Consider the following 53,932-nt stretch of genomic DNA (forward strand, 5'->3'; position numbering starts at 1 on the left):
CCTTGACCAGCGCCAGGTGCAGCGAGCCCTGGTAGGTGTCCTGATAGGTGGTCACCTGGAACTCGCCGTGGCGGGTTTGCAACGGATATTCGCCGCCGCGCTCGATCGTGCCTTCATGCAGGATCCGGTAGTGGATCAGGTCGGCAATGGTGCCGATCCGCAAGCCATGCCGCTGGGCGAAGTCATGCAGCTCTGCGCCACGGGCCAGTTCGCCGTCTTCGTTAAGAATGCCCACCAGGGTTGCCGCCGGTTGCAGCCCCGCGAGTCGCGTCAGGTCGCAAGCGGCCTCGACATGTCCGGCCCGCTGCATCACGCCGCCGGGCAAGGCTTGCACCGGGAAGATATGCCCCGGTTGCACCAGGTCCGTCGGAACGCTGGCCGGGTCGACCGCCACCTGGATCGACCGCGCCCGGTCCGCCGCCGAGATACCCGTGGACACCCCGGTGGCGGCTTCGATCGAGCGGGTAAAACCCACGCCATGTTGCGCCCGGGAGTTGGGCACCATCAGGTCCAGACCCAGCGCGCGGCAACGCTGCTCGGTCAGGGCCAGGCAAATCAGCCCGCGCGCCTGCACCGCCATGAAGGTGACGGCCTCGGCCCCGGCCTGTTCGGCGGCCATCAGCAGCGAGCCTTCGCCGTTGTGTTCGTCGTCGGTGATCACCACCATTCGACCGGCGCCGATGGCCTCGATCAGTTGCGGTACCGTGTTGAAAACCACGCCATTCATTTGAGTGCCCCGCGCAGGTCGGCCGCCGCATCGGACAAGGCCTGTGCCGCCCCTTCGACGAATGCAGCCATGCTGATAAAACCATGGATCATGCCGTCACAACGCTGTACCCGCACAGGCACGCCGGCCTCGCGCAAGCACTCGGCCATTGCCTCACCTTCATCACGCAACGGGTCGTATTCGGCAGTAATCAGGGTCGTTGGCGGCAATCCTGCCAGGCTCTCGGCGCGCAGGGGCGAGGCCAATGGATCTTCCGACTGCCCGACGTCTTGCAGGTACTGCTGCCAGAACCAGCGCATCATCCCGGCGGAAAGCAGGTAGCTCTCGGCGAAGTCTTCGAAGGACTGACTGTCGCAACCAGCATCGGTGACCGGGTAAAACAGGCACTGATAACTGATCTTCGGCCCCTTGCGCTGTACCGCCAACTGACTGACCGCCAATGCCAGGTTGCCCCCGGCGCTATCCCCGGCCAAGGCCAGTCGGCGACCATCGACACCGAGTTCGGCGGCGTGCTCAACCAGCCAGCAGGTGGCCGCATAACAATCGAGGGGGGCCGCCGGGAACTTGCTTTCCGGCGCCAGTCGATAGGCGACCGACACCACCACCGCCTCGGTCTGGCGGGCCAGCGAGCGGCAGAGGTTATCGTGGGTATCGAGGTTGCCCATGACAAAACCGCCGCCATGGAAAAACACCAGCAATGGCAGGTCGGGTTCTTCCGATGGCCGGTACAGCCGTGCGTCCAGATCACCGTCCGCGCCGGCCACTTTCAGGTCGCGCACTTCGCTCATCGGGTCGCCGGGGATGGCCGGCAGCAGGTTGTCGGAGAACTGCCGGTACTGAGCGGCATCGACCTGGCTGAAGTCGGGCTCCGGGATGTCGCGAAACTGCTGGAGTACTCCAGCGATCTGCTTATCGAGCGGCATGGGCATCATCCTCTACGTCAGCCATTTGAAACTGCGGATTGGTCTCGCCCAGGATGCTTTGCACCCGGCGTTCGAGCGCCGGTTTGAACCCCTTGTGAGGCAGGATCCAGAAGCGTTTTTGCGCGACGGCGGCGAACACTTGCGCGGCCAGCTCCGCCGGGGTCATGCCCTGGCGAATGGTGCTGTCGAGCAACTGGCTGAAGTCGGATCCGGCGGTGTCCACCACCTGGTTCGACGCCATGATCTCACTGGCCACCGGCCCCGGGCACAGCACCGAAACCGACACCGGCGCACCGATCATGGCGAGTTCGTAATGCAGGGTTTCCGAGAGCGCGACCACCGCCTGCTTGGTCACGTTGTACGGCGCCATCAGCGGGCTACTGACCAACCCGGCAAGGGATGCAGTGTTGATCACATGGGCGGCCCGGCCCTGACTGAGCAACAGCGGTACAAAGCTGCGAATGCCGTTGATCACACCGTTGAGGTTGACGTCCAGCATGCGCTGCCATTGCGCCTCGGTGATTTCCCAGCTGAAGCCGGTTTGCATCACCCCGGCGTTGTTGAACAGCATATCGACCCCGCCAAAGTGCTCGACAGCCTGGTCACGCAAGCGCTCGACCTGCTTCACATCACCGACATCGGTGACGCAGGCAATCGCTTGCACACCGCGGGCCTTCAATTCGTCGCACAGGGCTTGCAGGCCCGCTGCATCCCGATCCGCCAGCACCAGGCGCATGCCCAGCGTCGCCGCGTGTTCGGCCAGGCCACGGCCAATACCACTGGCGGCCCCGGTAATCACCGCTACCGGCCCTTGTTCATTACTCATCGCCAACTCCTGCCATGGGTCCAATGGCGCCAGTAGAGCGGGCCTACTTAAAGCAGCCATCGTCCATTCAGACGATGCCCGCTTTTACAGGGGCGGCAGAATCCCTTACATGCGCCAAACCCGTGATCCCTTGGGAGAATAATAAGATGAGTACCCTGCACCGCATCGAAGCCAAACTGCTGGAAGACCGCTACGCCCGTGGCTGGCATTGCCTGGGCCTGGCCGCGCAATACCGCGACGGCAAGGCCCACCGCCTGGAGGTGTTCGGCACCCGCTTGGTGGCGTTCCAGGGTGAAGACGGCGATCTGCATATTCTGGATGGCTACTGCCCGCACATGGGCGCCGACCTGAGCACCGGTTGCGTTGAAGGCAACTCGATCCGCTGCCCGTTCCACGCCTGGCGCTGGGGCGCTGACGGTGTTTGCGATGACATCCCTTATGCCAAGCGCATCCCGCCACGGGCCAAGATCAAGAGCTGGCCGATCATGGAAGAAAACCAGCTGCTGTTCGTCTGGAACGACCCCGAAGGCAACCCGCCGCTGCCGGAACAACGCATTCCACGCATCGACGCCTGCTACAGCGACGAATGGGCGGCGTGGGAAGTCGCCGAATTGCAGATTGGCACCAACTGCCGCGAACTGATCGACAACATCGCCGACATGGCGCACTTCGGCACCGTACACGGCGCGCCGGTCGACGAGTTCATCAACATTTTCCAGGGCCACCTGGCCACCCAGATCATGCGCGCCCGCAGTGAACGCCTGTCCGGCGACAGCGTGCTGACCACCGAAGCCACCTACTTCGGCCCGGCCTATCAGATCACCGAAATGAACGGCGCCATGAACGGCCAGCCGATCCATTCGATCCTGCTCAACTGCCATGTGCCGATCGATCTGGACAGCTTCACCCTGCGCTACGGCGTGCTGGTGAAGAAGATCCCGGGGCTCAGCGAAGAGCAGAACCAGGCGATGGCCAAGGCCTACGTGGCGCAGGCGCAGGCAGCCTTCTACGAAGACGTGGCCATCTGGCACAGCAAGACCCGCGTCGATAACCCGCTGCTGTGTGACGGCGACGGTCCGGTCTATCAATTGCGCCGTTGGTACGAACAGTTCTACACCGACGTCCAGGCGCTGTCGGCGGACGTTGCCGAACACAAGAAGTTTGTCGTGCGCGCCAGCGAACGGGTCTGACGCCAGCGGCTTTTCGCCCGCCCCGGGCCTGATTGGCAGCCGCCTGTCAGGCCCTGAGCCCGAGCGTTGCAAGGAGTCGATACCGGCGCTTATTCTCGGCCACCGCCAACGCTAATAATAAAAACGGTTTTTCCCTATGCAGCAGAGCCTCAGCCTCGATACGTTCAGTGATTTGCTCGGCAACCTCTATCAGGGGCCGCTGGAAACCATTCCCTGGGCGACTTTTCTCAACCAGCTCAATGTGCATCTGAACAGCAAGTACGTGACCTTCATCCTGCGTCCGCCCAGCGCCCATGTGGACGGCCTGATGGTCAACACCACCGGCACCTCGACCGAGGCGACCGCGTCGTACAACAAACACTTTTTCAGCTTGGATCCGTTTGTCGACCTGCCCAACCGCCAGGTCGTGACCCTCGCCGAGTTCGTCTCCAACGACGACTGGCAGAATTCCGAATTCTACAAGAACTTCCTTGAACCGGTGGACGTGTTCCACATCCTCGGTGCCGACATCAACACCGTCGACGGCGCCCAGTGCCGCATTCGCATCAGTCGCGGGCGTGACGACAAGCCTTTCGGCAATGAAGAAAAGGCCATGCTCACGCATTTCATTCCGCACCTGGAACGTTCGATCAAGATCCACATGCAACTCAACCGCATCGAAGCCGAGCGCAACCTGTACGCCGGCGCGGTGAACCAGATGGCGGTCGGCACGATCATCCTCGACGAGTCCGGCAAGGTGCTGCAGACCAACCAGGTCGCCGACCGGCTGATCCAGGAAAAGGACGGCATCAAACTGGTCAACGATGGCCTGCAGGTCGGTACGGCCCGGGACACCCAGGAGTTCCGCCGACTGGTCAAGCAGTCGCTGCTGTCGCAAAAGAGCAGCAACCCGTCGGTGGTCGAAGCCCTGCGCGTGCAGCGGCCGTCCGGTAAAGCGGACCTGGGGATCATCGTGCGCTCGGTGCCATTGACCGACTGGAGCGAAGGCAAGCAGTGCCCGACCGTGGTGATTTTCATCAGCGATCCGGAGCAACAGTCCACTGCGCCGCAGGAAATCGTTCGCGCGCTGTTCGACTTCACCCCGGCGGAAACCCAGCTGGCGATGTTGCTGGCCAACGGCCTGACCCTCGACGAAGCCTCGGAAGAACTGGGCATCAGCCGCAACACCTCGCGGGCGCACCTGCGCTCGACCTTCTCCAAGACCGGCGTGACCCGCCAGACCATGCTGGTGCGCCTGATCCTGCGCAGCGTGGCGACCCTCGGCTAGCCCTCATTGCCGCCCTCGTCCGCTCGGACGATGGCGGCTCCCGTTGTACAGCGCACAGTGTCTTTATCCCAAACAGGGGACTGCCCCATGCGCAACTGCCCAACCATCCTCAAGACTGAACTGCTGGCGCAAAGCGGCCACTTTCAGATCGAAGCCCTGCACCTGCAATTCAGCAACGGCCAGCAGCGGGTCTACGAACGCCTGCGCGGCACCGGTTATCGCTCGGTGATGCTGGTGGCGATGCCCGATCCAGAGCATGTGCTGCTGGTGCGCGAATACGCGGTCGGTGTGGAAAAAACCATTCTTGGCCTGCCCAAGGGTGGTGCCGAGCCCGATGAAGACTACTTGCAGGCGGCGCAACGTGAGCTGAGTGAAGAAGTCGGCATGCGCGCCGAACGCCTCACCGAACTGGGCGAGCTGACCTTGGCACCGGGGCACTTGTGCCACCGCTACCGGGTGGTACTGGCCGAACAACTGAGCCCCTGCCAACTGCAAGGCGACGAACCCGAACCCCTGGAATGCCTGCGTGTACCTCTGGCGCAGATCCCTGAACTGGTGGCCCGCGGTGAACTGCATGAAGCGCGGGCGATTGCGGCCTTGTTCATGGCCATGGGCGCCCTCGCCCAACGCACCTGACACCACACAAAACCTGTAGGAGCGAGCCTGCTCGCGATGAGGCCGGCACATCCAACATCTGCTTCGCCTGACATACCGCCATCGCGAGCAGGCTCGCTCCTACAGGGGATCACGACCAGGCACAGATCCCGGGAACACCACAAGGAACGGGGCAGCTTCAATTTGAACGGCTAGTCCATTCGGACGAAGCCACTGGCGAACCGCCGCCATAACCTGTCTCTACAACAATAAAACCGTGTCGAGACTCATCATGCGCAAATCTACTTGTGCTCTGTTCATCATCCTCTGTGCGGGTGCTTCCACCAGTCTGTGCCAGCTGTTCAAGAACGAAGCCTATCGACCGACCACGGCTTACTTCAGCTGTTCGAGCGCGGCCTTCAACTGTTATCCGCCCGTGGTGCGCAATCTGTTGCCTTGAGCGCGGTTTGCAACAACCATAAAAAAACCACCGAATCATCGGTGGTTTTTTCGTTGCCGCAATAATCAGGTCGGCAGTACACCCCTGGCCCGCGACAGGGTCAGCGCCAGGTCTTCGATCATGTCTTCCTGACCACCCACGGTTCCGCGTCGGCCCAGCTCCACCAGCAGTTCACGGGCTGCAATGCCGTACTTCTGCTCGGCACGCTTGGCGAACAACAGGAACGAGCTGTAGACCCCGGCGTAACCGAGTGTCAGGGCATCGCGGTCGAGGCGGATCGGCTGGTCCATCATCGGCACCACCAGGTCTTCGGCCACGTCCATGATCTTGTACAGGTCGATGCCACTGTTGACGCCCATGCGCTCCAGCACCGCGACGAACACTTCCAGCGGCGTATTGCCCGCCCCCGCGCCAAGACCCGCGACCGAACCGTCGATGCGCGCAGCACCGGCCTCGATGGCGGCCAGGGAGTTGGCGATGGCCATGCCCATGTTGTGGTGGCCGTGGAAACCGACTTCGGTCCCGGCATTGAGCCCGGCACGCAGGGCCCCAATCTTCTGCGTCACTTCATCGGGCAGCATGTAGCCGGCCGAGTCGGTGCAGTAGATGCAATTGGCGCCGTAGCTTTCCATCAACCGCGCCTGCTCCAGCAGTTTCTCCGGGCTGACCATGTGCGCCATCATCAGGAAGCCGACGGTATCCAGGCCCATCTTCGCCGACATGCCGATGTGCTGGCCGGACACGTCCGCCTCGGTGCAGTGGGTCGCCACACGAATGGTCGATACACCATGTTCGTGGGCCATTTTCAAGTGATCGAGGGTGCCGATCCCCGGCAACAACAGGGCCGAAACCTTGGCCTGTTTCATCTTCGGAATCACCGCAGAGAAATATTCCTCGTCGCTGTGGGCCGGAAAGCCGTAGTTCAGCGACGCACCGCCCAGGCCATCGCCGTGGGTGATTTCGATCAGCGGCACACCGGCCGCATCGAGGCCGGTGGCCACCAAGACCATTTGTTCAATGCTGATCTGGTGCTGTTTGGCGTGCATGCCGTCGCGCAGGCTCATGTCATGCAGACGGACGCTCTTACCTTGCAAATTCATCGGGATTCTCCACTCAACGGACGGGCAGTTGCAGGGTGCCCTTGTGGGCTTCTTCGGCGAACATCTCGGCCGTGCGCAAACCGGCAGCGGTCATGATGTCGAGGTTGCCGGCGGACTTGGGCAGGAAATCGCCGAGGCCTTCGACCTCGATGAAAATCGACACCTTGCGCCCGTCGAACACCGGCCCGTTGATCAGCTTGTAGCCGGGCACATAGCGCTGCACTTCGCGGACCATCTCCAGCACCGAGGTGCGGATCGCGTCCTGGTTCGGCTCGTCATCGGTCAGGCAGTGGATGGTGTCGCGCATCATCAACGGCGGCTCGGCCGGGTTGATCACGATGATTGCCTTGCCGCGTCGGGCGCCGCCGATTTTCTCCACTGCGCCAGCGGTGGTGCGGGTGAATTCGTCGATGTTCTGCCGCGTGCCGGGCCCTACCGAACCGGAAGACACGGTGGCAACGATCTCGCCGTAGCTCACCGGCTGCACCCGCGACACCGCCGCCACCATCGGGATGGTCGCCTGGCCGCCGCAAGTGACCATGTTGACGTTCATCGCCAACTTCGCGGCGTGCTCCTTGAGGTTGACCGGCGGCACGCAGAACGGGCCGATGGCCGCTGGCGTGAGGTCGATCATGATCACCCCCAGCTCGTTGAGCTTGCGGCTGTTTTCCGCATGCACATAGGCCGAGGTGGCATCGAAGGCAATGCGAATGTCATCGTCGAGCACGTGGGGCAACAGGCCGTCGACACCACCGGCAGTAGTTTTGATGCCCATTTCCCGGGCACGTTTCAGGCCCTCGGATTCTGGGTCGACACCCACCATCCACACCGGCTCGATCCATTCCGATCGGCACATTTTCATCAGCAGATCGGTGCCGATGTTGCCCGGGCCGATAATGGCCGCTCTGAGTTTTTTGCTCATTGGGTCAAACTCCAAAAGTCAGGCGCAGAAAGACACCCGGGCACTGCCCAGGCCATCAATAGTCAGTTCAAAACAGTCGCCGGCACGGGCCGGTTCCAGCGGTACCAGAGAGCCGGACAGGATGATTTCCCCGGCCTTGAACGGAATGCCGAAGGCGCCCAGGGTGTTGGCCAGCCAAGCCACGGCGGTCAACGGATTGCCCTGCACCGCCGAACCCAGGCCTTCGCTCAGGGGTAAACCATTCTTGAACACACGCATGCGCAAGTTCGGCAGGTCCAGCTCACGGGGATCGACCTTGCTGTCGCCCAGCACGAATACGCCGCAGGAGGCGTTATCGGCCACGGTGTCCTGGATGCGGATGCGCCAGTCGTGAATCCGCGAGTCGACGATCTCGAAGCACGGCATCACGTATTCGGTGGCGGCCAGCACGTCGGCCTCGGTGATGCCGGGGCCGACCAGATCATGCTTGAGCTTGAAGGCGATCTCGCCCTCGGCACGGGGCTGGATCAGTTTGTTGGCGGACAGGGAAATTTGCGCATCGTCATCGAACGACATTTGCCGCGTGATGAAGCCGAAATCCGGCTGATGCACGTTCAGCATCTGCTGCACCGCCGCCGAGGTCACGCCGATTTTCTTGCCGACGATCTGATCACCGGCCGCCACCCGACGCTCAATGGCGTACAGGGAAATATGATAGGCGTCTTCGATGCTGATCGACGGCCAGCGCTCGGTCAGCGGCGCCAGGGTGGAGCCGCTGAGCAGCGCCTGATAAAGCTCTTCGCCGAACTCACGGCGCAATTGCACGCTCATCCGCGGGCCTCCTGAAGAAACGCCAGGCACTGGCGGTTGAAAAAGTCACGGTGCTCGACCTGGACCCAATGCCCGCACTCGCTGAGCATCACGAAGCGGATACCGGTGCAGTTTTCGAGCATGGTTTGGGCACCGGAGGACGGACAGAACTTGTCGTTCATGCCCCAGAAGCCGAGGATCGGGCACTGCAATTCGCCCAGGCGCGACGTCATGTTCGGCACCTGCATGGTCGACAGCACGCACACCGGCTGCTGTTGCACCACGGCTACCCGCTCGTTAACGGTTTCGTCGCTGATCAGGCTTTCATCGAACAGTTGCAGGGCCAGCAGGCGACGCATGCCCGCCGCATCGTTCAGCTCACCCTTGGCGAAGGCCGCGCCCATTTTCTGGATGCCTTCCATCTGCAGGTAATACTGTTCCTTTTCCATCAGGCCACCGGGCGCCATCAGCACCAGACGGCTGACACGCTGCGGTTGGTCGAGGGCCAGTTTGATCGCGATCGCGCCGCCCAGGGAGTTGCCGACCAGCACGCAACGCTGGATGTCGAGGGCATAGAGCAAACCGCTCAGGGCGGCGACAAAGAAGTCCAGGGTATAGAGGGTGTCGGGTTTGTCCGAAGCGCCGTAGCCCGGCAGGTCGGGAACGATGACCCGGTAACCGGCTTCGGCAAACACTGGGTAGTTCTGCTTGAAGTTGCTGTGACCGCTGGCGCCCGGCCCGCTGCCATGGATGAAAATCACCGGCTCGCCGTTGCCGGTGTCTTTGTAGTGCAGCTGCAAACCATCCGGCAGCGTAACGAAGTGCCCTTGCGCTGAAGCGCCCATAAGGTGTCCTCCCGGCCTGTTGTTGTAGCCGGATTATTCCGAGGGGCCGGGTGCGCAACATCGTCCGACAAGACTACGTGCCTGTGGGAGCGAGCCTGCTCGCGAAAAACGTCAGGACAACGCGGGGCATCAGGTTTTACGCGTTATCGTTGACGTCCATCGCGAGCAGGCTCGCTCCTACAGTTTCTAGTCTTATCGGACGTTGGCCAACAGGGTCGGCGGACCTAGCATCGACGGCATTCCCGAGCAACAAAAAGAGAATTCCCATGCTTGATCCGATGGACTTTCGCGGCAAAGTGGTACTGGTCACCGGCGGTGGCAAAGGTGTGGGTCGCGGCATCAGCCAGCGCTTTCTCGACTGCGGCGCCGAGGTGGTGATTTGCGGTCGTGAAGCACCACAAACCTTGCCGGCCAGCGCAGGGCGCGAGGCGTTGTTCGTGCCCTGCGACCTGCGGGACGTCGAGCAATCCGGGCGCTTGATCGCGCAAATCGCCGAGTATTTCGGTCGCCTCGATGTATTGGTCAACAACGCCGGCGGTTCGCCGAATGCCGACGCTGCGACAGCCTCGCCGCGTTTCAGCGAGGCAATCATCCGTTTGAACCTGATCGCACCGCTGAACCTGTGCCAGCAGGCCAACCAGGTGATGCAGGGCCAGGCTGATGGCGGTGTAATCATCAACATCTGCAGCGTCAGCGCCACCCGCCCTTCCCCCGGCACCGCCGCTTATGGCGCGGCCAAGGCCGGTCTGCTGAACCTGACCACTTCGCTGGCGGTGGAATGGGCGCCGAAGGTGCGGGTCAACGCCGTCACCGCCGGGCTGATTCTCACCGAGCAGGCGGCCATGCATTATGGTGACGACGCGGGCATTGCCCGGGTGGCGGCGACCATTCCGCTGCAACGCCTGGCGACCCCGGAGGACATTGGCGATACCTGCCTGTACCTGGCCTCGCCCCTGGCCCGTTACGTCAGCGGCGCGGACATCGCGGTGCATGGCGCCGGTGAACGCCCGGCGTTTCTCGACGCGGCGCAATCTCATTCATAAGAGGACTTTCGACATGCCCGTAGCCAGCCACAGCGTTGTACTGAACCTCACGCAACAAGCCGCCTGGGCCAAACTGCGCGACCTGAGCCTCGCCCCGCACTATGTGCCGGGCCTGACCGGTTGCCAGTTTCATCCCGGTGCAACGGAGGGTGTCGACGCCAGTCGCCGGGTGTTGCGCAAGGGCGGTCAGTATCTGGATGAAAGCGTGGTGCAGTGGCAGGAAGGCACGGGGTTCGTGCTGCGGTTGCACAAGGGCGGCAATGACTCGCCCTTTCCGTTTCGCGAGGCGAGTTTCAGTTATGCCTTGCAAGCCGAAGGCAACGCGACGCGCATCACCCTGCAAATGAATTACAGCCTGCGCGGCGGCAGGCTGTTTGAAAGGTTGCTGGCCAAGGCCTTCAACAAGGTCGTGCAGCAGATTGCCGAGAACCTCAAGGCCTTCTACGAAACCGGTCGGACACAAAACCCCGACCGGATCGAAACCCGCCCTCAGGAACGCGCCACTTCCGAGTGAGCGGTAAAACAGGTGGCGACGATCTTCCACTGGCCGGCAATACGCTGGTAACGGTCCTGATAGAACCCACCCAACTGCCGCGTCGCCCCGCTCTCGCCATCTAGGTTGAAATACCACAGGGCCCAACGGCCCTGGGCCTGATCCTCGCTTAGCACTTCGATTTCCGGGTTGGCGCCATGATGCAGGTCGATCACCCGCTCATGGCAGGCCAGTTCGCGGTACTGCGCGACAAAACTGTCGCGCTCACGAAAGATCCCCAACGGACCGTAATCGATCAGCACTTCACCTTCGGCAATGCAATCGGCAATCACCTCGACCTGCTTGAGATCGCAGGCATTGAGATAGCGATGCTTGAGCTGGCGGATGTCCTCCAGCGCTTCCAGGCGGGCGATCCGCTGCTCCAGATTCATGCTGCACCTCGCGCTGTCACGTTGACCTCACTCCAGAAGGCCTTCATCGACCGGATCTGGCCGTCGGCGTCGAACTCCATCACGTCGATCACATGCAGCGAGCACGGTTGCCCGCCCCACTCCATGTCGACCCGGAACGGCATCGCCCCGCAACCGTTGAGCGTCGCGCGCACCGGGCCGGTCTGGGTTGCGGAGACCTTCATCGCCCCCAGCCCTTCACGGTAAAAGCGCGCGATGGCGTCGATGCCCTGCAACGGCGCCTGGCCGACCGGGTCTTCAACGGTGGCGTCTTTGGCGTAGAGCGCAAGGATGCCCTCGATGTCGCCGGCATCCACCATTTCCACGTAGCGGGCCATGGTCGCCTGAATCTGTTGAGCGCTGATCATTCAGACCACCTCGAACAGAGCAGCAGCGCCCATGCCGCCACCGATGCACATGCTCACCACCACGTAACGCAAGCCGCGACGTTGACCTTCGACCAACGCGTGGCCAACCATCCGCGCGCCGGACATGCCGAACGGATGGCCGATGGAGATCGCCCCGCCGTTGACGTTCAGGCGTTCGGCCGGAATGCCCAGGGTGTCGCGGCAATACAAGACCTGGCAGGCGAACGCTTCGTTCAACTCCCAGAGGCCGATGTGGTCCATGGTCAGGCCGTGGCGCTTGAGCAGCTTGGGAATGGCGTACACCGGGCCGATGCCCATCTCGTCGGAATTGCAGCCGGCGACCGCCATGCCGCGATAGATCCCGAGCGGCTCCAGGCCACGTTTCTCGGCCATTTTCGCGCTCATCAGCACCGAGGCCGACGCACCGTCGGACAACTGCGAGGCATTGCCGGCGGTGATGAAACGCCCCTTGTCGCTCCACTGACCGCCCGGCCATACCGGCTCCAGCGCCTTCAGGCTCTGAAGGGTGGTGTCGATGCGGTTGCACTCGTCGCGCAGCAAGGTGACGGTTTCATAACTGGTTTCGCCGGTGGCCTTGTCGAACAGTGCCTTGCGGCTGGCCAGCGGCGCGATCTCGCGGTCGAAGCGCCCGGCGCTCTGGGCCTGCGCGGTGCGCAGCTGGCTCTGGTAGCTGTATTCGTCCTGCTCGTCGCGGGAGATGCCGTAGCGCGCGGAGACGATCTCGGCGGTTTCGATCATCGGGATGTAGGCGTGCGGATCAAGCTCGATCACAGCACTGGATTGATTGCGATAGAGGTTCTTGTGCTTGTTCTGCACCAGGGAAATCGACTCCAGGCCACCGGCCACGGCGATGTCGATTTCGTCGCACATGATGCCTTTGGCGGCCATGGCGATACTCATCAGGCCCGACGAGCACTGGCGCTCGACGGCCATCCCGGCAACCGACGTCGGCAAGCCGCCGGCGATCGCGCACAGGCGGCCCAGGTTATAGGACTGCGTACCCTGCTGCGCGGCGGCGCCGATGATCACGTCGTCCACTTCACCCGGCTCGATGCCGGCACGGCGCACGGCTTCGCGCACTACATGGCCGCCCAGTTGCGGGGCTTCGGTGTCGTTGAACGCACCGCGAAAGGCCTTGCCGATCGGAGTGCGGGCGGTGGAAACGATGACGGCTTCTTTCATGCTGGATTCCTCGAAAATGCTGTTGAAGGTCAGGCCGGGTAATAGCGACTGATGGTGTCGACCACGCAGCCTGGACGTTCCTCGCCGTCGATTTCGACGCTGACGCGGATGGTCGCCTGTACGCCGCCCTTCACTTCCTCGACCGCTATCAATTGCGCACTTCCGCGCACCCGCGAGCCAACGCGCACCACCGAGGGGAAGCGCACCCGCTCACAGCCGTAATTGACGCCCATGGCCAGGCCACGGACTTCGACGATCTGCGGCAAGAACAGATTGACCAGCGACAGGCTCAGGTAACCATGGGCAATGCAGGCGCCAAACGGGCCGCTGGCGGCCTTGACCGGATCGACGTGAATCCACTGGTGATCGCCCGTGGCGTCGGCGAACCGGTCGATGCGGTCCTGTTCCAGCAACAGCCAGTCGCTGACGCCGAGTGATTCGCCAACGGCCTCGAACAAGGCCATCGGCGTGTCGAAAATTCGTGGCATGGTCACGCCCTCTGGCTGGACACCGACAACACTTCGCCGGTCATGTAGGAGCTGTAGTCGCTGGCCAGGAACATCATCACGTTGGCCACTTCCCAGACTTCGGCGGCGCGGCCGAAGGCTTCGTTGGCGGCCAGTTGATCGAGCACCGCCTGGGGCGCGGATTTGCGCAGGAAGTCGTGCAGGGCAATGCTCGGGCTGACGGCGTTGATGCGGATGCCGTAGTCGGCGGCCTCGACCGCTGCGCAGCGGGTCAGCGCCATGACGCCGGCCTTGGCGGCGGCGTAGTGCGACTGTTCTTTCTGTGCGCGCCAGCCCAGCACCGAGGCGTTGTTGACGATGACCCCGGCACGACGCTCCATCATTTTCGGCAGCATGGCGCGGGTCATGCGCATGGTGCCGGTGAGCGTCACGTCGATGACTCGATTCCACTCTTCGTCGGCCATGTCCACCAGCAAGCGCGAGCCGCCAAGCCCGGCGTTGTTGATCAACACATCAACGCCTTGCAGGTCACGCTCGGCGCAGGCAATCAGCTGTTGCACCTGGGCTTCGTCGGCAACGTTGCAGACCTGGCCGAACACTTGTTGCAGCCCTGTGGTTTCGCGGATCTTCAGCACCGCTTCGGCCAACCGGCCTTCGTGGATATCGCTGATCATCAATGCACGGCAGCCTTCTTCGGCAGCGCGCACGGCGGCGGAAAAACCGATCCCGGCGCCTGCGGCGGCGGTGATCAGTACCGACTTGCCGCGCAGCAGGCCGCGGCCTTCAACATATTGAGGTACAGACATGAACTCTCTCCTTTCAGGCGCGCGGACGCGGCTCTTTGGGCATGCCCAAGGCACGCTCGGCAATGATGTTGCGCTGGATTTCGTTGCTGCCGCCGTAGAGGGTGTCGGCGCGGCTGAACAGGTACAGCGACTGCAATCGGGTCAGTTGGTAAGGCGCGGCTTCGAGCAATTCCGCCTCGGCGCCGAGGACGTCCATCGCCAACTTGCCGAGGCTGGCGTGCCAGGTCGACCAGAACAGCTTGTAGATGGTCGCCTCTTTGCGCAGCGAACCATCCTGGCTACCCGAGAGCATGCGCAGCGAGTTGTAGCGCATGATCCGCAACCCGCTCCAGGCCTCGGCCAGGCGCTGACGCAGGATCGGGTCGCGGTCGGCGCCGTTGGCGCGGGCCTTGGCGATGATTTCGTTGAGTTCGTTCTGAAACTGCATCTGCTGGCCGAGGGTCGAGACACCCCGCTCGAAACCCAGCAGCGCCATGGCGATCTTCCAGCCTTCGCCCGGCGCGCCGATGATGTTGGTGGCGTCGGTGCGGGCATCGTCGAAGAATACTTCGTTGAATTCCGAGGTGCCGGTCAGTTGCTCGATGGGGCGTACGGTGATTTCCGTCTGGGCCATCGGCACCAGCAGGAACGACAGACCGCGATGGCCGACGCTACCCGGTTCGGTGCGGGCGATGACAAAGCACCAATCCGATTCGTGGGCCAGGGACGTCCAGACTTTTTGCCCGTTGATCAGCCATTGGCCGGTCGCCTCATCCAGCGTTGCGCGGGTCTTGACGTTGGCCAGGTCGGAACCGGCGCCCGGCTCTGAGTAGCCCTGGCACCAGAACGACGTACCGCTGACGATGCCCGGCAAAAAGCGCTGTTGCTGTTCGACCGTGCCGAACGCGGCAATGGTCGGCCCGGCCAGGCCTTCGCCGATATGGCCCATGCGGCCGGGGCCGCCGGCGCGGGCGTACTCTTCGTTGAAGATCACCTGCTGGGTGATCGACAGGCCGCGCCCGCCATGTTCCGGCGCCCAGCCGACGCAGGTCCAGCCGCCTTCGGCGAGTTTGCGTTCCCAGGCTTTGCGCTCTTCGGGAAACATGTGCTCATCGCCCGGACCGCCGCGAAAACGCAGGGCCTCGAATTCACCGCAGAGGTTGGCGCTCATCCAGTCGGCCACTTCCCGACGGAAGCATTCGTCCTGCTCGCTGAAACTGATTTTCATGGCTGCTCTCCCAGAATCACCGAAGCAATGCGCTCGCGATGCCAGGCCGGTAGCCCGAGGAAACTCTCGCTGGCGCGGGCGCGCTTGAAGTAGAGGTGCGGGTCGTATTCCCAGGTGAAACCGACACCGCCATGCAACTGGATCGATTCGGACGCACAGTGGAAATAGGTTTCCGAGCACTGCGCCTTGGCCAGCGCCGCCGCCAGCGGCAGTTCGGCCGCGACCTGCGGATCACCCTGGGGATCGAGGACTTCCTGGGCCACGCACGCGGCGTAATAACTGGCCGAACGGGCGCATTCGACTTGCAGCATCATGTCGGCGGCGCGGTGTTTGAGGGCCTGGAAACTGGCAATCGGGCGACCGAACTGCTGGCGTTCCTGCATGTAAGCCACGCTGAGGTCGAGTACCTGCTGCGCGCCGCCGGTCTGCTCGGCGGCCAGGCCGATGCAGGCCAGTTGCAGGACTCGCTCAAGGTCCGGCCAGCCGTTCCCGAGCTCACCCAGCAAGCAGTCGGCTTCAAGGTACAGGCCCTTGAGCTGGATCCGCGCCTGACGCCGGGTCTGGTCCATGGTCGGCAGCATTTGCCGTTCGATGCCTGCGCTTACGGCGTTCACGGCAAACAGGCTGATGCCCGTTTCGCCGGTGGTTCCGGGTTGTCGTGCGGCAATGATCAACAGGTCGGCGCCATGGCCGTCGAGCACATGCTTGAGGGTGCCGTCGAGGACGAACCCGTCGCCCTCAGCCACCACCGTCGCCTGGACATCATCGGCAGACCAGCCGTTGGCACTGCTGAACGCCAGGGTCGCAGTCACGCTGCCATCGGCAATCGACGGCAACCAGCGCTGCTTCTGCTCATCATTGGCCGCCAGCAACAGCGCAGGGGTGGCCATGCAGGCGGTGGCGAAAAACGGCGAGCACAGCAAGCGCCGGCCCATCTGTTCCAGCAGGATCGTCAGCTCGACAAAGCCGAGGCCCAGGCCGCCATAGGTTTCGGGGATATGAATGGCCGGCCAGTACATTTCCTGGCACAGACGCTGCCAGAGGGCTTCGTCGAAACCCCGTTCGCTGACCATTGCCGCGCGCACGGCGGCAGAATCCGAGACATCGGCGAGGAAGCCCTCGGCCGATGCGCGGATCATTTCCTGTTCGTCGCTGAATGCAAACTCCATCGCGGCGCCTTCTGCTCGTTTGGCGGGGCGCGCGTGGCGCAACACCCCTTTGAGCATGAAGTTTGGCGCCGCCCGGACGCGGCAGAATCGTTAGCCTTGCCTAGTCCGAACGGGCGATGTCAAAGTGCGCTTACGCAAGTGAAAAACATGAATCGGCTAAGGATGCAGAACCATGAGCACTGAGCAAGAGACGACTTTCGACGAGCCGCGGCTCAACAGTACGGAAATCCGCATTCTGGGTTCGCTGATCGAGAAACAGGCCACCAGCCCGGAAACCTATCCCCTGACCCTCAATGCCCTGGTGATTGCCTGCAACCAGAAAACCAGCCGCGAGCCGGTGATGAACCTGACGCCGGGCCAGGTCGGCCAGAGCCTGCGCGCCCTCGAAGGACGCGGTTTTGCCAGACTGGTGATGGGCAGCCGCGCCGACCGCTGGGAACACAAGGTCGACAAGGCACTGGAACTGGTGCCGGCACAGGTCATCCTCACCGGGCTGATGTTTCTGCGTGGCCCGCAGACCGTCAATGAACTGCTGACCCGCAGCGGCCGCATGCATGAGTTCGAAGATGCCGAACAGGTGGTGCATCAACTCGAACGCCTGATTGCCCGGGGCCTTGCGGTACTGATTCCGCGTCAGGCCGGCCAGCGCGAAGACCGTTACACCCACGCCCTGGGCGACCCGGCGGATATCGAAGCGATCATGGCGGCCCGGCAAAACCCGGCCGAACGGGGCAGCAACGGGGTTTCGGTTGAACGGATCGAAGAACTGGAAGCGCGGATTGCGGCACTGGAAGAAAGGCTGGCCCGGCTCGAATAGCCCCCCTCATTTTTCTGGCTATCCACTGTGGCGAGGGGGCTTGTCGGAACGCCGCACCGCCCCGTTCGGCGGCGCAGCCGTCGTAAAATCGGTGAACGGGTTTGTTCCTGGGGGCTGCTTCGCAGCCCAACGGGGGCAAGCCCCCTCGCCACAAAGTAACCGTCATCCTGTACCGCTACTCGCCGTCCCAGTAATCCACCCCGTCCGCCTGCCGGGCCACCGCAACAAAACCCGAAGCATTACCCTCGGCATCCACCTTGAAGTCATCCATCACGGCGTATTTGCCGGAATCCGGGTATTCACAGATCTCCGGTGATTGCTGGGTGCTGACGGCCAGGTAGCGCAACTCACCGTTGCTGGTATTGATGATCTGGTGCGCTTTTTCAGGCCCACCCGGTGGACAGGCGATCACATCACCGGCGCGGATCGGAAAACGTTCGGCTCCCAGACGGACTTGCCCTTCCCCGGCCACGACGTAGAACATTTCCTCATTGACCCGATGACTGTGAAACGGGCTGCCGCGCATGCCTGGTTCCAGCACATACAGGCGATAACCCAGCTTTTGCGCCCCCAGTTGCTGACCGACACGGGCCAGGCGCTGTTGATAGCGACCGGCGGTTTCACCGCTCGGCGCAAACGCTTCGGGCAGCGGTTCAAGTTCGACCGAATCCAGATTGAGAATCGGGGGATGCATGGACACCTCCTAGCTGCGGGCAAACGCCACGGCCTTCTGGAATTGCTCGTCCGTCGGCCGTACACCGGTATAGAGCACAAATTGCTCCAGTGCCTGGATCGCGATCACTTCCAGCCCGGTGATGACCCGCTTGCCTTCGGCACGAGCACGCACGATCAACGGTGTTTCCGAGGGAATCGCCACCACATCGAAGACGGTTTCCGCTTTTTCGATCACATCAGCCTCAAAGGCCAGTTGATCGGCCTCCGGTCCTCCCGTCATGCCGATCGGGGTGACGTTGACCAGCATTTGCGGGCGACGACTCCCCAACTCGGCCTGCCACTCATACCCCAACGACTTTGCCAGCGCCTGCCCGGCACGCTCGTTGCGGGCCACGATCAGGCCGTTTTCATAGCCGCCATCGCGCAAGGCGCTCGCCACGGCCTTGGCCATGCCGCCGCTGCCGCGCAGGGCAAAGGTCGAGTCCTTGGGCACCTGGTGTTTGTCCAGCAACTGGGCAACGGCGATGTAATCGGTGTTGTAGGCCTTGAGATGACCGTCGGTGTTGACGATGGTGTTGATCGATTGAATGGCGGCGGCCGACGCGTCGAGTTCATCCACCAGGGCAATGCAGGCTTCCTTGAACGGCATCGATACGCCACAGCCACGAATCCGCAGGGCGCGAATGCCGGCAACGGCACCCGTCAGGTCCTGGCTGGCAAAGGCCTTGTAGTAAAAATTCAGGCCCAGCTGTTCATACAGATGATTGTGAAAACGCAGACCAAAGTTCCCGGGGCGTCCTGAAAGGGACATGCACAGCTGGGTGTCTTTGTTGGGATTCATCTGCATGGGGAAGCTCCTTCGAATGCACTTTTCGGATGGACGGAATTAGCCCTCCATCGGGTTCTGATCGATCATATAAGCGTGATTACATGGACTTACACAGACCGGTAAGAAAGTCGGTACAGACCTTACACAAAATTTACCTCGCGGCCGTGCTGATTTTCGAAAAAAAGCTGTCTTAGAGGTATCCCCGCGACAATCCCTGGGTCTATTGCAGACACAGGCGCCGGGTTGAAGAACCGAGGTACTATCATGATCCGTAAAGTCCCCACAGTAGCCTTGCTGATCGGCACTCTCGCTATCGCAGGACAGGCGCAAGCCCATGGTGGTGGTAATGATGCGGCGGTATTTGGAGCGATCGTCGGTACTGCCATCGTCGGCTCGGCTCTGATCAACGCCAACCGCCCGGTTTATGTCGCACCGCAACCGGTCTACTACCAGCCCGCGCCGGTTTATTACGCACCACCTCCGGTTTACTACCAGCCGGCCCCGGTCTACGTGCAGCAACCGATCTACTACCGCCCGGCCCCGGTTTACTACGGCCCACCCCGTGGTTACTACGGTCCACCCCGTGGTTACTACGGCCCGCCACGGGGCTACTACGGCCCTCGCTACGGCCGCTGGTAACGAACTCATCCAGCCTCGCTGAAACAGCGGGGCATTTTTATGCCCGCTTGTCGGTGCAAGTCTGGATAAATCTCGCCAACGTCGCTATCGGGACAGTGCCCGTGGCAGAAATGGGCAAGATGGACTCGACCCGTTTTCTGCCGTGCGGCAAATAACGGTCATATTTTTGTCATGACAGTTCCGCAAGCTCGGTGCTGTCCGTCGATAACAGTTGAAAACAACAAGGACGACCACATGCCAACGCAAAACCCGCACCGCATTGTCGGTCTGTGCACCTCCAGCAAGGTGTACAACGCACTGACCGAACTCAAGCACCTGGAAGGTCATCGCAGCGCCAAGTTTCTCTCGCTGCTGACGCAAAGCCTGGTGCGCAAGGGCCTGCTCAACGAGCAGGAAGTGGTTCATATGCTCGATCAGGTGGTCAGCTGACCTACCAACGGTCGTTTGCCCCCAATGGCATCAATGACCACTATCGAAAGCGTTGATTACCCCTCAAGGCACCCGGACCTTAAAGTAGCTCCACAGATTGATGGAGGTACTTGTCATGTCCAAGGTTCAGATCATGTCCGTTATCGGCAGCGCCGTCCCCGCACAGCTCAGAGAGCTGGGCATGCTCGCCTGCTGGTATCTGGTGCAGGACGGCGTGCAGATCAGCGGCCCGCTCACTTCGCTGCCCGCCGCCCGGGAGCTGTCGCAACGCATCGGCACCGGCCAGTCCGGCAGGTTCAGCGCCGAAGGCAGCTGCGTGAAAAAGCTGGCGATGGTGTTTAGTCCGCCACGGCTCGCGCGAATGCCATTGGTTTATTGATCAGGCATAGATCCAGGTCAATAAACCTTCGGCACAGGACGTTTACCCTGCGCGGCTTTTGCGACTGACACCGCCATGAACCTCACCGCTCCAGAACTGCTCGCCCCCGCCGGCACCCTGAAAAACATGCGTTACGCCTTCGCCTACGGCGCCGATGCCGTGTACGCCGGCCAGCCGCGCTACAGCCTGCGGGTGCGTAACAACGAATTCGACCATGCCAACCTGGCCCTCGGCATTCGCGAAGCCCAGGCCCGGGGCAAGCGTTTTTACGTGGTGGTGAACATCGCGCCGCACAACGCCAAGCTCAAGACCTTCCTCAAGGACCTCGAACCGGTGATCGCCATGGCCCCGGATGCGCTGATCATGTCCGACCCCGGCCTGATCATGCTGGTGCGCCGGCACTACCCGCAGATGCCGATCCACCTTTCGGTGCAGGCCAATACGGTGAACTGGGCGAGCGTCGAGTTCTGGCAGCAGCAAGGCCTGAGCCGGATCATCCTGTCCCGGGAGTTGTCGCTGGAAGAAATCGCCGAAATCCGCGAACAGGTGCCAGCCATGGAACTGGAGGTGTTCGTGCACGGCGCGTTGTGCATGGCCTATTCCGGGCGCTGCCTGCTGTCCGGCTACATGAACAAGCGTGACGCCAATCAGGGCAGTTGCACCAATGCCTGTCGCTGGAAATATTCGGCGCAACCGGCCACGGAAAACCAGCTCGGCGAGATCGTGCAGCAGTATCAGCCGGAACCGACCCTGGGCATCGGCGCGCCCACCGATCAGGTGTTCCTGCTGCAGGAAGCCAATCGTCCGGATGAACAGATGCCGGCCTTCGAAGACGAACACGGCACCTACATCATGAACGCCAAGGACCTGCGCGCCGTGCAGCACGTCGAACGCCTGGCACACATGGGCGTGCACTCCCTGAAAATCGAAGGCCGGACCAAATCGCACTTTTATTGCGCGCGCACCACCCAAGTCTATCGCCGGGCCATCGACGATGCAGTGGCGGGCCGGGCCTTCGACCGCGGCCTGATGACCGACCTGGAATCCCTCGCCCAGCGCGGCTACACCGAAGGTTTTCTGCGCCGGCATGTGCATGACGAATACCAGAACTACCAGAACGGCAGCTCGGTGTCGGAGCGCCAGCAGTTTGTCGGTGAACTGACCGGGCAGCGCCGGGATCGACTGGCCGAGGTCAAGGTAAAGAACCGCTTCGGCCTGGGCGATCACATGGAGCTGATGACACCGAAAGGCAACTTCCACTTCGACCTGCATCAGTTGCATAACGCCAAGGGTGAAGCGATCAACGTTGCACCGGGCGATGGGCATACGGTGTATTTGCCGATACCGGATGCGGTGGATCTGGAGTTTGGGTTGTTGATGCGGGATGTGAACGTGAACTGATCTTCAAATACACACAACTCCCCTGTAGGAGCGAGCCTGCTCGCGATAGCGGTGCATCAGTCAACGTTGATGGTGACTGACACATCGCTATCGCGAGCAGGCTCACTCCTACAGGGAGATGCGTCAGGCAAACTCTTCGCGGAGCATCGCCACAAAAGCTTCCCGTGCCGGGTGCACCCCGGCGTTTTCGTGCCAGTAGAACAGGCTCTCGATTGCCGTCAGTTCGGGAAACTCAAACGCCACGCACCCGGCGCCCTTGGCGTATTGATCGAAAACCCCTTTAGTCACCAGCGCCACGCCGGCCCCGGCGCTGACGCAACCGACAATCGCGCCATAGCTGGCCAGGCTGACAATCGGCAGCGCCAACCCATTGCGCAATAACCAATGCTCCATCGCCGCCCGGTAAGGACAGCCCTGAGGCCAAAGGAACATCGTCTTGTCATGCAGGTCCGTCACGTTGCGCAGCGGCCCGAGGGAGGTTGAGGCGATCAGCAGCAACTCTTCGCGGTACATCGGCGTGCGCTTGAGGTGCGAACGCTCGACGTCGACCGCGACGATTGCACCGTCGAGCTTGTGATTGAGCGTGTCGTCGAGCAACTGGGCCCAGGTACCGGTGGTCAGCTCCAGCGCCACCGCCGGAAAGCGCTTGTGGAACTTCGCCAACAGGCGCGGCAATCGCCCGGTGGCCGACGACTCGATGGCCCCGATGCGCAGCGGCCCCGAGGGCTCGGCCGAAGGGTCGACCGCGCGCTTGGCCTCGGCGGTGAGGGCAAGGATTTTCGAGGCGTAGGCCAGGAAGGTTTGCCCCGACGGGCTGATGCGCAGCCCTCGGCCCTCACGCAGAAACAGCGCGACACCCAGTTCGGCCTCCAGGGCCTTGATCCGTGCCGTGATGTTCGACGGCACGCAATGCAACAGCTCGGCCGCGCGGGCGATGCTGCCGACATCGGCCACGGTCTTGAACATGCGAATCTGTGCCAGCTCCATACATCACCCATAGTGAACGGTTAGAGCAGTATAAGTCAGTTGTGGCGAACGATCCGCTTTCTGATACTCGGTGCATCCACCCACAGGTGCACGACCATGACGCCGCTCAAGCCCTCCCCCGTTTCACCCTGGAAAATCATCCTGGCCATGGCGTTTGTCGCGGCGTGCTGGGGTTATTCCCCGACCGGCATCCATATCGCCTTGCTGGCCTATGACCCGGTGCACCTGGCGCTCCTGCGCTTCCTGCTGGCTTCCGTGTTCATGGCGGTGGTCGCGATGTTCAAGGGCATACGCCTGCCGAGACTGCGCGATCTGCCGTTGATGTTCGGCCTGGGGTTCTTTGCCGTGAGCCTGCACCACGTGGCGATCAACTTCGGACAGCAAGGTGTCAGCGCAGGTGCTTCGAGCGTCCTGGCCCAGACCACGCCGCTGTTCAGCACGCTGATCGCGCGCTTCGTGTTCAAGGATCAGGTGAGCCTGTGGCGCTGGGGTTGTGTGCTGCTCGGGTTGTTTGGCGTGATGATTGTGGTGGCGGGCGATCATGGCCTGGGCAGCATTGATGCCCACGGCTTGCTGATCCTGCTGGCGGCAGTGTCCTGGAGTCTCTACTTTGCCCTGCAAAAGCATCACACCGGACGATACGACGGGCTGACGCTGGTGTGTTACACGGTGTGGTCCGGGACGGCGCTGTTGCTGGCTTTCTTGCCCGGCCTGGTGGATCAAGTCGCCCTGGCACCGATGCGCGTGCAGTTTGCGGTGATTGCCCTGGGGATATTCCCCAGCGCCCTGGCGTACCTGGCCTGGGCCTATGTGCTGGCGCATGTCGATTTGAGCCGGGCGACGATGACGCTGTATTTGACGCCACCGACGGCGATGGTCATTGCGTCCTATGCACTTGGCGAGCGGCCGACGTTGATGATCGTGGTCGGCGGGTTGGTGGTGTTGGCGAGTGTGCTGGCTCTGAATCTGGAGCGGCGGGCTGTGGTTGCTCAGGTTGCCCGGGCCTGATCCATGCTTTGCGCCGTCTGGTCTGGCGCCTTCGCGGGCAAGCCCGCTCCCACAGGTTCCGAGTCGTGCTCAAGATCTGTGGCAAACATTAAACCCTGTGGGAGCGTGGCTTGCCCGCGATGAACGATAACGCGGTATCACTGACCATCAACCAGCCGAAAACCGGTCACGACTGTTGGTCAGGTGCAGCCACATCGCCGCCCGCGCCGCGTCCGGGTCCTGGCGCTTGATGGCGTTGAGAATCGCCTCGTGCTCCAGGTTGGCCAACTGCCCGAGCTTGCTCAAGTCCACCGCGCCGCGCTCGGCGGCATTGACCCGGGTGCGCGGGATCATCGCACTGCCCAGGTGCTGCATGATCTCGGTGAAGCACACATTGCCGGTGGCTTCGGCAATCAGCAGATGAAAACGCCGGTCCGCTTCGACACAGCTGTCGTTGTTGGCCAGCAGGCTTTGATAGTCGTCCAGCGCTTCACGCATTTGGGCCAGTTGCAGGTCGGTGCGGCGAGTTGCCGCCAGCGCCGCCGCCTGGGTTTCCAGGCCCATGCGCAACTCCAGAATGCTGCGCACCCCCAACGCGGTATCGACATTCAGCCGCAGCCCCTGCTCCGGCGCACGCTCGATCACGAACGTGCCAATGCCGTGCCGGGTCTCCACCAGCCCCGAGGCCTGCAACTTCGAGATCGCCTCACGCACCACCGTGCGACTGACCCCGTGCTCCTGAACGATGGTGTTTTCCGACGGCAACTTGTCGCCGGGCAACATCTGGCCGAGCAGGATGCGCTGGGTCAGTTTTTCGACCAGGTCATGGGCCAGGTTGTGAGTGCGCTTGCGGGCAGGCGCGTCGAGGTCTTCATGCATGGGGATATCCGGAAAACAGGGCTATCGAATCGTAGCACCGCGCCAGGCGGGAATCCTGAAAAATCTCGCTCAACTTGTATGACAACACTCAACAACACGCCCACATTGAGTGACCACAAAGGCCATTCAGCACCACGAAAAGAATAACAATCACCCGCAAAAGCGCCATTTCATTGGATAAACGTGGTTGCAAGATCAAAAAATCTAGTTGTATGATGTCTATCAACAACGCAGCACCCAGCTTCACCCCGCATAAAAATAACGAGTGGGAGAAAACGCAGTGAATACATCCATCTCCGGGATGCACGACGACGCCAATTCAGCGCTGAAGTCCGCCATCGTCAAAGTCAAACGTCACGTCTTGCCGCTGTTCGTCATCATGTTCATCGTCAATTACATTGATCGCGTGAACATCGGTTTCGTCCGCGCCCACATGGAACACGACCTGGGCATTGGCGCGGCCGCCTATGGCCTGGGTGCCGGGCTGTTCTTCATCGGTTATGCACTGTTCGAGGTGCCCTCTAACATCCTTCTGCAGAAAGTCGGCGCACGCATCTGGCTGACGCGGATCATGCTGACCTGGGGCCTGGTGGCCGCGGGCATGGCGTTCATCCAGAACGAAACCCACTTCTACATCCTGCGCTTTCTGCTGGGCGTGGCCGAAGCCGGGTTCTTTCCCGGGGTGATCTACTACTTCACCCGCTGGCTACCCGGCGTGGAGCGCGGCAAGGCGATTGCCATCTTCCTCAGCGGCTCGGCGATCGCGTCGCTGATCTCAGGCCCCCTGTCCGGATTGCTCCTGCAAATCGAAGGGCTGGGCCTGCACGGCTGGCAATGGATGTACTTCATCGAGGGCATGTTTTCGGTGGGGTTGTGCGTGTTCGTCTGGTTCTGGCTGGACTCCAGACCCCACGACGCCAAATGGCTGAGCCGCGAAGAACAGGACGCGCTGGTCAAGGCCATAGACGACGAACAACTGGCCCGGGAAGCCGCCACGCCGATCAAGCCGTCGCTGGGCAAATTGCTCAAGGATCGCCAGATCATTCTGTTCTGCCTGATCTACTTCTTTATCCAGTTGACCATCTACGCCGCGACCTTCTGGCTACCGAGCATCATCAAGAAGATGGGCGACCTGAGCGACATCCAGGTCGGGCTGTTCAACTCGATTCCGTGGTTGCTGTCGATTGTCGGCATGTACGCTTTCGCTTCGTTTTCGGCCAAATGGAAACACCAGCAAGCCTGGGTCGCCACCGCCCTGCTGATCGCCGCGGCCGGGATGTTCATGTCCACCACCGGCGGGCCGGTCTTCGCCTTTGTTGCGATCTGCTTTGCAGCACTGGGCTTCAAATCGGCCTCGTCGCTGTTCTGGCCGATTCCCCAGGCCTACCTGGATGCGCGAATTGCGGCCGGCGTCATCGCGCTGATCAACTCGGTGGGCAACCTCGGCGGTTTCGTTGCACCGACCACATTCGGCCTGCTGGAAGAACGCACCGGCTCCATTCAGGGCGGGCTGTACGGCCTGGCCGCGACCTCGATCATCGCCGCCATCATCGTGTTTGCCGCCCGCAACAAACCCAAATCCGCACCTGCCGTCGAATCAGCCAAAGCTGCGCCACGTCACGCCTGAAAGGATAAAAAAATGACTGCACAAGAAATCGCCAAGGCCCCGATCATCACCAGCATGCAGATTGTTCCAGTCGCCGGCCACGATGGCATGCTGCTCAACCTGAGCGGCGCCCACGGCCCGTTTTTCACCCGCAACATCGTGATCCTCAAGGACAACGCCGGGCACACCGGCGTCGGCGAAGTGCCGGGGGGCGAGCGCATTCGCCAGACCCTCGAGGACGCACGCAGCCTGGTGGTCGGCAGCCCGATTGGCTCTTGGCAGAAAATTCTCAATCAAGTGCGCCAGACCTTCGCCGACCGCGATGCCGGTGGCCGCGGCTTGCAGACCTTCGACCTGCGCATCACCATTCACGCCGTCACCGGCCTGGAAGCCGCATTGCTCGACTTGCTCGGCCAGCACCTGGACGTGCCGGTGGCCGCCCTGCTCGGCGAAGGCCAGCAGCGCGATGAAGTGAAGATGCTCGGCTATCTGTTTTATGTCGGTGATCGCAACGAAACCGACCTCGCCTACCGCAGCGAACCGGACGCCGACAACGACTGGTTCCGCGTGCGACACGAGAAAGCCATGACCGCCGATGCCGTGGTGCGCCTGGCCGAGGCGGCCCACGCGCGTTATGGCTTCAAGGATTTCAAGCTCAAGGGTGGTGTGCTCAGCGGCGATGCCGAAATCGAAGCGGTCACGGCCCTCGCCGAACGCTTCCCCGATGCACGCATCACCCTCGACCCGAATGGTGCCTGGTCCTTGAAGGAAGCGATCCGTTTGTGCCGCGATCAGCATCGCGTCCTGGCCTACGCCGAAGACCCGTGCGGGGCGGAAAACGGTTACTCGGGACGCGAAGTCATGGCTGAATTCCGCCGGGCCACGGGCCTGAAAACCGCGACCAACATGATCGCCACCGACTGGCGGGAGATGGGCCATGCGATCCAGCTGCAGTCGGTCGACATCCCCTTGGCCGACCCGCACTTCTGGACCATGCAGGGCTCGGTGCGTGTGGCGCAGATGTGCCACGAATGGGGCCTGACGTGGGGTTCGCACTCCAACAACCACTTCGACATTTCCCTGGCGATGTTCACCCATGTTGCGGCGGCCGCACCGGGCGAGATCACCGCCATCGACACCCACTGGATCTGGCAGGACGGCCAGCGCCTGACCAAGGCCCCGCTGCAAATCGTCGACGGCTGCGTGCAGGTGCCGCAGAAACCGGGGTTGGGGGTCGAACTGGACATGGATCAGGTCGCCAAAGCTCATGAACTGTACAAAGGCATGGGCCTGGGTGCGCGGGATGACAGCGTGGCGATGCAGTTTTTGATTCCGGGCTGGAAGTTCGATAACAAACGACCCTGCCTGGTGCGTTGAGTTGACGGTTGCGCGCGGCCGCCTGTTGGCGGCCGATTTTAAAAAGCGCTCGGAGCATGGCGCTTCACGCCCTAAAATGACGCGCAACTGAATCAACGACGGATGAAACCAACATGGACAGGCTGAAAACCATCGCCGCTTGCATGGCGATATTCGCCGCGGGCCAATGCGTTGCGCAGGATCAAATCGAGACAGTGGTGAACGCCGCTGTACAACCGGTGATGCAAGCCGAGGGCATTCACGGCATGGCCGTGGCAGTCACCGTCAACGGCCAGGCGCATTACTTCAACTATGGCGTCGCCTCGAAAGAAACCGGCAACCCCGTCACCCAAGACACCCTGTTCGAAATCGGCTCCGTCAGCAAAACCTTCACCGCCACCCTCGCCGCCTACGCCCAGGCCACAGGCAAGCTGTCGCTGTCGGACAAGGCCAGCCAGATCCTGCCGGCCTTGCGCGACAGTGCGTTCGACCACATCAGCGTGCTGCAACTGGGCACCTACAGCGCTGGCGGCCTGCCGCTGCAATTCCCTGCCGAATATGATTCGGCCGACAAAATGCTCGGCTACTACAAGCAATGGCAACCGCTCTACGCCCCCGGCAGCCACCGACTGTATTCGAACCCCAGCCTTGGCCTGTTCGGCTACCTCGCCGCCCAAAGCCTAGGCCAGCCGTTCGATGACCTGATGGAGAAAACCCTGCTGCCGAAACTGGGCCTCAAGCACACCTATGTGCATGTGCCGCAGGATCAGATGGCGCTCTACGCCCAGGGCTACAACAAGGACGGCAAACCGGTGCGGGTTGGCCCAGGTGCGCTGGACTCCGAGGCGTACGGGGTGAAAACCAGCGCAGCAGACTTGCTGGGCTATGTCGGCGCGAACATGAAGCCGGCGTCTCTGGAGAAGCCATTGCAGCAAGCCATCGCCTTGACTCATAGCGGTTACTACACCGTAGGCGATATGACCCAGGGCCTGGGCTGGGAGATGTATCGTTACCCGATCACACTGGATCGTTTGCTGGAGGGCAACTCCACGCCAATGGCCATGGAGGCGCACAAGGTCCAATGGCTGAACCCGCCACAAGCGCAGCCGCAGAACGTGCTGGTCAACAAGACCGGTTCAACCGGTGGCTTCGGGGCTTATGTGGCGTTCGTGCCATCGAAGGACATTGGCATTGTGATTCTGGCCAACAAGAATTATCCCAATGCGGAGCGGGTCAAGATTGCCCATCAGATTCTGAGTGCCCTTTCCCAATAGTGGCTGCTCCATCTGTGGGAGCGAGCTCGCTCCCACAGGTCCTCCACTCACCAGCAGAATTCAGTGTCGGTTCAATCATCCGGCATTTCAGGCGGTTTGGCGGGCTTGGCCGGTTTGCCAGGTTTTGTACCTTTGGCGCCTTTGGCCGCCGGCTCCGCTTCAGTGACGGGAGCAGCCACGGTCGCGGTAAATTCTTTCTCGGCCGCCGGCAACTGATCGACGGCGCTGAAAATATCCTCCAGTTTGATGGCGTCCGATTGATCAAGTTTCTTTTCGCCGTCCTTGCCGACCAGAATCACCTTGGTCTTGGCGCCGGCGCCCAGCTTGAGCGAGCGGATCAGTGCCGCCGTGTCCTGTGGCCCGAGGTCTTTGCCGTCGCGCTGGCCCATCAGGTTGAGCACGGTGTAGAGCACCATGTTGCGGTCGGTGAATCCCTTGCGGTTGGCCGGCTCATCCAGGGACTTTTTCAGGCTGACCCAGGTTGGATCAACCGTGCTCGGAGCGATGACGATCAATGGCCGGGCCCTGCCCTTGTCCATGTCCAGCGGTGAGTCGCCATCGGCGGCGAACGAGGTGCCGGCGATCGCCAGCAAAGCAGCCAGGGTCAGTGACCTGATGAGCATGCGCATCTCCTTTTGATATCCACGCTCTAATGATTGCGCATCGCGGCGATCGTTCCGGGTGACGTACCGCAAATATTTTTCGCCTTGTCCCAAGCTTAGGTCAGGGCAGTCATTGCGCAACAGGCTGGGCTAATCTGAAGACTCATGACAACCCGCCTGATCCGTCGTGAGGACTGGCCCATGAGCGCTCAGTTGAACCACACCATCGTCTGGTGCCGGGACAAGCAAGTTTCGGCGAGTTTCCTGGCCCGCCTCCTTGGCCTGCCCACCCCGCAGCCCTTCGGGCCCATGCTGATCGTCAAACTGGATAATGGCGTGTCACTGGATTTCTACGACAACGACCCGCCGATAGCATCCCAGCACTACGCATTCTTGATGGGCGACGAGGATTTCGATGCGGCCTTCGCACGCCTGCAAGCCAACGGTCAGCCATGGTGGGCCGACCCGGGCAAGCAGCGACTGGGGGAGATCAACGATTTCGCGGGAGGACGACGGGTGTATTTCGATGACCCGGACGGGCATCTGCTGGAAATATTCACCCGCGAATGAAGCTGGCGTGGCAGCTTGAATCAGAACGCCAGTTTGTAGCCGATCAGCAACAGCATGGTCGCCAGGCAGGGGCGCAGCAGTTCGTCGGAGATGCGCCCGGTCAGGTGGCTGCCCAGGTAAATCCCCGGCAACGATCCCACCAGCAAGTAGCCCAGGACGTGCCAATCCATGTTGCCCATGCTGGCATGGCCAAGGCCCGCGACCAGGGTCAGCGGCACGGCGTGGGCGATTTCAGTCCCCACCAGGCGGCGGGTCGGCAGCATCGGATACAGAATGAACAGTGCCACGGTGCCCAGGGCGCCGGCGCCGATGGACGTCAGCGCGACCATGGTGCCAAGGATCAGCCCGGTGATGACCGTCATCACGTTCAAGCGCAATCCGCTGGGGTTGTAGTTGCCGCCCGCACGTTTGTGGGCGAAGTCGAGCAGGCGCTTCTTGAACAGGATCGCCAGTGCCGTGGCGAACAACACAAAACCGAGGGCCTGCTTGATGATCGCGTTCATCGCCTCGGGGGCGCTGTGCAGGGTGCTGAGGAACCACAGCGTCAGCAACACCGCAGGCACGCTGCCCAAGGTCAGCCAGCCGGTAATCGCCCAGTCGATGTTGTTGTTCTTGCGGTGAACCAGTACGCCACTGGATTTGGTGATGGCGGCGTACAGCAGGTCGGTACCGACCGCCGTCGCCGGGTTGATGCCGAACCCTAGCAGGATCGGGGTCATCAACGACCCGCCACCTACGCCAGTCATGCCGACGATAAAGCCCACCACCAACCCGGCAACAACCAATCCGATGTTCAGTAAATCCATGAATACGTCCACAACGATCGCAGGGAAAATCTGGTCCGCAGCATAGCGATAATTCTTATAACCATCTATATCGATACGATCTATCTTTATACCGAAAGCATCATGTCACCCTGTGGGGGGCTTGCCCGCGAAAGCGGACTGTCAGCCAATAAAGATGTTGAATGTTATGGCCCCTTCGCGAGCAAGCCCGCTCCCACAGGATCGGTGTCTGCCTGATAGACCGGCGACGAACGCGCTATCGCGACTGATGACGGGTAGAATCCCCCTCTGAATCAGTTTCGAGGTTTGCAGTGGTGGATCTACAGCAGGGCTTCGTCCTGACCCGGCATTGGCGCGACACCCCGGCCGGTACGGAAGTCGAATTCTGGCTGGCGACCGACAGCGGTCCCCGGCGTATCCGCCTGCCTCATCAACCGTCGGTGGCGTTCATCCCCGCTGCGCAGCGTCAGCCCGCCGAAAGCGTTTTGCATGACGAGAAGAACGTCGAGCTCAGGCCCCTGGCCCTGCAGGATTTCGAACATCGACCGGTCCTCGGTCTTTACTGCCAGCAACATGGCCAGTTGATGCGCCTGGAAACCGCGCTACGTCGGGCCGGTGTCGAGGTGTTCGAAGCCGACGTGCGCCCGCCGGAACGCTACATGATGGAGCGTTTCATCACCGCGCCGGTGCGTTTCAGTGGCACGCCGAATGCCGAGGGCCTGCTGCTCGACGCGCAGATGAAACCTGACCCCGATTACCGGCCGAGCCTGAAACTGGTGTCCCTGGACATCGAGACCACCGCCCAGGGCGAGTTGTATTCCATCGCCCTGGAAGGCTGCGGCGAGCGTCAGGTGTACATGCTCGGTCCGCCCAATGGCGACGCCAGCCAGGTGGATTTCCAGCTCGAGTACTGCGACTCGCGAACCCTGCTGCTGAAAAAGCTCAACGACTGGTTTGCCCGGTTCGACCCCGACGCGATCATCGGCTGGAACGTCGTGCAGTTCGACTTGCGGGTACTTCACGAACACGCCCGGCGTCTGGCGGTGCCCTTGAAACTGGGGCGCGGCGGCGAGGAAATGCAGTGGCGCGAACACGGCAGCGGTAACCATTACTTCGCATCGGCCGCTGGCCGCTTGATCATCGACGGTATCGAGGCCCTGCGTTCGGCGACCTGGAGTTTCCCCTCGTTCAGCCTGGAAAACGTCGCGCAAACCTTGCTCGGCGAGGGCAAGTCCATCGACAACCCGTACCAGCGCATGGACGAAATCAATCGCATGTTCGCCGAGGACAAACCGGCGCTGGCCAAATACAACCTCAAGGACTGCGAACTGGTCACGCGGATTTTCGCCAGGACCGAGTTGCTTACCTTCCTGCTGGAGCGGGCCAGCGTCACCGGTTTGCCGGCCGATCGCATGGGCGGTTCGGTGGCGGCGTTCACGCACCTGTACATGCCGCTGATGCACCGTCAGGGTTTCGTTGCGCCGAACCTCGGTGGCAAACCACCTGAAGCCAGCCCCGGCGGTTTTGTCATGGATTCGCAACCGGGGCTGTACGAATCGGTGCTGGTGCTCGACTACAAAAGCCTCTACCCGTCGATCATCCGTACCTTCCTGATTGACCCCGTGGGGCTGATTGAAGGGCTCAAGCACCCGGACGACAGCGAGTCGGTACCGGGTTTTCGTGGCGCGCGCTTTTCCCGCACCCGGCATTGCCTGCCGTCCATAGTCGCCCGGGTGGCCGAAGGCCGGGAAACCGCCAAGCGCGAACACAACGCGCCGCTGTCCCAGGCGCTGAAAATCATCATGAACGCCTTCTACGGCGTACTCGGCTCCAGCGGTTGTCGCTTCTTCGACACGCGCCTGGCGTCGTCCATCACCTTGCGCGGGCACGAAATCATGTTGCGCACCCGCCAGTTGATCGAGGCCCAGGGGCACGCGGTGATTTACGGCGACACCGACTCGACTTTCGTCTGGCTGCGTCGCGCCCATGGCCAGCAGGAAGCGGCGCAGATCGGCCACGCGCTAGTGGCGCACGTCAATCAGTGGTGGCGCGAGCACGTGCAGCAGGAGTACGGCCTGCAGAGCGTTCTCGAATTGCAGTTCGAAACCCACTACAAACGCTTTTTGATGCCGACCATTCGCGGCGCCGAAGAAGGCAGCAAGAAGCGCTACGCCGGGCTGGTCACCCGTGACGACGGCAGCGACGAAATGGTCTACAAAGGCCTGGAAACCGTGCGCACCGACTGGTCGCTGCTGGCCCGGCAATTCCAGCAGGAGCTGTATTCGCGGATCTTCCTGCGCAAGCCCTATCAGGATTATGTGCGTGACTACGTGCGCAAGACCCTGGCCGGCGAATTCGATGACCGGCTGATCTACCGCAAACGCCTGCGCCGCACCCTCGATGATTATCAGCGCAACGTGCCGCCCCACGTACGCGCGGCGCGCCTGGCCGACGAGTACAACGACCGGCAGGGGCGCCCGCGCCAGTACCAGAACGGCGGCTGGATCAGCTACGTGATCACCGTCGCCGGCCCCGAGCCGCTGGAAGTGCGTAGCGCGCCCATCGATTACGACCACTACATCACCCGGCAGCTGCAACCGGTGGCGGACGCGATACTGCCGTTTGTCGACGACGACTTCTCAACCCTGATTGGTGGGCAACTGGGCCTGTTTTGAGTCCATCAGCGACAGGGTCCAGTCATCCAGGATGCCGTGGAAGTACTGGTTCAAGGCTTGCTGGAAAAGGCTGTCGGCGCCGGCGACCTGGGCAAACAGTGTCATCGAGGAGTGAAACTTCAGGTCGTCGGGATGACCGAAAATCCCCACTGCCGAGCGCTCCCGGATGTTCAGCACCTCCTGGGTGCAGGTGCGTAGCCGGGCACCCAGCAACGGATGCTCAAGGTAGGCCAGGGCTTCCTCCCGCGAGCGGATGGCAAAGCGGCGCGACATCTCGCTGCCGCCGAGCCCGGCAAACTGCGGAAAAATGAACCACATCCAGTGACTGCGCTTGTGTCCGTTGTTCAGCTCGTTTTGAACCCGGTCGAATACCGGTTCCTGAGCCTGGAGAAAGCGTTGCAGATTGAACGGATCCAGGTGGTCGGTGCTTCTCATGGCGAAGCTCTCTGACTGCGGTGGTTCAGACCATGGCCAGCCGCTGTTTGCGTTGTGGCGCGTGAAACGCTTGGTCCAGCGCCTCCAGATCCCCGGGCTCAAGCTGCAACGTAGCGGCCTGGGCGTTGAGGCGTACATGTTCGAGTCGGACCGCCTTGGGGATGGCGATCACTCCTTCCTGACGCAGTATCCAGGCCAGCGCCACCTGTGCCGTTGTGGCGTTGTGCCGGGCGGCCACCTGCCTGAGCGTGGCGTCGAAGAGCATTTTACCGCCCTGGCCAATCGGGCAGTAAGCCATGACCGGCAACCGCCGTTGCTGGCTCCAGGGCAGTAAATCGAATTCTATGCCCCGTTGTTCCAGGTTGTAGAGCACCTGATTGGTGGCACAGGCCGGGGCGTCCAGTTCCAGCAGGTCGTCGAGGTCGAAGTTGGACACGCCCCAGCGGCCAATCTTGCCGGCTTCGCGCAGGCGCTCGAAGGCATCGACGGTTTCGTCCAGGGGATACTGGCCGCGCCAATGCAGCAGATACAGATCGATGTAATCGGTGCCAAGCCTGCGCAGGCTGCGCTCGCAAGCCTGGGGAATGCCTTGGCGACTGGCGTTGTGCGGGTACACCTTGCTGATCAGAAAGACGCTGTCACGTTGGCCGGCGATGGCATCGCGGACCACTTCCTCGGCGCCACCTTCGGCGTACATCTCAGCGGTGTCGATCAGGGTCATGCCCAGTTCGATGCCCAGGCGCAGTGCCGCGACTTCTTCCGTGTGCCGTGAACGGTCTTCGCCCATCTGCCAGGTCCCCTGGCCGATGACCGGGACCCTGGTGCCAGCCAGTTCAAGCGTGCGCATGCAAACCTCCTTTATGAATGCCGATGGTTATTGCAGTGGGCAGCAGAATAGTCCATCGGTTCCGCCGCCGGCTGCGAACTCTTGAGTTGCACCTTGCCGGTGATCGATTGCTCTGTGCCGATACTGCACTTTTTCGAAATGTCCGGCTCTATCCATGGCAGCCTGCGGCGATCCCCACCGCCGGCCCATGCCCAAGTCCAAGAACCCATGGCTCGAGTTTCACCCGCGATCACCACTAAAATCCGCCGTCATTGCCTGCTGCTGGCAGGTCTGTCGATGTTCTTCGTCACCGGCTGCAGCCAGCAACAGGGCGGCGACATCATCACCCAGATGCGCGAAGGCAAACCCCAGGAGTTCCTGCAAACCAGTGTCGACCGCATGGCGACCCTGGCCATGCGCGACAACCTCAACAGCCTTTACCTGCTGATGAGCAAGCTCTACCTGCGCAATCCCGATGAGCTGAAGAAATCCGGTTTCCTCGATGCCCGTACGGCCGGCAAGCAAGTGCGCATGGCCATTGAACAACAGCAGCCGTTACCGACCCTGGGCGGCAAGAAGGACCTCGCGGCCCTGCGTTTTGCCATGAGCCCGGAGTTTCTGGGCGATCGGGTCGGGGCGTTCATCTATGCCATCGGCAGCATGCTGGTGACCGCCCATGGCAATCGTCTCGAGTTCTACATGACCGATACGATCAACCCGGTATTCGTCAGCAATGCCGCGCGCAACATCGAGATCGCCACCTGGATCCTCAGCCAGCGACAGAACAAAGAGGGCCAGCCCTTGCTGTTCTCCAACGAAATCTCGGAGGAGGGCAGCAACCTGAGCTTTGCCGTCGAGTTCGGCAAGATCGTCGCCCGGCTGGACCTGCTGACCCGGATGCTCGACGAACGCTACCGGCGCATCGGCCTGAATTATGCCCAGAGCCTGATGTTCCTGAATTTCCTTCCCGTGCAGTGAATCCAGTACAGAACCTTGTGGGAGCGAGCTTGCTCACGATGACTGAGTGTCAGTCGACATCAATGTCTACTGATACACCGCCATCGCGAGCAAGCTCCCACAGGTAATCTATTGGCCTGAAATGTGAGGTTTACCAAAGAAAAACCGTCGAATGACGTTTTTTGCGTGTTATCTGCCGCATTCGCCCTTGCCCAGAACGCTCGCGTCTACGATTCTTCAAGAACAACGACAACACCCGAGTAACCACCATGAAAACCGTCGCCCAACTGCTCAAGCTCAAAGATCAGAAAAACCAGGAAGTGCACCAGATCAAACCCGATCACATGGTGCTCGAAGCACTGATGAAGATGGCCGAGAAAAACGTCGGCGCCTTGCTGGTGGTGGAGAATGATGAAGTGCTGGGCATCATCAGCGAACGGGACTACGCGCGAAAACTGGTGCTGCACGGCCGCTCTTCGGTGGGCACGCCGGTGCGCGACATCATGGTGTCGCCGGTGATTACCGTCGACACCCATCAAACCGTGGATACCTGCCTGGGCATCATGTCCGATAAACGCCTGCGTCACTTGCCGGTGGTCGAAGGCGGCAAGTTGATCGGCCTGCTGTCGATTGGTGATCTGGTCAAGGAAGCCATTGCCGAACAGGCGGAGCTGATCAAGCAGCTGGAACAGTACATTCGCGGGGAATAAGTCCGGACACCTTGCTTTCCACCTGTGGGAGCTGTGGCGAGGGGGCTTGCCCCCGTTTGAGTGCGCAGCACTCACAAGATCTTCGATACATCGGAAATTTTGGGGCTGCTTCGCAGCCCAACGGGGGCAAGCCCCCTCGCCACAGCTCGCTCCCACATTTGGTTTTCAGGGTTTTCAGGCCGGCCAATGCCGGGCGAACACCGGTGCCAGTGCCGGGTGGCGGTCGATGCGTTCCAGCCAGGCGAAAAACCCCGGCCGGGCGTTGCGCAAATGTTCCCGGCTGCCCGCCCATCGCGAGATCACTGCCGCCAGCACATCCAGGCCCCCAGGCTTCTCGCTGCCCAGGTACAACTCGCCCGAGAACTGATCGGCAAACACCTCCCAACTCCAGTGCAGGCGCCGACGGGCGCCCTCCATGAGGTTTTGCCTGGACGACTCATCTGCCTCGGCCAGCCAGCGTTCGGGGTAATCAATGATGCCGATGGCCGCGTAACAATTGCTGACGATGTACGCCATGCCGCGAATGGCCTGGCCTCGCTCGGCCGGATCCTGCGGCAACAATCCCGATGCGGGAAAGGTCAGCCCGAGGTGGATCAGGATCGCCGCGCTCTCGGTCAGGACAGCGCCATCGGGTAGCTGCAAGGTCGGAATCTGTTTGAGCGGGTTGAGCTTCTCCAGCGCCTGGGCCGCCTCCGCGGACGTCTCGACATCGATGAAGCGATAAGGAACATCACAGAGTTCAAGGGCAGCCTCGATGGCCGCCGCGCCAGAGTTCTGATGGCCGTAGAGCTGGTACATAGACGTCTCCTTGCATACCGCGACCTCTGCCGGGCCACATCGACCGTCGCGGCAGAGGAACGCGCCAGCTATCCAGTGTAGAAGCCACCGCCCGCCACACCGTGACCATCCGACGACCGCACCATCACGCTCACCAGGGGTGTGGCGCAAGTCCTATCATTGCCGTCGATGTTCACCATCACTTCAATGAAGTTCTCTTAAAAAATCCCCGGCGTAACATCTGCTCCATACCAACCCATAAGCACCCCCGGAGCACACGATCATGAAACGCCAGACCCTCCTCAGCATCGCTTTCTCGGTTTTCGCAGTTAACGCTTTTGCCGCAAACTCCGCTCAACCAGTGGTTGCTGAAGGCGGCTCGGATCGTCTGATTGAAAGCCGTGTAGCCGAGGGTGGTTCCGATCGCCTGATCGAAAACCGCGTCGCCGCCGATGGTTCCGACAAGTTGATGCAAAACCGCGTTGCCGAAGGCGGCTCCGACAAGCTCCTGCAAAACCGCGTAGCTGAAGGCGGCTCCGACAAACTGCTGCAAAACCGCGTCGCTGAAGGTGGCTCGGACCGCCTGATCGAAAGCCGCGCTGTCTGAATGCAGTGCTTGACCGCAGGACTCAATGAAAACCCGGCCTCACCCGCCGGGTTTTTTATGCTCTTTTTGCGCCGCGATTACTGCACTGCCCGCGCCATGCAGCGCTGGTAGCGTTCATCGACTCGTTTGGCGAACCACGCGGTGGTGAGTTTACGGGTGATTTTCGGGCTTTGCAGCACGATCCCCGGCAACACTTCACGGGGCAACGTCCGGCCCTCGGCCCGTTCGGCCAGTTCGAAAACCCGCCGATAGAGTTTGCTGTCTTCGAACGCCAGGGTTTTCCCCTCTTCCAGTTGTTCCCGGATCGTCGGATTGCGCATGTCCAGTTGCTTGCCGAGGGTACGCACGGCCAGTTCCGTGGTGCCGGGCATGATCGAACCGTAGCGCACCAGGTCGCCATCCAGCGCCAACGGGATACCGGAAGCCCGGCTCACCGCGTTCTGGAACGCGGCGTTACGGCTGGCGTACCAACCCGCGTTGAAGTCGGCAAAGCGGTACAACGGCTGTGGGTAACTCACCGGATACCCGAGCAGATGCGCGATGCCGAAATACATGCCGCCGCGCCGGGTGAACACTTCATGACGAATCGAGCCCTTCACCGGGTACGGATAGCCCTTGGCCTGCTGCTCGGCAAAATCAATGCTGACCTGCATCGGTCCGCCGGTATGCACCGGATTGAAGCCACCGAACAGGGTCTTGCCCATCGGCACCATGCCGATGAAGTCATCGAAAACAGCGCTCAGTTCCTTTTCACTGCGCGCGGCATTCAGACGGTTGCTGTAGCTTTTGCCGTTGGGCGAATCGAGCATTAACGCACCGCTCACCAGCAGGCTGGGTATGTGTGCCTTGGCAGCGCGGCGGTCGATCTCGTCGCGGGCGATCTTGCCCAGGCCCGGTACGCTCGGATCGACCTGAAAGGTCGACTCCTGTTCAGTCACCGCCAGTACCGAGCACAGGTTTTTTGTGGTCGGCGAGATGTCTTGCGCGGTAAACGCCACCTGGATATCCCTGGCCCAACCCTGGGGATCGGCAGCCTTGGCCGGCAGCAAACGCACAATCTCGGCCTTCACTTCCGCAGGGCTGCGCGCCGCCGGTTCCTGGGTCCGTTGGCTGCCGCAACCGGCCAATACCAGCAACACGGCGACGCTTGTGATCAATCTGATTTGCATGTCGTTCCATCTAATCCGTTGGTCCGGGCCAACCATACGACCAATGGCAGGTCAGCGGCTACGTCCTTGACAGTCCGACGGTTGCCGCCCTCCCCGACTGGACCATACTTGATTCACACAGCGAGGAGGACAGGTTCATGCACCGCAGCGACGTGTTGATCATCGGTGCTGGCCCGACCGGGCTGGTCCTGGCGTTGTGGCTGAGCAAACTGGGCGTGCGCGTGCGGATCGTCGACAAAACCTCGGCCCCCGGCACCACGTCCCGGGCGCTGGCCGTCCAGGCACGGACACTGGAGTTGTATCGCCAGCTCGGACTGGATGACGCCGTGGTGCAAAACGGCCATCAAGTAATGGCCGGCAACTTCTGGGTCAAGGGTGAGCCTGTGGCGCGCCTGCCCCTGTCTCAGATCGGTGAGGGCCTGACCCCCTACTCGTTTCTCGAGATATTCCCTCAGGACGAACACGAACGGCTGCTGATCGAGCGCCTGGAATCCTTCGGTATCACGGTGGAACGCGACACTGAACTGGCAGGTTTCGAGCAATCCGCAAACGGCATCACGGCCACACTGCTCCTGCCCGACGGTCAGCAGGAGACCTGCCAGGCCTGTTACCTGGCCGGGTGCGACGGTGCCCGGTCGATTGTGCGCAAGACCCTGGATACCGGATTTCCCGGCGGGACCTATCAGCAGATTTTCTACGTCGCCGACGTGCAGGCCAGCGGCCCGGCATTCAACGGCGAACTGCATGTGGATCTCGACGAGGCGGACTTCCTCGCCGTATTCCCGTTGGCCGCCAGTGGTCGCGCGCGCTTGATCGGCACGGTACGCGACGAGCGCGCCGAACACGCCGAGACCCTGCGCTTCGAGGACGTCAGCAGCCGGGCCATCGAGCACATGAAGGTGAAGATCGAGCAACTGAACTGGTTCTCGACCTACCGCGTGCATCACCGGGTGGCGGATCACTTCCGCAACGGCCGGGCGTTTTTACTGGGCGATGCTGCCCACGTCCATAGTCCGGCGGGCGGCCAGGGCATGAACACCGGGATTGGCGATGCCATCAACCTGGCCTGGAAACTGGCGGCCGTGTTGAGCGGCGGCGCCGAGGCCAGACTGCTCGACACCTATGAAACCGAGCGCATCGCGTTTGCGCGCAAACTGGTGGCCACCACCGACCGGGTATTCAACTTCGTCACCGCCGAGGGGCGGATGGCCGATTTGCTGCGTACACGCCTGGCACCGTTCTTGATACCGAAAATAACCTCCTTTGAAACCACCCGCGAATTCATGTTTCGCACGGTGTCGCAGATCACCCTGAATTATCGGGGCATGCCATTGAGCACGGGCGTTGCCGGGCATGTGCATGGCGGTGATCGCCTGCCCTGGGCCCATGACGGAGAGGGGGATAATTTCGAGTCGCTCAAGTGCGTGACCTGGCAGGTGCATGTTTATGGCGACACCAGCGACGAGATGATCGCCTGGTGCAATGAGCACCATCTGCCACTGCATGTGTTCGACTGGCGACCGGCGTTTGAAGCCGCAGGCCTGGGGCGCAACGGCTTTTATCTGTTGCGGCCCGATACCTATGTGGCGATTGCCGAAACGTGTGCGGACCCGAAAGTGATCGAACGGTATTTCCGCGATCATGGGATCCGGCCGTTTTTTGGCACTTCCTGAGAACACCATATCCCCTTGTGGGAGCGGGCTTGCCCGCGAAAGCGGTGGGTCAGTCGATACAAATGCTGCCTGACACTACGCCATCGCGAGCAAGCTCGCTCCCACAGGTTTTGCAGTGGATCAGTTGGAGACCAGGCTCGGAATCTGCAACCCGCGCACCACCGCCGGCCGCGCCAGGAAACGTTCCAGTACCCGCGTGACGTTAGGGAAGTTCTGGATGCCCACCAGATCGCCGGCCTCATAGAAGCCGATCAGGTTGCGCACCCACGGGAAGGTAGCGATGTCGGCGATGGTGTAGCGCTCGCCCATGATCCAGTCGCGCCCTTCGAGCCGGCTGTCGAGCACCTTGAGCAGGCGTCTGCTCTCCTCGACGTAGCGGTCACGGGGGCGCTTGTCTTCGTAGTCCTTGCCGGCGAACTTGTTGAAGAACCCGAGCTGGCCGAACATCGGACCAATGCCGCCCATCTGGAACATCAACCACTGGATCGTTTCGTAGCGCGCGGCCGATTCCTGGGCCAGCAGTTGTCCGCTCTTGTCGGCCAGGTAGATCAGAATCGCTCCCGACTCGAACAGCGCCAGCGGCCGGTCGTCCGGACCGTGGGGGTCGAGGATCGCCGGGATTTTGTTGTTGGGGTTCAACGACAGGAATTCCGGGGACATCTGGTCGTTGGTGTCGAAGCCTACCCGGTGAGGTTCATACGGCAGGCCAATCTCTTCGAGCATGATCGAGACCTTGACGCCGTTGGGGGTCGGCAGGGAGTACAGCTGAATCCACTCCGGGTACTGGGCAGGCCATTTACGGGTGATGGGGAATGCAGACAGATCGGTCATGGGCGGGATCCACGAAGACATTGAGAGCGACGATCATAATGTAGATATCGGCTCATCGAGCCCTTGAAGCCATTAATCTCGCTGATAGACGAGATCAAAAGAGATCACGACCGTTTGAACGCCATTGGGTGTAGCGTGTCCACAATTGTGCAACATCCTGTCGATAACCTTCGCTGCAAACCCGTGAAGGTTATCGGTACATTGCCGCCCACTCGGCCGGAATCGAACCAAACGGGTTCAGGGGACTCTGAGCTCCACCCCTTTGATAACGGACCGGCTTCAATGACATGGAAAACACCCGACGCAGGACAATCGTGGTGGAAAGGTTTGTCAGCCTTAACCGAATTGCGCTGAAGAACTCTTTACCCATGAAACTGTTCAATTTTGCCAAACGCTTTAAACACCGCACTTACCTGCTGTTGCCCATCTTGCTGGCAGTCAGTGCGTTGTTTCTGTCGCTGGAGTCCGGCCTGAGTCGCGCCCAACCGATGGATGGCACCCAGACGCTGGTCTTCCTGCGCCACGGGGAAAAACCCGACGGTGGCCTGGGCCAGCTCAATTGCCAGGGACTGAACCGCGCCATCGACCTGGCCACGCTGCTGCCGGAAAAGTTCGGCAAGGCCAACTATGTGTTTGCGGCGAACCCGACCCGTAACGTCGAGGAAGGCGAATTCGACAATTCCTACAGTTACATCCGCCCGCTGATGACCATCAGCCCCAGCGCCATCAAGCTGGGCCTGCCGGTGAACATCAATTTTTCCGCCAATGACACCAGTGACCTGGCGAATGAACTGATCCACGACAAGTATCACAACGCGGTCATCTACACGGCCTGGTCCCACGGCTACCTGCCGGAGCTGATCAACAAGGTGGCCGGCGACGCCACCGGCAAGAAAGTCACCATCACCGATGACTGGGAGTCCAGCGACTACGACTCGCTGTATGTGCTGACCCTGACCTGGCACAACGGAAAGGCCAGCTTGCAGAGCCATGTGTACAAGCAAGGCCTGGATAATGGCGCTGAAACCTGTCCGACTTGAGGTTGTGTGTTGCCTGACCGGGCCTCATCGCGAGCAGGCTCGCTCCTACACTGGATCCGCGCCGTACACAAAACCTGTGTCAAACGAAGATTTACTGTAGGAGCGAGCCTGCTCGCGATGGGGCCAGCAAAAACACCCTCAACCTTTCTGGCCGACCCGTTCACGCAGATACTCGAGTACCGCCCCCCGCTCCCCGGCAAACTCGATCCGCGCGTCTTTCTTCTCCCGCTGAAACGCGTACATCGGATCGTAATACTCACACAACAAGCCTTCGATCCAGCCGCGGTGCAGATCCACCGCGCCACTGCGGGCCTGCTCGGCCAACGCATCCTCCATCAAAACCAGCATGCGCCGATGACGTTCGCCACCCAGGCGTTTCTGCACATTGTTCAGGCTTGCCAGCAAGCGTTCGGAAAACAATGCAAAGCCGTCATCGCCATGCACGTCGATGAATTCGGCGCACAGATCCACCACGTAATCGCGCAGGATCCGCTCGACCCGACCTTCCAGGCTGTCTTCCAGCCACACCATCGGAAACTGCTGCATGCCCTGGTACAGCGGCAACGGCAGCGCACAACTGCCCACCGCACGGCTTTCATCTTCCAGTACGAACTGCTCGATACCCCGGGCGCGTTTTTTCAGCACGTCCACGGCCAAGCGGTTTTCGAAGTCGATATTCGAGGGTTGGCCCGTGGCGCGCTTGCCGAAACTGGAGCCGCGGTGGTTGGCATGACCTTCAAGGTCCACGGCGTTGCCCAGTTGCGTGAGCACCTCGGTCTTGCCGGTGCCGGTCATCCCGCCCAACAGGACGAAATCGCACTGGGTCACGGCTTGATCGAGGGTGTCCAGCAGGAAGGTGCGCATGGCCTTGTAGCCGCCGCCCACCCGTGGATAGTCGATGCCGGCCTCGTCCTTGAGCCATTGCTGGACAATCTGCGAGCGCAGGCCGCCGCGAAAGCAATACAGCAAGCCATCCGGATGCGCCCGGGCAAAATCGGCCCAGGCCTGGATGCGTTCGGCCTTGACCGCGCCCGACACCAGTTGATGCCCCAGCACGATGGCCGCTTGCTGGCCGTGCTGTTTGTAGCAGGTGCCGACTCGCTGGCGTTCATGATCATTCATCAACGGCAGGTTGATCACCCCGGGAAACGAGCCCTTGTTGAATTCGACCGGCGCACGGGCGTCCATCATTGGCCGATCGTTGAGGAAGATGTCGCGGTAATCAGTGCAGTCGACGAACATCAAAACACCTCGACCGCGTTGCTCTGTCGCTCGACCAGTTCACCGATCGGTTCCAGGCTCAGGCCCAGTTCGGCGGCCACCGAGAGGAATTGCTCGTTGCCTTGCGGCGTCACGGCAATCAGCAGGCCGCCGCTGGTCTGCGGGTCGCAGAGCACGCGTTTGTGCAGTTCCTGAAGGCGTCCGAGCTTGCTGGCGTAGCTGTCGAAATTGCGCAGCGTCCCGCCCGGTACGCAGCCCTGTTCCAGGTAATACTCCACCCCCGGCAGGCGCGGTACGCGGTCGTATTCAATGCGCGCCGTGAGCTGGCTGCCGTCGGCCATTTCCACCAGGTGCCCGAGCAGGCCGAAACCGGTGACGTCGGTCATCGCAGTCACGCCGTCGAGCTTGCCGAAACGGCTGCCGGGTTTGTTCAGGGTGCACATCCAGTCCCGGGCCAGGCCGATGTCGGCGTTGCGCAATTTGCCCTTTTTCTCGGCCGTGGTAAGGATGCCGATCCCCAGGGGCTTGGTGAGGTAGAGCAGGCAACCGGCGGTGGCGGTGTCGTTGCGCTTCATGTGGCGCTTTTCCACCAGACCGGTGACGGCCAGGCCGAAGATCGGTTCTGGCGCGTCGATGGAGTGCCCACCTGCCAGCGGGATGCCCGCCGCGTCACACACCGAACGACCGCCGCGTATCACTTCCCGGGCAACTTCCGGCGCCAGCACGTTCACCGGCCAGCCCAGAATCGCAATCGCCATCAACGGATCGCCGCCCATCGCATAGATGTCGCTGATGGCATTGGTGGCGGCAATTCGGCCGAAATCGAAGGGATCGTCGACGATCGGCATGAAAAAATCGGTGGTCGAGACCACGCCGCGTTCCTCATCGATGGCATACACCGCCGCGTCGTCACGCGAGGCATTGCCGACCCAGAGTTTCGGGTCGAGGTTCTGCGCCCCGCTGCCGGCCAGGATCACTTCCAGCACTTGAGGGGAGATCTTGCAGCCGCAACCGGCGCCGTGGCTGTATTGGGTCAGGCGAATCGGCTCGCTCATAGGTGTACCTCGTAAAGTCCAGGTAACTAATCCTACAGCAAACGAGCCTTTTTCTTTGCTGGAGATGCCACAGTGAGCAGTGCCCCTGTGGGTTATGGCAGCAGAATCACCTTGTCACCGCTGCCTTGATTCACTTCGGCATAGCGCTCCAATCCTTCGGCCAGTGGCGACTCGAACAAGCCTTGTGGCAGGGGCAACAAATCCTGATCGAAGAACTTGCCGAACTGATCAAGCATCGCTGCACACGCTTGCACCCCGTACAGCAACGAGTTGATCCCCACCACTGAGCCGCCCTTGCGATACAACGCCAGGGCCGGCAACTGCACGTGACCGTCCACGGGCGCCGCGATGATCGCAATGCGGCCGAACGCGGCCAAGGCGGGTACCGAGGCCGGCAGCCAGAAACCGGTGGTGTCGAAAATCACGTCGGCACCGCCGGCATACACGGCGTTGACCTGAGCCCCGAGGTCTTCGGGTTTATCCAGTTGCAGGATCTGGTAGCCCTGCTCCTGCAAATCCCTGACCTGTTCCGGACGCCGCGCGGCCGCCAGCACCCGGGCACCGCGCACCTTGGCCAAGGCCAGCGCGGCACAGCCGACCGCCCCGCCACCGATGACCAGCAATCGGGTTTCGGTCGTCACCAGGCTGCGCTCCAGCGCATCCCACGCCGTGGTGTACGGCACACCGAGGCTGGCGGCCTGGGCGAAGCTCAGGTGCGTGGGTTTGAGCGCCACGCCATTGGCCGGCAGCTTGACGAACTGCGCATGGGAACCGTCGGCGAAAAAACCCAGCTCCCGGCCCGTGCCCCAAACTTCCCGGCCGATCAGCGCCTGCGGGCCGGCCACGACGACACCGGCAAAGTCACGACCGGGAATCCGCGGCAAGGTGGTGTAGGGAAAACGCCCCAACACGTTCTTCACATCGCTGGGGTTGAGGCCGGCGGCCTTGATCTGGACCAGCACTTCATCGGCGCCGGGCACAGGCGTAGGCGCCTCGACGTAGCGCAGGGCCGAGAGATCACCGGTTTTATCGAATTGCAGAGCTTTCATGAGCGTATCCATCGAGTCGAAAAGGGTTCAGGAGATCCAGCCGGCCACCAGCCCCCGCCCCATCGGCCAGAGCTTTTCGCCGGCAAGCATGCCGAGCAGGCCCACCAGTGCGATGGCCGGGGGTGCGGGGGAACGAAAGTCCAGGGCGCCGTAGAGCAGACCGACGCCCAGACCGATGGCCACAGACACGAGGTAGTTCATGGCAGACTCCGGGGGCAATTGAGGTATGCGTCGAGTCTAGAGGGCGACGCCTTTGAGCATCGGCCAAGTGCTTCTGAATTTCGGCCAAAGCATGGCCACGGCGAATTCAGACCTGCTGTTGCGCCGCAGGAAACTGCGAAGGGGCAACGCCCAGTTCACGACGAAACATATCGCTGAAGCTGCTCGGCGAATAGCCCAGCTCCCGGGCAATCGCGCTGACCGGCACGCCCTGGATCAGCTCGGCCACCGCCGTCGCCAGTTGCACCTGACGCCGCCACTCGGCGAAGCCCATGCCCAGACCGTCCTTGAACAGCCGCGCCAGGGTGCGCACGCTGGCTCCGGCGTTATCCGCATGTTGTTCGAAAGGAATGTCCAGTGAAGGCGCAGCCATGACCGCCTGACACAAATTCATCAATCGCCGGTCGGAATCGTCCGGCAGCGGGATTTTCAGCAACGAGCGCCTGGCCCGCTTGAGCTCCAGCAATGCCAGGCCCACCAGCGCGTCGTAATACTCGGGCGCCCCGTCGTTACCCTGCTCCACCAGGCCGACGATCAACTCGCGCAGCAAGCCGCCGACCTCAATGACTTGCACGCTGTCGTCCAGGGTCGCGGCCAGGGACGGCCGCAGGTAGATATTGCGCATTTGCAGGTCGGACACCACGCGAATCCCGTGGGGCACACCGGGTGGCAACCACACCGCCCGCTGCGGTGGCACCACCAGTGCCTCGTGTGGCGTCTCGACCCACATCACCCCGCTCATCGCATACAGCAACTGGCCCCAGACGTGCTCATGGGGCTCGATGTACAACCCGCGCGGATAGGTGCGAGCCAGCGGCTGCACGGGCACATCGGTGTCACTCAGGTCAGGCGGTGCGGCGAGGGCCATGGTCAATGTTCATTGGGGTTCGGGAAGGCCTCATGGTAACGAGGCACCGAACTTGTCGCCAGCAATGGCCGCCGTCCGACAATCCGAATGAATTTTCCTGATGGCGCGCGATCCTTCTATGTACAACAGGGAGGAACCGGGGCTTTATGAACAGTGCAAAATTATTCGTCATCGAGTACACCCTCCATGGCGCTGCGAAATCATTCATCATCCGCCTGGAAAAAATGGATAACGCAGAAGCCTGGCATTGGGCCAGCTGCGACGCGGGGGTGGGGCGAATCCCCCGATTCGGACGCGAGAAGGTGCAAAAGACCAGCAAGCCGATGGCTGAAAAATTCGGCGTGGAAAACGTCAAGTGGCGGCCGACGAACTAATATCCGGTAACCATCAGGTTCGGGGGAAGGGATATGAGCGCAACACCCGTCAACAGCCCTGCACAGCTGGACTACGGTCTGGACACGCCGATCGGTCGCATCACCAAAAGCGCCGAGTGCCGGATCGGCCTGGAACAGGTCGAAAATGACCCATTCTGCTTCGCCATACGCGTCCCGGCGCCATTGCCGGAAGATCTGGAGCAGGCCAGGACCTTGGTGCTGCGGGTCGAAGGGCGGCGCTTGCAAGGCACCGTGCGCCACTGCGAACGCCTGGAAGATGACAGCCTCAGGCTGGAAGTGGAGCCGGATTAGGCCCCACTTTTCATTCGCGGTTGTCAGCCATGAGCGCACTTGCAACCTTTATGGGTGCATTCCTCGCCGTGTTCATGGTGTTTGGCGCAGGCTTCACAGCAGTAATGCTTGCCGTGACGGGCAATCGGATGGTCACCGAGTTTGCAGGAACATTTGGGGCAATCGCAGATACTTTCGCGGTCAATCATGGATCTGACTCCTCTAGCAAGGTCGTCCAGTGCTCGGATGCACAGAACAAGTGTAGTGGCTGTCGCTCCTGCCAGTCACAAACCCCACAGGTTGCAAACCAGTCAGATCCGGAACTGCCCGACCAGACTGCCCAGACGCTGACCGAGGTCGGCCAGGCTGCGCGAAGTCTGCGCGCCGAGCTGGGTTTCGTCGGCAACGTTATCCACCGCCACGGCAATCTGATGCACGCTGCGATTGATCTCTTCGGCCACGGCGGTCTGTTCTTCAGCGGCACTGGCGATCTGTGCGTTCATCGAGTTGATGGTCGCGATCAGCTGGGCCATGGTGTCCAGCGAAGCCCCCGCCTCGTTGGCCTGGGCCGAGGTGCCGTCGCCGGCCTCGCTGGAGCGGCGCATCGCCTCCACCGCCGAGCGGGTGCCGGCCTGCAAGCGGTCGATCATGCCCTGGATTTCCTGGGTGCTGATTTGCGTGCGGCTGGCCAGCGCCCGCACTTCATCGGCCACCACCGCAAAACCGCGCCCTGCCTCGCCGGCGCGGGCGGCTTCAATGGCCGCGTTGAGCGCCAGCAGGTTGGTCTGCTCGGCAATCGAACGAATCACGCCGAGTACGCTGACAATCGACGACACGTCTTTTTGCAGGCTGTCCAGGGACACGCCGCTGCTGCGGATGTCGTCCACCAGGGCATGGATCTTCTCGATGCTGCCGGCCACCACGCGCTTGGCGGCCTGCCCTTCTTCGTCGGTCTGCTGGGCTGCCACCGCGGCGTTCTGCGCACTCTTGGCCACTTCCTGGGCGGCGGCCGACATTTCGTTGATCGCCGTGGCCACCTGATCGGTTTCGTGGCGCTGACGCTCCATGGCCTGGTCCGAACGGTTGGCCTGGTCGGACACCTGATTCACCAGTCCGGTCAGTTGCGAGGTCATTTCGGTGATCTGGCGCACCAGGCCGTGGATCTTGTCGACGAAACGGTTGAACGAGCCGGCCAGTTCGCTGAGTTCGTCCTGGCTGGTGATGGTCAGGCGACGGGTCAGATCGCCCTCGCCTGCCGCGATGTCGTCGAGGTTGGCTTTCATCAGATGCAGCGGACGCAGAATCGTGTTGGCCAGCAGCATACCCGCGGCAGCGATCACCAACAGCACCACGACCGCCACGCCGACGATGCTCAGCACCATGCCTTGCATGCGCTCCTGGACCTTGGCCTCGACCACGGCCACTTGTGCTTCGATGCCGTCGAGGTTGACCGAGGTGCCGACCGCCATGTCCCACTTCGGCAGGTACTCGGTGTATCCGAGTTTGGGCACCAGCACTTGGGTGTTGCCGGGCAGCGTCGAGCTGTATTGCAGGTAGTGGGTCCCGTCCTTCGCGACTTTCACCAGGTCGCGGTTGACGTAGACACCGTTCGGGTCGCGGTTGTCCTTGAAGCTCTGGCCCACGCCTTCGGGGCTGTTGGCCTTGAACAGGCGCACGGTGTTGGAGTCGTAGCCGAAGAAGTAGCCGTCCTTGCCATAGGTGATGCTCGACAGCAGCTTGATCACCTGGGCCCGCGCCGCCTCATCGCCGGGGGCGGCCGCGTCGTAGAGCGGTTTGATCGTGGTCATGGCCACGGCCACGTAGCTTTGCAGGGTCGCCTTGGCATCGCTGAGCAGGCGCTCGCGGGTCTGCTCGACTTCCTTGCGCGCCTGATCCTGCAGAATGAACAGCGTGGTCAGGCTAATGACCAGCGCAAACAGCAACACCGGGAGGACGGCAAGGGACAGGACTTTAGCCTTCAGGCTCATGCGCATGACGTTCACTCTTTTGATTTTGTTGGCGTGGTTAAAAGCGTTAACGGCACGCCGGATCAAAAGTTGAACGCGGTCAAAAGGTCCGCATAAGATCCCCTGTGGGAGCGGGCTTGCTCGCGAAAGCGGTGTGTCAGACAACATTTATAGTGACTGACACGCCCTCTTCGCGAGCAAGCCCGCTCCCACAGGGGCTCCGGGGGTTACAGCACCATCGCGGCAACCCAGCCAAACGCCAGCAGCGGCAGGTTGTAGTGCAGGAAGGTCGGGACCACGGTGTCCCAGATGTGATGGTGCTGGCCGTCGATGTTCAGGCCGGAGGTCGGGCCCAGGGTCGAGTCCGAAGCCGGCGAACCGGCGTCGCCCAGGGCACCGGCCGTGCCGACGATGCACACGATCGCCAACGGGCTGAAGCCCAGTTGCACGCACAGCGGCACGAAGATCGCCGCCAGGATCGGCACGGTGGAGAACGACGAACCGATGCCCATGGTCACCAGCAACCCCACCAGCAACATCAGCAAGGCGCCGATGCCCTTGCTGTGATCGATGTACGACGCCGACGACTCGACCAGCGTCTGCACCTCGCCGGTGGCCTTCATCACTTCGGCAAACCCGGAGGCGGCGATCATGATGAAGCCGATCATCGCCATCATTTTCATGCCTTCGGTGAACAGGTCGTCGGTGTCGCGCCATTTGACGATGCCCGACACCGAGAAGATCAGGAAGCCGACCAGTGCACCGATGATCATCGAATCGAGCAACAACTGAATGATGAACGCCGACGCGATGGCCACGCCGGCCACCATCAGGCTCAGCGGGTTGTATTGCACCGCCACTTGCTCGACCTGCTCGATCTTCGCCAGGTCGTAGACACGCTTCTTGCGGTAGCTGACAAACGCGATCAGCAAGCCCGCCACCATGCCCAGGGCCGGAATGCCCATGGCGTGGGTCACGTTGATGCCGCTGATGTCCACGCCGCTGCGGGCGACGTTGGCCAGCAGGATCTCATTGAGGAAGATGTTGCCGAAGCCCACCGGCAGGAACATGTACGGCGTGATCAAACCGAAGGTCATGACGCAGGCGATCAGGCGACGGTCCAGTTGCAGTTTGGTCAGCACATAAAGAAGCGGCGGCACCAGCAACGGAATGAACGCGATATGGATCGGCAGGATGTTCTGCGAGGCGATGGCCACGACCCAGAGCAGGCCGATCAGCAGCCATTTGACCTGGCCACCGCCGTTGGCGTGCTGGCGATCTACCATCGCCAGCGCCTTGTCGGCCAGCGCGTGGGCCATGCCGGACTTGGCAATGGCTACGGCGAAAGCACCGAGCAAGGCGTAGGACAACGCCACCGTCGCCCCGCCACCGAGACCGCTGTTGAAAGCCTTGAGCGTCGCCTCGATCCCCAGGCCACCGGTCAAGCCACCGACCAGCGCACCGACGATCAGGGCGATCACCACATGCACGCGGGACAGGCTGAGGATCAGCATGATGCCGACCGCGGCAATGACTGCGTTCATTTCGTTACCTCGTGACAAACGGAAAGAGTCCGGCCGGCAGTCTGCGTGAGCCGCCAGCGGATAAAAGGAATGGGTCTTATTAGAGGGCGCGCACTTTGCCGCAGAGTGGGGCCGGTGTCAAAGCACTTGGGCTGTCAGAATAAGTAACTGCGCGTGATGATCTGTGGCGAGGGGGCTTGCCCCCGTTCGGCTGCGCAGCAGTCGCAAGCCCAGTACACGCGATGAGCCTGAATATATGAAGTCTCAGGTTTCAGGGCTGCTTCGCACCCCAACGGGGGCAAGCCCCCTCGCCACAAAAGCTTTGCCTGTTGGCATAAAGAAAGCCGGATCGCGGCCGCTACAGTGCAAAGTCTCAGATATTTATCGAATAAGGACGTCTCCATGTCGCTCAGACAACTTTCCATTCAATGGAAAATCACCCTGCTGGCCGGGCTTTGCCTGGCGGGCATCGTGACCCTGCTGGTGGGTCTTTCACTGTATCGCATGGAGCACAGTTCCGAGCTGGTGAAAGCCTCGAGCATGGAGATGCTGACTGACGCGGCCCAGGCCCGGATCGAGTCCCAGGGGGAAAACCAGGCGCTGGGGATTCGCCAGCAGTTCATGGACGCCTATCAGTACGGCCACGGCTTCTCCCGGCAGGTGCTGTTCCTGCGTGACCAGGCCGAGAAGCGCTTCCTCGATGCCTTCGACCTGCGCGAAGACCTGACCCGCCAGGTCAAGTCGGCCCTGCAAGCCAACCCGGACCTGCTCGGCCTGTCCCTGGTGTTCGAACCCAATGGGCTGGACGGCAAGGACGAACTGTTCGCCGGGCAAGCCGAACTGGGCAGCAACGACAAGGGTCGTTTCGCCCTCTACTGGTCGCAGCCGACGCCGGGCAAGTTGACGTCCATGGCGCTGCCGGAAAAGGACATGGCCGACATCAGCACCGGCCCCAGCGGCGAAGCGGCCAACGCCTGGTTCACCTGCCCGCGCACCACCCTCAAGCCGTGCGTGATCGAACCCTACTTCTATGAGATCGACGGTCAGAACGTGCTGATGACCAGCATCGTTTTCCCGCTGATGGTCAACGGCAAGGTCATCGCCTCGCTGTCGGTGGACATCAACCTCAACAGCCTGCAAGCGGTCAGCCTGGCCGCGAGCAAGAAGCTCTATGACGGCCAGACCAGCGTCAGCATCATCAGCCCGGCCGGCCTGCTCGCCGGCTACAGCCCGGACGCCGGCAAACTCAGCCAGCGCCTGGACGCCGTGGACAAGGCCAGCGGCGCCGAACTGCTGCGCATGCTCGCCGCCAGCAGCAAAATCGCCAGCCTGCACAGCCAGCAGCAACTGAAAGTACTGGCCCCCTTCCAGCCGATTCCCGGCGGTAAATCCTGGGGCGTGCTGCTCGACGTGCCGGAGAAAGTCCTGGTCGGACCCGCCGAAACCCTGAAAAAGCAACTCGATGACAGCAACACCGCCGCTACGCTGGTCGAACTCGGCCTGGGCGGACTCGCCGCGCTGCTGGGCCTGATGCTGGTGTGGCTGATGGCCCGCAGCGTCACCCGACCGATCCTCGGCGTGGCGCACATGCTCGAAGACATCGCCAGCGGCGAAGGTGACCTGACCCGCCGCCTGGCCTACGACAAGCAGGATGAACTGGGCCAACTGGCCGGCTGGTTCAACCGCTTCCTCGACAAGCTGCAACCGATCATTGCCGAAGTGAAACGCTCGGTGCAGGACGCCCGCAGCACCGCGGACCAGTCGTCCGCCATCGCCGCACAGACCAGCGCCGGCATGGAGCAGCAGTACCGCCAGGTGGACCAGGTCGCGACCGCCTCCCACGAAATGAGCGCCACCGCCCAGGACGTTGCCCGCAGCGCAGCGCAAGCGGCTCACGCCGCGCGGGATGCCGATCAGGCAACCCGTCAGGGCCTGACCGTGATCGACCGCACCACCGCCAGCATCGACAACCTCGCCGCCGACATGAGCGCGGCCATGGTCCAGGTCGAAGGCCTGGCCGCCAACAGCGAGAAGATCGGCACGGTACTGGAAGTGATCCGTGCGATTGCCGAGCAGACCAACCTGCTGGCCCTCAACGCCGCGATCGAAGCGGCCCGTGCCGGGGAGGCCGGACGCGGGTTTGCCGTGGTGGCCGATGAAGTGCGCAACCTGGCGCGGCGTACCCAGGAATCCGTCGAAGAAACCCGTCTGGTGATCGAACAACTGCAAAACGGCACCCAAGAGGTGGTGGGTTCGATGAACAACAGCCATCGTCAGGCCCAGGGCAGTGTCGAGCAGGTTGGCCAAGCCGTGACGGCGCTGCGCCAGATCGGCGACGCAGTGACCGTGATCAACGACATGAACATGCAGATCGCCAGCGCCGCCGAGGAGCAAAGCGCGGTGGCCGAGGAGATCAACAACAACGTGGCGACCATCCGCGACGTGACCGAGTCGCTGTCAGGCCAGGCCAATGAATCGGCGCGGGTCAGCCAGTCGCTCAACAGCCTGGCGAACCAGCAGCAGAGCCTGATGGATCAGTTCCGCGTCTGAGCCTTGCAAGTCCTCTGTAGGAGCGAGCCTGCTCGCGATAGCGGTGTGTCAG

The 53,932-nt window shown here is 61.8% G+C and carries 57 protein-coding genes and 3 pseudogenes (1 of these 60 running past the window's edge); 26 read left to right on the plus strand and 34 right to left on the minus strand.

Features of this window, described 5'->3' with window-relative positions; all coding sequences use genetic code 11:
• The 3 genes in view from AC3IX1_RS19225 to AC3IX1_RS19235 are tightly spaced (each overlapping or abutting the next) and all read right to left on the minus strand, a layout consistent with a single transcriptional unit that may run on beyond the window.
• Positions 1-727, minus strand: partial view of a 3,4-dihydroxy-2-butanone-4-phosphate synthase gene (locus tag AC3IX1_RS19225; protein ID WP_489385391.1) — the 5' portion only. The gene continues 389 nt to the left of window position 1, outside the view; 727 of the gene's 1,116 nt are visible here — the first part of the coding sequence; it begins with the start codon at positions 725-727; the stop codon falls past the left edge of the window.
• Positions 724-1,650, minus strand: coding sequence for an alpha/beta hydrolase (locus AC3IX1_RS19230; RefSeq protein WP_489385392.1), 927 nt, complete (start codon positions 1,648-1,650; stop codon positions 724-726). The genes AC3IX1_RS19225 and AC3IX1_RS19230 overlap by 4 nt, the downstream gene beginning before the upstream one ends.
• Entirely contained in the window at positions 1,637-2,476 is an 840-nt protein-coding gene (locus tag AC3IX1_RS19235; RefSeq protein ID WP_489385393.1) for an SDR family NAD(P)-dependent oxidoreductase, read from the minus strand. Before AC3IX1_RS19235 ends, AC3IX1_RS19230 begins: the two co-directional genes overlap by 14 nt.
• A gap of 146 nt (positions 2,477-2,622) precedes the next feature.
• On the opposite strand from AC3IX1_RS19235, the gene AC3IX1_RS19240 reads away from it, so the two are divergent.
• The 4 genes from AC3IX1_RS19240 to AC3IX1_RS19255 all read left to right on the plus strand — a co-directional run bounded on the left by AC3IX1_RS19240 (position 2,623) and on the right by AC3IX1_RS19255 (position 5,987).
• Positions 2,623-3,666, plus strand: a complete 1,044-nt coding sequence (locus AC3IX1_RS19240; RefSeq protein WP_489385394.1) for a 3-ketosteroid-9-alpha-monooxygenase, oxygenase component — start codon at positions 2,623-2,625, stop codon at positions 3,664-3,666.
• Positions 3,667-3,802: 136 nt separating this feature from the next.
• Complete coding sequence (locus AC3IX1_RS19245; protein WP_489385395.1) at positions 3,803-4,933, plus strand: helix-turn-helix transcriptional regulator; 1,131 nt, start codon at positions 3,803-3,805, stop codon at positions 4,931-4,933.
• Positions 4,934-5,020: 87 nt separating this feature from the next.
• A complete protein-coding gene (gene nudE, locus AC3IX1_RS19250; protein ID WP_489385396.1) occupies positions 5,021-5,569 on the plus strand; it encodes an ADP compounds hydrolase NudE in 549 nt (182 codons plus the stop codon).
• 250 nt (positions 5,570-5,819) lie between these two features.
• Entirely contained in the window at positions 5,820-5,987 is a 168-nt protein-coding gene (locus AC3IX1_RS19255; RefSeq protein WP_489385397.1) for a hypothetical protein, read from the plus strand.
• Between the two features lie 65 nt (positions 5,988-6,052).
• Here AC3IX1_RS19255 and dmpG read toward each other — a convergent pair whose 3' ends face one another.
• The 4 genes from dmpG to AC3IX1_RS19275 are packed head-to-tail and all read right to left on the minus strand — an operon-like array spanning position 6,053 to position 9,643.
• Positions 6,053-7,087 (minus strand): 4-hydroxy-2-oxovalerate aldolase, encoded by a 1,035-nt coding sequence (gene dmpG, locus AC3IX1_RS19260; RefSeq protein WP_489385398.1) that lies wholly within the window; start codon positions 7,085-7,087, stop codon positions 6,053-6,055.
• A 13-nt stretch (positions 7,088-7,100) separates the two neighbouring features.
• Entirely contained in the window at positions 7,101-8,009 is a 909-nt protein-coding gene (locus AC3IX1_RS19265; protein ID WP_489385399.1) for an acetaldehyde dehydrogenase (acetylating), read from the minus strand.
• An 18-nt stretch (positions 8,010-8,027) separates the two neighbouring features.
• Positions 8,028-8,819 carry a fumarylacetoacetate hydrolase family protein gene (locus AC3IX1_RS19270; protein WP_489385400.1) on the minus strand — a complete coding sequence of 264 codons (792 nt, stop codon included), beginning with the start codon at positions 8,817-8,819 and terminating at the stop codon, positions 8,028-8,030.
• The gene (locus AC3IX1_RS19275; protein ID WP_489385401.1) at positions 8,816-9,643 is read right to left on the minus strand and encodes an alpha/beta fold hydrolase; all 828 of its coding nucleotides are present in this window, start codon (positions 9,641-9,643) and stop codon (positions 8,816-8,818) included. Before AC3IX1_RS19275 ends, AC3IX1_RS19270 begins: the two co-directional genes overlap by 4 nt.
• Before the next feature lie 266 nt (positions 9,644-9,909).
• Between AC3IX1_RS19275 and AC3IX1_RS19280 the strand changes: the two genes are divergently transcribed.
• Positions 9,910-10,686 carry an SDR family oxidoreductase gene (locus tag AC3IX1_RS19280; protein WP_489385402.1) on the plus strand — a complete coding sequence of 259 codons (777 nt, stop codon included), beginning with the start codon at positions 9,910-9,912 and terminating at the stop codon, positions 10,684-10,686.
• Between the two features lie 13 nt (positions 10,687-10,699).
• Entirely contained in the window at positions 10,700-11,200 is a 501-nt protein-coding gene (locus AC3IX1_RS19285) for an SRPBCC family protein (RefSeq protein WP_489385403.1), read from the plus strand.
• Here the strand turns inward: AC3IX1_RS19285 and AC3IX1_RS19290 are convergent.
• From AC3IX1_RS19290 to AC3IX1_RS19320, 7 genes are read right to left on the minus strand one after another with little or no spacing between them, the layout of a single operon-like run.
• Positions 11,176-11,610 (minus strand): nuclear transport factor 2 family protein, encoded by a 435-nt coding sequence (locus tag AC3IX1_RS19290; protein ID WP_489385404.1) that lies wholly within the window; start codon positions 11,608-11,610, stop codon positions 11,176-11,178. The genes AC3IX1_RS19285 and AC3IX1_RS19290 overlap by 25 nt on opposite strands.
• Positions 11,607-11,996: a steroid Delta-isomerase gene (locus AC3IX1_RS19295; RefSeq protein ID WP_489385405.1), complete on the minus strand. Its 390-nt coding sequence runs from the start codon at positions 11,994-11,996 to the stop codon at positions 11,607-11,609. Before AC3IX1_RS19295 ends, AC3IX1_RS19290 begins: the two co-directional genes overlap by 4 nt.
• Complete coding sequence (locus AC3IX1_RS19300; protein WP_489385406.1) at positions 11,997-13,199, minus strand: acetyl-CoA C-acyltransferase; 1,203 nt, start codon at positions 13,197-13,199, stop codon at positions 11,997-11,999.
• Between the two features lie 29 nt (positions 13,200-13,228).
• Positions 13,229-13,687: a MaoC family dehydratase gene (locus tag AC3IX1_RS19305; protein WP_489385407.1), complete on the minus strand. Its 459-nt coding sequence runs from the start codon at positions 13,685-13,687 to the stop codon at positions 13,229-13,231.
• Positions 13,688-13,689: 2 nt separating this feature from the next.
• Positions 13,690-14,472, minus strand: coding sequence for an SDR family oxidoreductase (locus AC3IX1_RS19310; protein ID WP_489385408.1), 783 nt, complete (start codon positions 14,470-14,472; stop codon positions 13,690-13,692).
• A 13-nt stretch (positions 14,473-14,485) separates the two neighbouring features.
• Entirely contained in the window at positions 14,486-15,679 is a 1,194-nt protein-coding gene (locus tag AC3IX1_RS19315) for an acyl-CoA dehydrogenase family protein (protein ID WP_489385409.1), read from the minus strand.
• Positions 15,676-16,848 carry an acyl-CoA dehydrogenase family protein gene (locus AC3IX1_RS19320; RefSeq protein ID WP_489385410.1) on the minus strand — a complete coding sequence of 391 codons (1,173 nt, stop codon included), beginning with the start codon at positions 16,846-16,848 and terminating at the stop codon, positions 15,676-15,678. Before AC3IX1_RS19320 ends, AC3IX1_RS19315 begins: the two co-directional genes overlap by 4 nt.
• A 172-nt stretch (positions 16,849-17,020) precedes the next feature.
• On the opposite strand from AC3IX1_RS19320, the gene AC3IX1_RS19325 reads away from it, so the two are divergent.
• Entirely contained in the window at positions 17,021-17,665 is a 645-nt protein-coding gene (locus AC3IX1_RS19325; protein WP_489385411.1) for a YceH family protein, read from the plus strand.
• A gap of 175 nt (positions 17,666-17,840) precedes the next feature.
• Here the strand turns inward: AC3IX1_RS19325 and AC3IX1_RS19330 are convergent, their stop codons facing one another.
• Positions 17,841-18,359, minus strand: a complete 519-nt coding sequence (locus AC3IX1_RS19330) for a cupin domain-containing protein (RefSeq protein ID WP_489316594.1) — start codon at positions 18,357-18,359, stop codon at positions 17,841-17,843.
• Positions 18,360-18,368: 9 nt separating this feature from the next.
• Positions 18,369-19,187, minus strand: coding sequence for a shikimate 5-dehydrogenase (locus AC3IX1_RS19335; RefSeq protein ID WP_489385412.1), 819 nt, complete (start codon positions 19,185-19,187; stop codon positions 18,369-18,371).
• A 246-nt stretch (positions 19,188-19,433) separates the two neighbouring features.
• Here AC3IX1_RS19335 and AC3IX1_RS19340 point away from each other — a divergent pair, with 246 nt between their 5' ends.
• From AC3IX1_RS19340 to trhP, 4 genes are all read left to right on the plus strand, one after another.
• Positions 19,434-19,808: a hypothetical protein gene (locus AC3IX1_RS19340; RefSeq protein ID WP_489385413.1), complete on the plus strand. Its 375-nt coding sequence runs from the start codon at positions 19,434-19,436 to the stop codon at positions 19,806-19,808.
• A gap of 234 nt (positions 19,809-20,042) precedes the next feature.
• Positions 20,043-20,237, plus strand: a complete 195-nt coding sequence (locus AC3IX1_RS19345; protein ID WP_008052996.1) for a hypothetical protein — start codon at positions 20,043-20,045, stop codon at positions 20,235-20,237.
• Between the two features lie 115 nt (positions 20,238-20,352).
• On the plus strand, positions 20,353-20,616 hold the full coding sequence (locus AC3IX1_RS19350) for a hypothetical protein (protein ID WP_489388799.1): 264 nt from the start codon (positions 20,353-20,355) through the stop codon (positions 20,614-20,616).
• 75 nt (positions 20,617-20,691) lie between these two features.
• Positions 20,692-22,017 carry a prephenate-dependent tRNA uridine(34) hydroxylase TrhP gene (gene trhP / locus AC3IX1_RS19355; protein ID WP_489385414.1) on the plus strand — a complete coding sequence of 442 codons (1,326 nt, stop codon included), beginning with the start codon at positions 20,692-20,694 and terminating at the stop codon, positions 22,015-22,017.
• 123 nt (positions 22,018-22,140) lie between these two features.
• Here the strand turns inward: trhP and AC3IX1_RS19360 are convergent, their stop codons facing one another.
• On the minus strand, positions 22,141-23,004 hold the full coding sequence (locus AC3IX1_RS19360; protein ID WP_489385415.1) for a LysR family transcriptional regulator: 864 nt from the start codon (positions 23,002-23,004) through the stop codon (positions 22,141-22,143).
• A 96-nt stretch (positions 23,005-23,100) separates the two neighbouring features.
• On the opposite strand from AC3IX1_RS19360, the gene AC3IX1_RS19365 reads away from it, so the two are divergent.
• Entirely contained in the window at positions 23,101-24,012 is a 912-nt protein-coding gene (locus AC3IX1_RS19365; RefSeq protein ID WP_489385416.1) for a DMT family transporter, read from the plus strand.
• Between the two features lie 147 nt (positions 24,013-24,159).
• Here the strand turns inward: AC3IX1_RS19365 and AC3IX1_RS19370 are convergent, their stop codons facing one another.
• Positions 24,160-24,870, minus strand: coding sequence for a FadR/GntR family transcriptional regulator (locus tag AC3IX1_RS19370; RefSeq protein WP_489385417.1), 711 nt, complete (start codon positions 24,868-24,870; stop codon positions 24,160-24,162).
• Between the two features lie 280 nt (positions 24,871-25,150).
• On the opposite strand from AC3IX1_RS19370, the gene AC3IX1_RS19375 reads away from it, so the two are divergent.
• The 3 genes from AC3IX1_RS19375 to ampC all read left to right on the plus strand — a co-directional run bounded on the left by AC3IX1_RS19375 (position 25,151) and on the right by ampC (position 29,106).
• On the plus strand, positions 25,151-26,497 hold the full coding sequence (locus AC3IX1_RS19375; RefSeq protein ID WP_489385418.1) for an MFS transporter: 1,347 nt from the start codon (positions 25,151-25,153) through the stop codon (positions 26,495-26,497).
• A 12-nt stretch (positions 26,498-26,509) separates the two neighbouring features.
• Complete coding sequence (gudD, locus tag AC3IX1_RS19380; RefSeq protein ID WP_489385419.1) at positions 26,510-27,853, plus strand: glucarate dehydratase; 1,344 nt, start codon at positions 26,510-26,512, stop codon at positions 27,851-27,853.
• A 143-nt stretch (positions 27,854-27,996) separates the two neighbouring features.
• Positions 27,997-29,106 carry a class C beta-lactamase gene (ampC, locus tag AC3IX1_RS19385; RefSeq protein ID WP_489388765.1) on the plus strand — a complete coding sequence of 370 codons (1,110 nt, stop codon included), beginning with the start codon at positions 27,997-27,999 and terminating at the stop codon, positions 29,104-29,106.
• Positions 29,107-29,177: 71 nt separating this feature from the next.
• On the opposite strand, the gene AC3IX1_RS19390 is transcribed toward ampC, so the two are convergent.
• A complete protein-coding gene (locus tag AC3IX1_RS19390; protein WP_489385420.1) occupies positions 29,178-29,729 on the minus strand; it encodes a DUF4174 domain-containing protein in 552 nt (183 codons plus the stop codon).
• 180 nt (positions 29,730-29,909) lie between these two features.
• Here AC3IX1_RS19390 and AC3IX1_RS19395 point away from each other — a divergent pair, with 180 nt between their 5' ends.
• The gene (locus tag AC3IX1_RS19395) at positions 29,910-30,278 is read left to right on the plus strand and encodes a VOC family protein (protein WP_489385421.1); all 369 of its coding nucleotides are present in this window, start codon (positions 29,910-29,912) and stop codon (positions 30,276-30,278) included.
• Positions 30,279-30,298: 20 nt separating this feature from the next.
• Here AC3IX1_RS19395 and AC3IX1_RS19400 read toward each other — a convergent pair whose 3' ends face one another.
• Complete coding sequence (locus tag AC3IX1_RS19400; RefSeq protein ID WP_489385422.1) at positions 30,299-31,084, minus strand: sulfite exporter TauE/SafE family protein; 786 nt, start codon at positions 31,082-31,084, stop codon at positions 30,299-30,301.
• 293 nt (positions 31,085-31,377) lie between these two features.
• Between AC3IX1_RS19400 and AC3IX1_RS19405 the strand changes: the two genes are divergently transcribed.
• Positions 31,378-33,738, plus strand: coding sequence for a DNA polymerase II (locus AC3IX1_RS19405; protein ID WP_489385423.1), 2,361 nt, complete (start codon positions 31,378-31,380; stop codon positions 33,736-33,738).
• Here the strand turns inward: AC3IX1_RS19405 and AC3IX1_RS19410 are convergent.
• Together AC3IX1_RS19410 and AC3IX1_RS19415 are read right to left on the minus strand one after the other, a co-directional pair.
• Entirely contained in the window at positions 33,703-34,173 is a 471-nt protein-coding gene (locus AC3IX1_RS19410) for a DUF1810 domain-containing protein (RefSeq protein ID WP_489385424.1), read from the minus strand. The genes AC3IX1_RS19405 and AC3IX1_RS19410 overlap by 36 nt on opposite strands.
• Positions 34,174-34,198: 25 nt before the next feature.
• Entirely contained in the window at positions 34,199-35,020 is an 822-nt protein-coding gene (locus tag AC3IX1_RS19415) for an aldo/keto reductase (protein WP_489385425.1), read from the minus strand.
• Between the two features lie 207 nt (positions 35,021-35,227).
• Between AC3IX1_RS19415 and AC3IX1_RS19420 the strand changes: the two genes are divergently transcribed.
• Together AC3IX1_RS19420 and AC3IX1_RS19425 are read left to right on the plus strand one after the other, a co-directional pair.
• Positions 35,228-35,977, plus strand: a complete 750-nt coding sequence (locus AC3IX1_RS19420) for a hypothetical protein (RefSeq protein ID WP_489385426.1) — start codon at positions 35,228-35,230, stop codon at positions 35,975-35,977.
• Positions 35,978-36,225: 248 nt separating this feature from the next.
• A complete protein-coding gene (locus tag AC3IX1_RS19425; protein ID WP_008051296.1) occupies positions 36,226-36,666 on the plus strand; it encodes a CBS domain-containing protein in 441 nt (146 codons plus the stop codon).
• 174 nt (positions 36,667-36,840) lie between these two features.
• Here the strand turns inward: AC3IX1_RS19425 and AC3IX1_RS19430 are convergent, their stop codons facing one another.
• Positions 36,841-37,464 (minus strand): glutathione S-transferase family protein, encoded by a 624-nt coding sequence (locus AC3IX1_RS19430; RefSeq protein WP_489385427.1) that lies wholly within the window; start codon positions 37,462-37,464, stop codon positions 36,841-36,843.
• Between the two features lie 262 nt (positions 37,465-37,726).
• Between AC3IX1_RS19430 and AC3IX1_RS19435 the strand changes: the two genes are divergently transcribed.
• On the plus strand, positions 37,727-38,050 hold the full coding sequence (locus AC3IX1_RS19435) for a hypothetical protein (RefSeq protein WP_489385428.1): 324 nt from the start codon (positions 37,727-37,729) through the stop codon (positions 38,048-38,050).
• Between the two features lie 77 nt (positions 38,051-38,127).
• On the opposite strand, the gene AC3IX1_RS19440 is transcribed toward AC3IX1_RS19435, so the two are convergent.
• Positions 38,128-39,219, minus strand: a complete 1,092-nt coding sequence (locus AC3IX1_RS19440) for a DUF1615 domain-containing protein (protein WP_489385429.1) — start codon at positions 39,217-39,219, stop codon at positions 38,128-38,130.
• 137 nt (positions 39,220-39,356) lie between these two features.
• On the opposite strand from AC3IX1_RS19440, the gene AC3IX1_RS19445 reads away from it, so the two are divergent.
• Positions 39,357-40,892 carry an FAD-dependent oxidoreductase gene (locus tag AC3IX1_RS19445; RefSeq protein ID WP_489385430.1) on the plus strand — a complete coding sequence of 512 codons (1,536 nt, stop codon included), beginning with the start codon at positions 39,357-39,359 and terminating at the stop codon, positions 40,890-40,892.
• A gap of 120 nt (positions 40,893-41,012) precedes the next feature.
• Here the strand turns inward: AC3IX1_RS19445 and AC3IX1_RS19450 are convergent, their stop codons facing one another.
• The gene (locus AC3IX1_RS19450; RefSeq protein ID WP_489385431.1) at positions 41,013-41,723 is read right to left on the minus strand and encodes a glutathione S-transferase family protein; all 711 of its coding nucleotides are present in this window, start codon (positions 41,721-41,723) and stop codon (positions 41,013-41,015) included.
• A 368-nt stretch (positions 41,724-42,091) separates the two neighbouring features.
• Between AC3IX1_RS19450 and AC3IX1_RS19455 the strand changes: the two genes are divergently transcribed.
• The gene (locus AC3IX1_RS19455) at positions 42,092-42,763 is read left to right on the plus strand and encodes a histidine phosphatase family protein (protein WP_489385432.1); all 672 of its coding nucleotides are present in this window, start codon (positions 42,092-42,094) and stop codon (positions 42,761-42,763) included.
• Positions 42,764-42,901: 138 nt separating this feature from the next.
• On the opposite strand, the gene mnmH is transcribed toward AC3IX1_RS19455, so the two are convergent.
• The 5 genes from mnmH to AC3IX1_RS19480 form a co-directional block, all read right to left on the minus strand.
• Positions 42,902-44,005, minus strand: coding sequence for a tRNA 2-selenouridine(34) synthase MnmH (gene mnmH / locus AC3IX1_RS19460; RefSeq protein ID WP_489385433.1), 1,104 nt, complete (start codon positions 44,003-44,005; stop codon positions 42,902-42,904).
• The gene (gene selD / locus AC3IX1_RS19465; protein ID WP_489385434.1) at positions 44,005-45,039 is read right to left on the minus strand and encodes a selenide, water dikinase SelD; all 1,035 of its coding nucleotides are present in this window, start codon (positions 45,037-45,039) and stop codon (positions 44,005-44,007) included. Before selD ends, mnmH begins: the two co-directional genes overlap by 1 nt.
• 92 nt (positions 45,040-45,131) lie before the next feature.
• A complete protein-coding gene (locus AC3IX1_RS19470) occupies positions 45,132-46,088 on the minus strand; it encodes a quinone oxidoreductase family protein (protein ID WP_489385435.1) in 957 nt (318 codons plus the stop codon).
• A gap of 27 nt (positions 46,089-46,115) precedes the next feature.
• Positions 46,116-46,289 carry a DUF1427 family protein gene (locus tag AC3IX1_RS19475; protein WP_008049832.1) on the minus strand — a complete coding sequence of 58 codons (174 nt, stop codon included), beginning with the start codon at positions 46,287-46,289 and terminating at the stop codon, positions 46,116-46,118.
• Positions 46,290-46,395: 106 nt separating this feature from the next.
• Entirely contained in the window at positions 46,396-47,175 is a 780-nt protein-coding gene (locus tag AC3IX1_RS19480; RefSeq protein WP_489385436.1) for an AraC family transcriptional regulator, read from the minus strand.
• A 146-nt stretch (positions 47,176-47,321) separates the two neighbouring features.
• Between AC3IX1_RS19480 and AC3IX1_RS19485 the strand changes: the two genes are divergently transcribed.
• Together AC3IX1_RS19485 and AC3IX1_RS19490 are read left to right on the plus strand one after the other, a co-directional pair.
• Positions 47,322-47,549, plus strand: a complete 228-nt coding sequence (locus AC3IX1_RS19485; RefSeq protein ID WP_489385437.1) for a DUF6555 family protein — start codon at positions 47,322-47,324, stop codon at positions 47,547-47,549.
• A gap of 33 nt (positions 47,550-47,582) precedes the next feature.
• Positions 47,583-47,861 carry a hypothetical protein gene (locus AC3IX1_RS19490; protein WP_489385438.1) on the plus strand — a complete coding sequence of 93 codons (279 nt, stop codon included), beginning with the start codon at positions 47,583-47,585 and terminating at the stop codon, positions 47,859-47,861.
• 23 nt (positions 47,862-47,884) lie between these two features.
• On the opposite strand, the gene AC3IX1_RS19495 is transcribed toward AC3IX1_RS19490, so the two are convergent.
• The 4 genes and pseudogenes from AC3IX1_RS19495 to AC3IX1_RS19510 form a co-directional block, all read right to left on the minus strand.
• The gene (locus AC3IX1_RS19495; RefSeq protein WP_489385439.1) at positions 47,885-48,049 is read right to left on the minus strand and encodes a metallothionein; all 165 of its coding nucleotides are present in this window, start codon (positions 48,047-48,049) and stop codon (positions 47,885-47,887) included.
• 102 nt (positions 48,050-48,151) lie between these two features.
• A complete protein-coding gene (locus AC3IX1_RS19500) occupies positions 48,152-48,973 on the minus strand; it encodes a methyl-accepting chemotaxis protein (protein ID WP_489388766.1) in 822 nt (273 codons plus the stop codon).
• A gap of 36 nt (positions 48,974-49,009) precedes the next feature.
• A pseudogene (locus AC3IX1_RS19505) lies at positions 49,010-49,975 on the minus strand (cache domain-containing protein); the annotation flags it as partial.
• A 59-nt stretch (positions 49,976-50,034) separates the two neighbouring features.
• On the minus strand, positions 50,035-51,351 hold the full coding sequence (locus AC3IX1_RS19510; RefSeq protein ID WP_489385440.1) for a Na+/H+ antiporter family protein: 1,317 nt from the start codon (positions 51,349-51,351) through the stop codon (positions 50,035-50,037).
• A gap of 600 nt (positions 51,352-51,951) precedes the next feature.
• Here AC3IX1_RS19510 and AC3IX1_RS19515 point away from each other — a divergent pair.
• Positions 51,952-53,022: pseudogene (locus AC3IX1_RS19515) on the plus strand (methyl-accepting chemotaxis protein); the annotation flags it as partial.
• 264 nt (positions 53,023-53,286) lie between these two features.
• Positions 53,287-53,880, plus strand: a pseudogene (locus AC3IX1_RS19520) (methyl-accepting chemotaxis protein); the annotation flags it as partial.
• Positions 53,881-53,932: the final 52 nt, after the last annotated feature.

This window comes from Pseudomonas sp. KH_046_2 (genome assembly GCF_057838985.1).

Bases quoted from the DNA above. Each gene is read 5' to 3' on its own strand.
- AC3IX1_RS19230 (WP_489385392.1), bottom strand. From the start codon at position 1,650: ATGCCGCTCGATAAGCAGATCGCTGGAGTACTCCAGCAGTTTCGCGAC.
- AC3IX1_RS19235 (WP_489385393.1), bottom strand. From the start codon at position 2,476: ATGAGTAATGAACAAGGGCCGGTAGCGGTGATTACCGGGGCCGCCAGT.
- AC3IX1_RS19240 (WP_489385394.1), top strand. From the start codon at position 2,623: ATGAGTACCCTGCACCGCATCGAAGCCAAACTGCTGGAAGACCGCTAC.
- AC3IX1_RS19245 (WP_489385395.1), top strand. From the start codon at position 3,803: ATGCAGCAGAGCCTCAGCCTCGATACGTTCAGTGATTTGCTCGGCAAC.
- nudE (WP_489385396.1), top strand. From the start codon at position 5,021: ATGCGCAACTGCCCAACCATCCTCAAGACTGAACTGCTGGCGCAAAGC.
- AC3IX1_RS19255 (WP_489385397.1), top strand. From the start codon at position 5,820: ATGCGCAAATCTACTTGTGCTCTGTTCATCATCCTCTGTGCGGGTGCT.
- dmpG (WP_489385398.1), bottom strand. From the start codon at position 7,087: ATGAATTTGCAAGGTAAGAGCGTCCGTCTGCATGACATGAGCCTGCGC.
- AC3IX1_RS19265 (WP_489385399.1), bottom strand. From the start codon at position 8,009: ATGAGCAAAAAACTCAGAGCGGCCATTATCGGCCCGGGCAACATCGGC.
- AC3IX1_RS19270 (WP_489385400.1), bottom strand. From the start codon at position 8,819: ATGAGCGTGCAATTGCGCCGTGAGTTCGGCGAAGAGCTTTATCAGGCG.
- AC3IX1_RS19275 (WP_489385401.1), bottom strand. From the start codon at position 9,643: ATGGGCGCTTCAGCGCAAGGGCACTTCGTTACGCTGCCGGATGGTTTG.
- AC3IX1_RS19280 (WP_489385402.1), top strand. From the start codon at position 9,910: ATGCTTGATCCGATGGACTTTCGCGGCAAAGTGGTACTGGTCACCGGC.
- AC3IX1_RS19285 (WP_489385403.1), top strand. From the start codon at position 10,700: ATGCCCGTAGCCAGCCACAGCGTTGTACTGAACCTCACGCAACAAGCC.
- AC3IX1_RS19290 (WP_489385404.1), bottom strand. From the start codon at position 11,610: ATGAATCTGGAGCAGCGGATCGCCCGCCTGGAAGCGCTGGAGGACATC.
- AC3IX1_RS19295 (WP_489385405.1), bottom strand. From the start codon at position 11,996: ATGATCAGCGCTCAACAGATTCAGGCGACCATGGCCCGCTACGTGGAA.
- AC3IX1_RS19300 (WP_489385406.1), bottom strand. From the start codon at position 13,199: ATGAAAGAAGCCGTCATCGTTTCCACCGCCCGCACTCCGATCGGCAAG.
- AC3IX1_RS19305 (WP_489385407.1), bottom strand. From the start codon at position 13,687: ATGCCACGAATTTTCGACACGCCGATGGCCTTGTTCGAGGCCGTTGGC.
- AC3IX1_RS19310 (WP_489385408.1), bottom strand. From the start codon at position 14,472: ATGTCTGTACCTCAATATGTTGAAGGCCGCGGCCTGCTGCGCGGCAAG.
- AC3IX1_RS19315 (WP_489385409.1), bottom strand. From the start codon at position 15,679: ATGAAAATCAGTTTCAGCGAGCAGGACGAATGCTTCCGTCGGGAAGTG.
- AC3IX1_RS19320 (WP_489385410.1), bottom strand. From the start codon at position 16,848: ATGGAGTTTGCATTCAGCGACGAACAGGAAATGATCCGCGCATCGGCC.
- AC3IX1_RS19325 (WP_489385411.1), top strand. From the start codon at position 17,021: ATGAGCACTGAGCAAGAGACGACTTTCGACGAGCCGCGGCTCAACAGT.
- AC3IX1_RS19330 (WP_489316594.1), bottom strand. From the start codon at position 18,359: ATGCATCCCCCGATTCTCAATCTGGATTCGGTCGAACTTGAACCGCTG.
- AC3IX1_RS19335 (WP_489385412.1), bottom strand. From the start codon at position 19,187: ATGCAGATGAATCCCAACAAAGACACCCAGCTGTGCATGTCCCTTTCA.
- AC3IX1_RS19340 (WP_489385413.1), top strand. From the start codon at position 19,434: ATGATCCGTAAAGTCCCCACAGTAGCCTTGCTGATCGGCACTCTCGCT.
- AC3IX1_RS19345 (WP_008052996.1), top strand. From the start codon at position 20,043: ATGCCAACGCAAAACCCGCACCGCATTGTCGGTCTGTGCACCTCCAGC.
- AC3IX1_RS19350 (WP_489388799.1), top strand. From the start codon at position 20,353: ATGTCCAAGGTTCAGATCATGTCCGTTATCGGCAGCGCCGTCCCCGCA.
- trhP (WP_489385414.1), top strand. From the start codon at position 20,692: ATGAACCTCACCGCTCCAGAACTGCTCGCCCCCGCCGGCACCCTGAAA.
- AC3IX1_RS19360 (WP_489385415.1), bottom strand. From the start codon at position 23,004: ATGGAGCTGGCACAGATTCGCATGTTCAAGACCGTGGCCGATGTCGGC.
- AC3IX1_RS19365 (WP_489385416.1), top strand. From the start codon at position 23,101: ATGACGCCGCTCAAGCCCTCCCCCGTTTCACCCTGGAAAATCATCCTG.
- AC3IX1_RS19370 (WP_489385417.1), bottom strand. From the start codon at position 24,870: ATGCATGAAGACCTCGACGCGCCTGCCCGCAAGCGCACTCACAACCTG.
- gudD (WP_489385419.1), top strand. From the start codon at position 26,510: ATGACTGCACAAGAAATCGCCAAGGCCCCGATCATCACCAGCATGCAG.
- ampC (WP_489388765.1), top strand. From the start codon at position 27,997: ATGGCGATATTCGCCGCGGGCCAATGCGTTGCGCAGGATCAAATCGAG.
- AC3IX1_RS19390 (WP_489385420.1), bottom strand. From the start codon at position 29,729: ATGCTCATCAGGTCACTGACCCTGGCTGCTTTGCTGGCGATCGCCGGC.
- AC3IX1_RS19395 (WP_489385421.1), top strand. From the start codon at position 29,910: ATGAGCGCTCAGTTGAACCACACCATCGTCTGGTGCCGGGACAAGCAA.
- AC3IX1_RS19400 (WP_489385422.1), bottom strand. From the start codon at position 31,084: ATGGATTTACTGAACATCGGATTGGTTGTTGCCGGGTTGGTGGTGGGC.
- AC3IX1_RS19410 (WP_489385424.1), bottom strand. From the start codon at position 34,173: ATGAGAAGCACCGACCACCTGGATCCGTTCAATCTGCAACGCTTTCTC.
- AC3IX1_RS19415 (WP_489385425.1), bottom strand. From the start codon at position 35,020: ATGCGCACGCTTGAACTGGCTGGCACCAGGGTCCCGGTCATCGGCCAG.
- AC3IX1_RS19420 (WP_489385426.1), top strand. From the start codon at position 35,228: ATGGCTCGAGTTTCACCCGCGATCACCACTAAAATCCGCCGTCATTGC.
- AC3IX1_RS19425 (WP_008051296.1), top strand. From the start codon at position 36,226: ATGAAAACCGTCGCCCAACTGCTCAAGCTCAAAGATCAGAAAAACCAG.
- AC3IX1_RS19430 (WP_489385427.1), bottom strand. From the start codon at position 37,464: ATGTACCAGCTCTACGGCCATCAGAACTCTGGCGCGGCGGCCATCGAG.
- AC3IX1_RS19435 (WP_489385428.1), top strand. From the start codon at position 37,727: ATGAAACGCCAGACCCTCCTCAGCATCGCTTTCTCGGTTTTCGCAGTT.
- AC3IX1_RS19440 (WP_489385429.1), bottom strand. From the start codon at position 39,219: ATGCAAATCAGATTGATCACAAGCGTCGCCGTGTTGCTGGTATTGGCC.
- AC3IX1_RS19445 (WP_489385430.1), top strand. From the start codon at position 39,357: ATGCACCGCAGCGACGTGTTGATCATCGGTGCTGGCCCGACCGGGCTG.
- AC3IX1_RS19450 (WP_489385431.1), bottom strand. From the start codon at position 41,723: ATGACCGATCTGTCTGCATTCCCCATCACCCGTAAATGGCCTGCCCAG.
- AC3IX1_RS19455 (WP_489385432.1), top strand. From the start codon at position 42,092: ATGAAACTGTTCAATTTTGCCAAACGCTTTAAACACCGCACTTACCTG.
- mnmH (WP_489385433.1), bottom strand. From the start codon at position 44,005: ATGTTCGTCGACTGCACTGATTACCGCGACATCTTCCTCAACGATCGG.
- selD (WP_489385434.1), bottom strand. From the start codon at position 45,039: ATGAGCGAGCCGATTCGCCTGACCCAATACAGCCACGGCGCCGGTTGC.
- AC3IX1_RS19470 (WP_489385435.1), bottom strand. From the start codon at position 46,088: ATGAAAGCTCTGCAATTCGATAAAACCGGTGATCTCTCGGCCCTGCGC.
- AC3IX1_RS19475 (WP_008049832.1), bottom strand. From the start codon at position 46,289: ATGAACTACCTCGTGTCTGTGGCCATCGGTCTGGGCGTCGGTCTGCTC.
- AC3IX1_RS19480 (WP_489385436.1), bottom strand. From the start codon at position 47,175: ATGGCCCTCGCCGCACCGCCTGACCTGAGTGACACCGATGTGCCCGTG.
- AC3IX1_RS19485 (WP_489385437.1), top strand. From the start codon at position 47,322: ATGAACAGTGCAAAATTATTCGTCATCGAGTACACCCTCCATGGCGCT.
- AC3IX1_RS19490 (WP_489385438.1), top strand. From the start codon at position 47,583: ATGAGCGCAACACCCGTCAACAGCCCTGCACAGCTGGACTACGGTCTG.
- AC3IX1_RS19495 (WP_489385439.1), bottom strand. From the start codon at position 48,049: ATGATTGACCGCGAAAGTATCTGCGATTGCCCCAAATGTTCCTGCAAA.
- AC3IX1_RS19500 (WP_489388766.1), bottom strand. From the start codon at position 48,973: ATGACCTCGCAACTGACCGGACTGGTGAATCAGGTGTCCGACCAGGCC.
- AC3IX1_RS19510 (WP_489385440.1), bottom strand. From the start codon at position 51,351: ATGAACGCAGTCATTGCCGCGGTCGGCATCATGCTGATCCTCAGCCTG.